This window comes from Kitasatospora sp. NPDC096128 (assembly GCF_040303105.1).
Classification (GTDB): domain Bacteria; phylum Actinomycetota; class Actinomycetes; order Streptomycetales; family Streptomycetaceae; genus Kitasatospora.
The window spans coordinates 112,211-168,995 of the sequence record NZ_JBEOSP010000011.1 but is presented as its reverse complement, the minus strand read 5'-3'; the positions used below and the strand labels follow the sequence as shown (position 1 = coordinate 168,995).

Annotated in this window: 48 protein-coding genes and 4 tRNA genes (2 of these 52 cut by a window edge); 40 read left to right on the top strand and 12 right to left on the bottom strand. The window is 72.6% G+C overall.

Annotated elements, in window-relative coordinates; translation table 11 throughout:
* Positions 1-2,327 carry the 5' portion of an aminopeptidase N gene (gene pepN, locus ABTY61_RS15405; protein WP_350505464.1) on the bottom strand. 238 nt of this gene lie to the left of the window's left edge, so the window shows 2,327 of its 2,565 coding nt (coding positions 1-2,327); it begins with the start codon at positions 2,325-2,327; its stop codon lies off the left edge, out of view.
* 185 nt (positions 2,328-2,512) lie between these two features.
* On the opposite strand from pepN, the gene ABTY61_RS15400 reads away from it, so the two are divergent.
* Positions 2,513-3,187, top strand: coding sequence for a mycothiol-dependent nitroreductase Rv2466c family protein (locus ABTY61_RS15400; RefSeq protein ID WP_502895320.1), 675 nt, complete (start codon positions 2,513-2,515; stop codon positions 3,185-3,187).
* An 85-nt stretch (positions 3,188-3,272) separates the two neighbouring features.
* Here the strand turns inward: ABTY61_RS15400 and ABTY61_RS15395 are convergent, their stop codons facing one another.
* A complete protein-coding gene (locus ABTY61_RS15395; RefSeq protein WP_502895319.1) occupies positions 3,273-4,685 on the bottom strand; it encodes an amino acid permease in 1,413 nt (470 codons plus the stop codon).
* A gap of 266 nt (positions 4,686-4,951) precedes the next feature.
* On the opposite strand from ABTY61_RS15395, the gene ABTY61_RS15390 reads away from it, so the two are divergent.
* The 4 genes from ABTY61_RS15390 to ABTY61_RS15375 all read left to right on the top strand — a co-directional run bounded on the left by ABTY61_RS15390 (position 4,952) and on the right by ABTY61_RS15375 (position 8,316).
* On the top strand, positions 4,952-5,551 hold the full coding sequence (locus ABTY61_RS15390) for a biotin transporter BioY (RefSeq protein WP_350505462.1): 600 nt from the start codon (positions 4,952-4,954) through the stop codon (positions 5,549-5,551).
* Positions 5,552-5,605: 54 nt separating this feature from the next.
* Positions 5,606-6,091, top strand: a complete 486-nt coding sequence (locus ABTY61_RS15385) for a ribose-5-phosphate isomerase (protein WP_350505461.1) — start codon at positions 5,606-5,608, stop codon at positions 6,089-6,091.
* 310 nt (positions 6,092-6,401) lie between these two features.
* Positions 6,402-7,628: a PP2C family protein-serine/threonine phosphatase gene (locus tag ABTY61_RS15380; RefSeq protein ID WP_350505460.1), complete on the top strand. Its 1,227-nt coding sequence runs from the start codon at positions 6,402-6,404 to the stop codon at positions 7,626-7,628.
* Positions 7,629-8,118: 490 nt separating this feature from the next.
* The gene (locus ABTY61_RS15375) at positions 8,119-8,316 is read left to right on the top strand and encodes a hypothetical protein (protein WP_188304780.1); all 198 of its coding nucleotides are present in this window, start codon (positions 8,119-8,121) and stop codon (positions 8,314-8,316) included.
* Between the two features lie 65 nt (positions 8,317-8,381).
* Here ABTY61_RS15375 and ABTY61_RS15370 read toward each other — a convergent pair whose 3' ends face one another.
* On the bottom strand, positions 8,382-9,176 hold the full coding sequence (locus tag ABTY61_RS15370; protein ID WP_350505459.1) for a DUF6348 family protein: 795 nt from the start codon (positions 9,174-9,176) through the stop codon (positions 8,382-8,384).
* Between the two features lie 190 nt (positions 9,177-9,366).
* Between ABTY61_RS15370 and ABTY61_RS15365 the strand changes: the two genes are divergently transcribed.
* Complete coding sequence (locus ABTY61_RS15365; RefSeq protein WP_350505458.1) at positions 9,367-9,927, top strand: DUF6197 family protein; 561 nt, start codon at positions 9,367-9,369, stop codon at positions 9,925-9,927.
* A gap of 65 nt (positions 9,928-9,992) precedes the next feature.
* Here the strand turns inward: ABTY61_RS15365 and ABTY61_RS15360 are convergent.
* Positions 9,993-10,063: transfer RNA gene (locus tag ABTY61_RS15360), tRNA-Gly, on the bottom strand.
* A 170-nt stretch (positions 10,064-10,233) separates the two neighbouring features.
* Between ABTY61_RS15360 and ABTY61_RS15355 the strand changes: the two genes are divergently transcribed.
* The 5 genes from ABTY61_RS15355 (at position 10,234) to clpX (ending at position 15,140) form a co-directional block, all read left to right on the top strand.
* Positions 10,234-10,307: transfer RNA gene (locus ABTY61_RS15355), tRNA-Pro, on the top strand.
* Positions 10,308-10,602: 295 nt separating this feature from the next.
* Positions 10,603-11,991 carry a trigger factor gene (tig, locus tag ABTY61_RS15350; protein WP_350505457.1) on the top strand — a complete coding sequence of 463 codons (1,389 nt, stop codon included), beginning with the start codon at positions 10,603-10,605 and terminating at the stop codon, positions 11,989-11,991.
* A 278-nt stretch (positions 11,992-12,269) separates the two neighbouring features.
* Complete coding sequence (locus tag ABTY61_RS15345; RefSeq protein WP_329931219.1) at positions 12,270-12,884, top strand: ATP-dependent Clp protease proteolytic subunit; 615 nt, start codon at positions 12,270-12,272, stop codon at positions 12,882-12,884.
* Positions 12,885-12,940: 56 nt separating this feature from the next.
* Complete coding sequence (locus ABTY61_RS15340; protein ID WP_350505456.1) at positions 12,941-13,603, top strand: ATP-dependent Clp protease proteolytic subunit; 663 nt, start codon at positions 12,941-12,943, stop codon at positions 13,601-13,603.
* Positions 13,604-13,850: 247 nt separating this feature from the next.
* Positions 13,851-15,140 (top strand): ATP-dependent Clp protease ATP-binding subunit ClpX, encoded by a 1,290-nt coding sequence (clpX, locus tag ABTY61_RS15335; protein ID WP_030283761.1) that lies wholly within the window; start codon positions 13,851-13,853, stop codon positions 15,138-15,140.
* Between the two features lie 83 nt (positions 15,141-15,223).
* On the opposite strand, the gene ABTY61_RS15330 is transcribed toward clpX, so the two are convergent.
* Together ABTY61_RS15330 and ABTY61_RS15325 are read right to left on the bottom strand one after the other, a co-directional pair.
* A complete protein-coding gene (locus ABTY61_RS15330; RefSeq protein WP_350505455.1) occupies positions 15,224-15,994 on the bottom strand; it encodes a hypothetical protein in 771 nt (256 codons plus the stop codon).
* A gap of 84 nt (positions 15,995-16,078) precedes the next feature.
* On the bottom strand, positions 16,079-16,906 hold the full coding sequence (locus ABTY61_RS15325) for a hypothetical protein (protein WP_350505454.1): 828 nt from the start codon (positions 16,904-16,906) through the stop codon (positions 16,079-16,081).
* A 190-nt stretch (positions 16,907-17,096) separates the two neighbouring features.
* Between ABTY61_RS15325 and ABTY61_RS15320 the strand changes: the two genes are divergently transcribed.
* Together ABTY61_RS15320 and ABTY61_RS15315 are read left to right on the top strand one after the other, a co-directional pair.
* Entirely contained in the window at positions 17,097-19,733 is a 2,637-nt protein-coding gene (locus tag ABTY61_RS15320) for a valine--tRNA ligase (protein ID WP_350505453.1), read from the top strand.
* Positions 19,734-20,055: 322 nt separating this feature from the next.
* Entirely contained in the window at positions 20,056-20,580 is a 525-nt protein-coding gene (locus ABTY61_RS15315; protein ID WP_350505452.1) for a hypothetical protein, read from the top strand.
* Between the two features lie 54 nt (positions 20,581-20,634).
* Here the strand turns inward: ABTY61_RS15315 and wecB are convergent, their stop codons facing one another.
* Both wecB and ABTY61_RS15305 read right to left on the bottom strand, forming a co-directional pair.
* Positions 20,635-21,780: a non-hydrolyzing UDP-N-acetylglucosamine 2-epimerase gene (wecB, locus tag ABTY61_RS15310; protein ID WP_350505451.1), complete on the bottom strand. Its 1,146-nt coding sequence runs from the start codon at positions 21,778-21,780 to the stop codon at positions 20,635-20,637.
* Between the two features lie 44 nt (positions 21,781-21,824).
* Entirely contained in the window at positions 21,825-23,168 is a 1,344-nt protein-coding gene (locus ABTY61_RS15305; protein ID WP_502895325.1) for an XrtP-associated glycosyltransferase, read from the bottom strand.
* 322 nt (positions 23,169-23,490) lie between these two features.
* Here ABTY61_RS15305 and folC point away from each other — a divergent pair, with 322 nt between their 5' ends.
* The 8 genes from folC (at position 23,491) to rodA (ending at position 32,455) form a co-directional block, all read left to right on the top strand.
* Complete coding sequence (gene folC, locus ABTY61_RS15300) at positions 23,491-24,891, top strand: bifunctional tetrahydrofolate synthase/dihydrofolate synthase (RefSeq protein WP_350505449.1); 1,401 nt, start codon at positions 23,491-23,493, stop codon at positions 24,889-24,891.
* 1 nt (position 24,892) lies between these two features.
* Complete coding sequence (locus ABTY61_RS15295) at positions 24,893-25,237, top strand: DUF4233 domain-containing protein (RefSeq protein WP_350505448.1); 345 nt, start codon at positions 24,893-24,895, stop codon at positions 25,235-25,237.
* 92 nt (positions 25,238-25,329) lie between these two features.
* Positions 25,330-25,743 (top strand): nucleoside-diphosphate kinase, encoded by a 414-nt coding sequence (gene ndk / locus ABTY61_RS15290; protein WP_350505447.1) that lies wholly within the window; start codon positions 25,330-25,332, stop codon positions 25,741-25,743.
* Between the two features lie 329 nt (positions 25,744-26,072).
* The gene (locus ABTY61_RS15285) at positions 26,073-27,098 is read left to right on the top strand and encodes a rod shape-determining protein MreB (RefSeq protein ID WP_317621116.1); all 1,026 of its coding nucleotides are present in this window, start codon (positions 26,073-26,075) and stop codon (positions 27,096-27,098) included.
* A 96-nt stretch (positions 27,099-27,194) separates the two neighbouring features.
* Positions 27,195-28,148: a rod shape-determining protein MreC gene (gene mreC, locus ABTY61_RS15280; RefSeq protein WP_350505446.1), complete on the top strand. Its 954-nt coding sequence runs from the start codon at positions 27,195-27,197 to the stop codon at positions 28,146-28,148.
* Between the two features lie 3 nt (positions 28,149-28,151).
* Positions 28,152-28,793: a rod shape-determining protein MreD gene (gene mreD / locus ABTY61_RS15275; RefSeq protein WP_350505445.1), complete on the top strand. Its 642-nt coding sequence runs from the start codon at positions 28,152-28,154 to the stop codon at positions 28,791-28,793.
* 93 nt (positions 28,794-28,886) lie between these two features.
* Positions 28,887-31,259 carry a penicillin-binding protein 2 gene (gene mrdA, locus ABTY61_RS15270; RefSeq protein ID WP_350505444.1) on the top strand — a complete coding sequence of 791 codons (2,373 nt, stop codon included), beginning with the start codon at positions 28,887-28,889 and terminating at the stop codon, positions 31,257-31,259.
* On the top strand, positions 31,256-32,455 hold the full coding sequence (gene rodA, locus ABTY61_RS15265) for a rod shape-determining protein RodA (RefSeq protein ID WP_350505443.1): 1,200 nt from the start codon (positions 31,256-31,258) through the stop codon (positions 32,453-32,455). The genes mrdA and rodA overlap by 4 nt, the downstream gene beginning before the upstream one ends.
* A gap of 77 nt (positions 32,456-32,532) precedes the next feature.
* On the opposite strand, the gene ABTY61_RS15260 is transcribed toward rodA, so the two are convergent.
* Positions 32,533-33,846, bottom strand: a complete 1,314-nt coding sequence (locus tag ABTY61_RS15260) for a M14 family zinc carboxypeptidase (RefSeq protein ID WP_350505442.1) — start codon at positions 33,844-33,846, stop codon at positions 32,533-32,535.
* Positions 33,847-34,299: 453 nt separating this feature from the next.
* On the opposite strand from ABTY61_RS15260, the gene ABTY61_RS15255 reads away from it, so the two are divergent.
* The 6 genes from ABTY61_RS15255 (at position 34,300) to obgE (ending at position 43,621) form a co-directional block, all read left to right on the top strand.
* Positions 34,300-36,228, top strand: a complete 1,929-nt coding sequence (locus ABTY61_RS15255; RefSeq protein ID WP_350505441.1) for a TIGR03960 family B12-binding radical SAM protein — start codon at positions 34,300-34,302, stop codon at positions 36,226-36,228.
* A 222-nt stretch (positions 36,229-36,450) separates the two neighbouring features.
* On the top strand, positions 36,451-37,212 hold the full coding sequence (locus ABTY61_RS15250) for a TIGR03936 family radical SAM-associated protein (RefSeq protein WP_350505440.1): 762 nt from the start codon (positions 36,451-36,453) through the stop codon (positions 37,210-37,212).
* 435 nt (positions 37,213-37,647) lie between these two features.
* Complete coding sequence (locus tag ABTY61_RS15245; RefSeq protein WP_350505439.1) at positions 37,648-41,205, top strand: Rne/Rng family ribonuclease; 3,558 nt, start codon at positions 37,648-37,650, stop codon at positions 41,203-41,205.
* A 231-nt stretch (positions 41,206-41,436) separates the two neighbouring features.
* Complete coding sequence (gene rplU, locus ABTY61_RS15240) at positions 41,437-41,754, top strand: 50S ribosomal protein L21 (RefSeq protein WP_030233759.1); 318 nt, start codon at positions 41,437-41,439, stop codon at positions 41,752-41,754.
* 14 nt (positions 41,755-41,768) lie between these two features.
* On the top strand, positions 41,769-42,026 hold the full coding sequence (gene rpmA, locus ABTY61_RS15235) for a 50S ribosomal protein L27 (protein WP_030058248.1): 258 nt from the start codon (positions 41,769-41,771) through the stop codon (positions 42,024-42,026).
* 116 nt (positions 42,027-42,142) lie between these two features.
* Positions 42,143-43,621, top strand: a complete 1,479-nt coding sequence (gene obgE, locus ABTY61_RS15230; protein WP_350505438.1) for a GTPase ObgE — start codon at positions 42,143-42,145, stop codon at positions 43,619-43,621.
* A 122-nt stretch (positions 43,622-43,743) separates the two neighbouring features.
* On the opposite strand, the gene ABTY61_RS15225 is transcribed toward obgE, so the two are convergent.
* Positions 43,744-44,517, bottom strand: a complete 774-nt coding sequence (locus ABTY61_RS15225) for a hypothetical protein (RefSeq protein ID WP_350505437.1) — start codon at positions 44,515-44,517, stop codon at positions 43,744-43,746.
* Positions 44,518-44,819: 302 nt separating this feature from the next.
* Here ABTY61_RS15225 and proB point away from each other — a divergent pair, with 302 nt between their 5' ends.
* The 5 genes from proB (at position 44,820) to ABTY61_RS15200 (ending at position 49,891) form a co-directional block, all read left to right on the top strand.
* Complete coding sequence (gene proB, locus ABTY61_RS15220; RefSeq protein WP_350505436.1) at positions 44,820-45,956, top strand: glutamate 5-kinase; 1,137 nt, start codon at positions 44,820-44,822, stop codon at positions 45,954-45,956.
* Positions 45,957-46,120: 164 nt separating this feature from the next.
* Positions 46,121-46,645, top strand: a complete 525-nt coding sequence (locus ABTY61_RS15215) for a DUF8830 family protein (protein WP_350505435.1) — start codon at positions 46,121-46,123, stop codon at positions 46,643-46,645.
* 92 nt (positions 46,646-46,737) lie between these two features.
* Positions 46,738-48,060, top strand: coding sequence for a glutamate-5-semialdehyde dehydrogenase (locus tag ABTY61_RS15210; RefSeq protein ID WP_350505434.1), 1,323 nt, complete (start codon positions 46,738-46,740; stop codon positions 48,058-48,060).
* 89 nt (positions 48,061-48,149) lie between these two features.
* Positions 48,150-48,725, top strand: a complete 576-nt coding sequence (locus ABTY61_RS15205; protein WP_350505433.1) for an SCO2584 family spore wall biosynthesis protein — start codon at positions 48,150-48,152, stop codon at positions 48,723-48,725.
* A gap of 104 nt (positions 48,726-48,829) precedes the next feature.
* Positions 48,830-49,891, top strand: a complete 1,062-nt coding sequence (locus ABTY61_RS15200; RefSeq protein WP_350505432.1) for an SCO2583 family membrane protein — start codon at positions 48,830-48,832, stop codon at positions 49,889-49,891.
* A gap of 72 nt (positions 49,892-49,963) precedes the next feature.
* Here ABTY61_RS15200 and ABTY61_RS15195 read toward each other — a convergent pair whose 3' ends face one another.
* Positions 49,964-51,016 (bottom strand): M48 family metallopeptidase, encoded by a 1,053-nt coding sequence (locus ABTY61_RS15195; protein WP_350505431.1) that lies wholly within the window; start codon positions 51,014-51,016, stop codon positions 49,964-49,966.
* Positions 51,017-51,346: 330 nt separating this feature from the next.
* Between ABTY61_RS15195 and ABTY61_RS15190 the strand changes: the two genes are divergently transcribed.
* From ABTY61_RS15190 to ABTY61_RS15155, 8 genes are all read left to right on the top strand, one after another.
* The gene (locus ABTY61_RS15190) at positions 51,347-51,493 is read left to right on the top strand and encodes a hypothetical protein (RefSeq protein WP_188306314.1); all 147 of its coding nucleotides are present in this window, start codon (positions 51,347-51,349) and stop codon (positions 51,491-51,493) included.
* 152 nt (positions 51,494-51,645) lie between these two features.
* Positions 51,646-51,795, top strand: a complete 150-nt coding sequence (locus ABTY61_RS15185) for a hypothetical protein (protein WP_350505430.1) — start codon at positions 51,646-51,648, stop codon at positions 51,793-51,795.
* Positions 51,796-51,919: 124 nt separating this feature from the next.
* Positions 51,920-52,552: a nicotinate-nucleotide adenylyltransferase gene (gene nadD, locus ABTY61_RS15180; protein WP_350505429.1), complete on the top strand. Its 633-nt coding sequence runs from the start codon at positions 51,920-51,922 to the stop codon at positions 52,550-52,552.
* Between the two features lie 13 nt (positions 52,553-52,565).
* Positions 52,566-54,410, top strand: coding sequence for a LytR C-terminal domain-containing protein (locus ABTY61_RS15175; protein ID WP_350505428.1), 1,845 nt, complete (start codon positions 52,566-52,568; stop codon positions 54,408-54,410).
* Between the two features lie 137 nt (positions 54,411-54,547).
* Positions 54,548-55,006, top strand: coding sequence for a ribosome silencing factor (gene rsfS, locus ABTY61_RS15170; protein WP_350505427.1), 459 nt, complete (start codon positions 54,548-54,550; stop codon positions 55,004-55,006).
* Positions 55,003-55,650, top strand: a complete 648-nt coding sequence (locus tag ABTY61_RS15165; RefSeq protein ID WP_350505509.1) for a histidine phosphatase family protein — start codon at positions 55,003-55,005, stop codon at positions 55,648-55,650. Before rsfS ends, ABTY61_RS15165 begins: the two co-directional genes overlap by 4 nt.
* Before the next feature lie 202 nt (positions 55,651-55,852).
* Positions 55,853-55,925, top strand: a tRNA-Ala gene (locus tag ABTY61_RS15160).
* 56 nt (positions 55,926-55,981) lie between these two features.
* Positions 55,982-56,054, top strand: a tRNA-Ala gene (locus ABTY61_RS15155).
* Positions 56,055-56,164: 110 nt separating this feature from the next.
* Here the strand turns inward: ABTY61_RS15155 and ABTY61_RS15150 are convergent.
* Positions 56,165-56,785 carry the 3' portion of a helix-turn-helix transcriptional regulator gene (locus ABTY61_RS15150; RefSeq protein WP_350505426.1) on the bottom strand. The gene runs 279 nt beyond the window's last position, so only the last 621 of its 900 coding nucleotides appear in the window; the start codon falls outside the window, past its right edge; its stop codon occupies positions 56,165-56,167.

Genomic DNA, 56,785 nt, shown 5'->3' with positions numbered 1-56,785 from the left:
TAGAGGGCGGTGAGGTCGCGCTGGGCGGGGATGGCGAAGCCCGCGCTGTTGGCCTCGACCAGGGCGCTCGGCAGCTCGTCCGAGTCGATCACGGCCGACCAGGCGGCGGCCTTGGCCTCCGGGGTGGGCCGGGCGGCCAGGCACTGGGTGTACTGGCGCTTGCCGCCGGCGGTGTTGTCGGCGGCCAGTTCGCCGGCGAGCTCCTCGTCGCCGGCCTGTCCGGCGGCGGCCAGGGCCAGCCACAGCGACCAGCGCAGCTCCTGGTCGACCTCCAGGCCGTCGATCCGGGCACTGCCGGCCAGCAGGCCGCGGACCAGGCCGAGGTGCTCGGCGCCGCCCGCGGTCTGGGCCAGGAAGCGGGCCCAGGCGAGCTGGTGGTCGCTGCCGGGGACGGCCTCGCGCAGCTCCCGCAAGGCGCCGTCGGCGAGCCGGCGGGCGCCCTCGGCGCGCCACTCGGGGGCGGCGTACAGGTCGACGGCGGTCTTGGACTGGGCGTGCAGCGACTGCAGCACGCCGATGTTGCCCTCCTGGCCGGCGAAGCGCAGCACCAGGGCGACGTAGTCGCGGGCCGGCATCAGACCGTCCCGGGTGAGGTTCCAGACCGCGGACCAGGCGAGCGCCCGGGCCAGCTCGTCGCGGATGTCGCCGAGGCCGGTGCGCAGGGTCTCCAGCGAGTCGGCGTCGAAGCGGATCTTGCAGTAGGTCAGGTCCTCGTCGTTGAGCAGGACCAGGTCCGGGCGCCGGCGGCCGACGGCCTCGGCGACGACGGTGCGGGCGCCGGTGACGTCCAGCTCGATCCGCCCGGTGCGCAGCAGGGCGCCGTCGGAGTCCCGGTCGTACAGGCCGATCGCGATCCGGTGCGGGCGCAGGGTGTCGCCGTCCTGGAGGACGGCGAGTTCGGTGATCCGGCCCTCGGCGTCGGTGGTGACCTGCGGGGTGAGCGCGTTGACGCCGGCGGTCTGCAGCCAGGCGGCGGCCCAGCTCTTGAGGTCGCGCCCGCTGGTCTCCTCCAGCACGCCCAGCAGGTCGCCCAGTTCGGTGTTGCCGAAGGCGTGCCGCTTGAAGTAGCGGCGGGCGCCCTCGAAGAAGGCCTCCGAACCGACGTAGGCGACCAGCTGCTTGAGGACGGAGGCGCCCTTGGCGTAGGTGATGCCGTCGAAGTTGAGCTTGGCGTCCTCGAGGTCGCGGATGTCGGCGGTGATCGGGTGGGTGGTGGGGAACTGGTCCTGCCGGTAGGCCCAGGCCTTGCGCTGGTTGGCGAAGGTGACCCAGGCGGAGGAGTACCGGGTGCGGGCGCCGATCAGGCCGTAGGAGCCCATGAAGTCGGCGAAGGACTCCTTGAGCCACAGGTCGTCCCACCAGCGCGGGGTGACCAGGTCGCCGAACCACATGTGGGCCATCTCGTGCAGCACGACGTTGGCACGGGACTCGTAGGCGGCGTCGGTGACCTTCGAGCGGAAGACGAACTCCTCCTTGAAGGTCACGCAGCCCGGGTTCTCCATCGCGCCGATGTTGTACTCGGGGACAAAGGCCTGGTCGTACTTGCCGAAGGGGTACGGGAAGTCGAACTCCTCGTGGAAGAAGTCGAGTCCGAGCTTGGTGACGCCGAGGATCTCCTCCGCGTCGAAGTGCGGGGCGAGCGAGCGGCGGCAGAGCGCGGCGAGCGGGATCTCCAGGGTGGTGCCGTCGGCGAGTTCGCGGCTGTAGTGGTCGGTGGCGACGTGGTACGGGCCGGCCACCACGGCGGTGAGGTAGGTGGAGATCGGCTTGGTGGGCGCGAACTCCCAGGTGCGGGCGTCGCCTTCGGCGGTCACGTTCTCGTGCACGGCGTTGGAGCGCACGTCCCAGGCGGCCGGGGCGGTCACCGTGAAGGTGAACGGGGCCTTGAGGTCGGGCTGTTCGAAGGTCGCGAACACCCGGCGGGCGTCGGCCGGCTCGTAGTGGGTGTAGAGGTAGGTCTCGCCGTCCGCCGGGTCGACGAAGCGGTGCAGGCCCTCGCCGGTGCGGCTGTAGGCGCAGTCCGCCTCGACGGTGAGGACGTTCTCGGCGGCCAGCCCGTCGACGTGCACCCGGGCGCCGTCGTAGGCGGTGGCCGGGTCCAGGGCGCGGCCGTTGAGGGTGACCGAGCGGACGGCGGGGGCCAGCAGGTCGAGGAAGGTGGCGGCGCCGGGCTGGGTGCAGCGGAAAGCGATGGTGGTGGTGGAGCGGAACGTCGCGGCCGCCGGGTCGGGGGCCGAGGTCACGTCCAGCCGGACGTCGTAGCCGTCGACGGCCAGGACGCCGGCTCGCTGCTGTGCTTCCTCGCGGCTCAGGTTCTTGCCCGGCACGGCGGTACTCCTTTGTCCGGCCCGCACGGTGGTGCGTGGGTGGGTGCTGTGGTCCCGCGCACGGTCTGTGGCCCGCGCACGCAGGGGCATCCTTTCACGCCCGCCCGGCCGGTACCATTGCACAGGCCGCCGCGCCGGAGCCGGAATCAGCGGCGGCGGGCGGGTGTTGGGGTTCGGGTGGGGCGATGCCCCGCAGCCTCGGAACACCTCACGAAGGACGAGACCCAGTGACGACTGCCGCTGAGCGCAAGACCGCCGACTTCTGGTTCGACCCGGCCTGCCCGTGGGCGTGGATGACGTCCCGCTGGCTGATCGAGGTCCAGCAGCTGCGCCCGGTCGACGTGAACTGGCACGTGATGAGCCTGTCGGTGCTGAACGAGCACCGCGACCTGCCGCAGAACTACCGCGAGCTGCTGGACAACGCCTGGGGCGCGGTGCGGGTGTGCGTCGCAGCCGCCCAGCAGCACGGGGAGGAGGTGCTGGGCCGGCTCTACACCGAGCTGGGCCTGCGCTTCCACAACCAGGGCCTGCCGCAGAACCGGGAGACGATCCAGGCCGCCCTGGTGGCCGCCGGCCTGCCGGCCGACCTGGCGGACGCGGCGGACACCGACGCGTACGACGAGGCCCTGCGCGCCTCCCACAAGGAGGGCATCACCCTGGTCGGCGAGGACGTCGGCACCCCGGTGATCGCGGTCGAGGGCGCGGACGGCGACCGGGTCGCCTTCTTCGGCCCGGTGGTCACCCCGGCCCCCAAGGGCGAGGCCGCGGCCCGGCTGTGGGACGGCACCCTGCTGGTGGCCTCCACCCCGGGCTTCTACGAGATCAAGCGCACCCGGACGGCGGGCCCGTCCTTCGAGTAGGCCCCGGCACGCCGAAGGCCCGGCACGCCACGGCCCCCGGTACGCGGAAGGGCCCGGCTCGGTACCGGGCCCTTCCGCGTCGTGCCTAGCGGGCGGCGGCCGCGTCCCGCCGCTGCTTGAGCAGTCCGGCCGCGCTGAGCAGCGCGACCAGCACCCCGGCCGCGTACAGCTGCCGGCGGTTGCCCTCGGTGGTGGTCATCAGCGCGAGGATGCCGGCCACGGCGGCCATCGCGACCCAGGTCAGGTACGGGTAGCCCCACATCTTGACGGTGAGCAGCTCGGGCGTCTCGCGCTCCAGCCGGCGGCGCATCCGCAGCTGGACGATGCAGATGAACAGCCAGACCACCAGGATCGCGACGCCGGTGGTGTTCATCAGCCAGGTGAACACGGTGTCCGGCCAGAACTTGGCGGCCAGCACGGCGCCGAAGCCGAACAGGCAGGAGGCCAGCACGGCCCGGCGGGGCACCCCGCCGGAGACCTTGGCCAGCGCCTTGGGGCCCTGGCCGCGGCCGACCAGCGAGTAGGCCATCCGGGAGGCGCCGTAGATGTTGGCGTTCATCGCGGACAGCAGCGCGATCAGCACCACCGCCTCCATGATCGTCCCGGCTCCGGGCACCCCGAGGTGGCGCAGCACGGTGACGTACGGGCCGTCGGCGACGACCGCCGGGTCCTTCCAGGAGACCAGGGTGACCACCAGGGCCATCGAGCCGATGTAGAAGATCGCGATCCGCCACACGGCGGTGCGCACCGCGTTGGCGACGTTCCGCTTGGGGTCGTCGGACTCGGCCGCGGCGATGGTGACCGTCTCCAGGCCGCCGTACGCGAAGACCGAGGCGAGCAGGCCGACGATCAGCCCGCTGACGCCGGTGGGCAGGAAGCCGCCCTGGCCGGTGAGGTTGGTGGCACCGGGGGCACCGGGGCCGATCACCCCGGCGACGCCGAGCCCGCCGATGACCAGGAAGGCGATGATCGCGGCGACCTTGACGGTGGCGAACCAGAACTCGAACTCGCCGAAGTTCTTCACCGCGGTGAGGTTGCTGGCGCAGAAGAAGACCATGAACAGGGCGACCCAGACCCAGGCGGAGACCCCGGGTATCCAGCCGTTGACGATCTTCCCGGCGGCGGTGGCCTCGGCGGCGACGCCGCAGCACAGCATCACCCAGTACATCCAGCCGGCCGTGATCCCGGCCCAGGGGCCGATCTCCTTCTCGGCGTGCACCGAGAAGGAGCCGGAGGCCGGGCGGGCGGCGGACATCTCGCCGAGCATCCGCATGATCAGCATGACCAGCAGGCCGGAGAGGGTGAAGGCGAGGATGATCGCCGGCCCGGCGGCCGCGATGCCGGCGCCGGAGCCCACGAACAGGCCGGCGCCGATGACGCCGCCGAGGGCGATCATCGACAGGTGGCGCTGCTTGAGTCCGTGGCTGAGCTGCTGGCCACCGGACGGCGGGGGAGCCTCGGTGGTCCCGGGCGCCGGGCGCGCGGAGGTGGGGGCCATAGGGGTGGATCCAGACTGTGCGGAATGCGGCATGAGCTGTCCAATATCCGGGGCGCCCGCTGCTCATGCCAACGAGGTCCGCCGTGGGCCCACGATGCGGACCGGGCGGTGACCGTACGTGGCGCAGGATTGACGGAACGTCGCCGGGGGCCGGTTCCGACAAGCTTCACGGGCGGGGCTTTGTCCGAAACCGTGGCATCGGCGCAGTGGATCACCACGTAGGTTCACAGGTGTTCACTCACCTGGACCCCACGGAGGATCCCCCGATGGCCACTGCCACCACCCCGATAGCGCGCCGCGCCGTCCTCGCCGACCTGCTGCCCACCGCCTCGACCCGCCTCGGCACCCAGGTCCGCGACCTGGCCCTGGTGGTCGGCGGCGCCGCGCTGACCGGCGTGGCCGCCCAGCTGTCGGTCAACGTCCCCGGCTCGCCCGTGCCGGTCACCGGTCAGACCTTCGCCGCCCTGCTGGTCGGCACCGCGCTCGGCGCCCGCCGCGGCGTCGCCTCGCTGGCGCTCTACCTGCTGGCCGGCATGGCCGGCCTGCCCTGGTTCGCCGAGGGCACCTCCGGCTGGGCGATGCCCTCCCTCGGCTACGTGCTGGGCTTCGTCCTCGCCGCCGCCCTGACCGGCGCGCTGGCCCGCCGCGGGGCCGACCGCTCCCCGGTGAACACCGCCGTCACCATGGTCCTGGGCAGCCTCGCCATCTACGCCGTCGGCGTTCCGTACCTGGCGTTCAGCCTGCACGTCCCCCTCGCCCGCGCCGCCGAGCTGGGCCTCTACCCGTACCTGGTCGGCGACGCGCTCAAGGCCGCCTTCGCCGCCGGTGCGCTGCCGCTCGCCTGGAAGCTGCTCGGCCGCCGCTGAGACCCCGGCCCCCCGTTGTCGGGCCCGGGCGCACCCGCATGCCACACTCATGGCATGCGCGTGTACCTGGGCTCCGACCATGCCGGATACGAACTGAAGAACCACCTCGTGGAGTGGCTCAAGGGGGCCGGCCACGAGCCGGTCGACTGCGGGCCGCACATCTACGACGCCGAGGACGACTACCCGCCGTTCTGCCTGCGCGCCGCCGAGCGCACCGCGGCCGACGCGGACGCCCTCGGCATCGTGATCGGCGGCTCGGGCAACGGCGAGGCGATCGCCGCCAACAAGGTCAAGGGCGTCCGTGCGGCGCTGGCCTGGAGCGTGCAGACCGCCGAGCTCGGCCGTCAGCACAACAACGCCAACGTGATCTCCATCGGCGGGCGGATGCACACCGAGGACGAGGCCACCAAGTTCGTCGAGGTCTTCCTCAACACCCCCTACAGCGGCGAGGCCCGGCACACCCGCCGGATCGAGATGCTGAGCGAGTACGAGACCACCGGCGAGCTCCCGCCGATCCCGGCCCACCACCCCCAGGGCTGATCCACCCACCCGTCCGTTCTTCCGTGGCGACGGCCGGCCGCACCCTCTGGTGCGGCCGGCCGTCGTCGCTCGCGTCGCCCCCGGCGGCACCTGTGGCATCGGCCACAGCACCCCGCGCACCCGGCATCCCCGCACGCGGGGCGCACGCGCCGCCCGCGGGCTCCGTATGTTCAACCGGCGCACGCTTCCTGACGGCGCGCCCGCCACCGGCCCGATCGGCCGAAACCCGCCGAGCGGTCCGCGCGCCGGGGCCGCCGCCCGCCCCCGGGCCGTCGACGCCGGGCCGCACCCGTGGATAGGGTCGGACCCCATGGCTGGCAGACCGCCGGGCGAATCGCCCCAGACGACTGCGACGAGGCCCGGCGCCGCTCCGGCGTCCGACCCCGTGACGGCCCGGCTGCGCAAGAGGCTCCGCCGGGCCCGCCGAAGGCTGCGCACGGCCGGTGTCGACTACTTCCGCGGCGGCGCCGCCGACTGGCCGGTGCTCTGCGCGCTGGCCCTGCTCGTCCCGCTGATGATCCTGCTCAACATCTGGATCCCGGACTGGGCCCCGCCCACCGCCCTGGTCCTGCCGATCCTGGCCGGCGCCCTGCTGCTGCGCCCCGGCAGCCTGGTGGTGCTCTACGCGCTGGCCGCCCTCGGGCTGTCCGCCGAGTCCGTGATCCACACCGGCCAGCGGGTCGCCAGCGACAACCCGGAGGCCTACGTCTACGGCGTGACCCCCGGCGCGGCCCTGGTGGTCGGCGCCGCCGGGGTGGGCGGCCTGCTGCTGGCCCAGTTCCGGGCCCGGGTCGGCGTCCCCTGGTGGGGCGGCTCCACCATGCTGTTCGACCTGCGCGAGCGGCTGCGGGTGCAGAGCCGGGTGCCCGAGCTGCCGACCGGCTGGCACGCGGACATGGCGCTGCGCCCGGCCGGCGGCCAGTCCTTCTCCGGCGACTTCGTGGTGGCCGCCCGCACCGGCCCCGGCCAGCGGCTGCTGGAGGTCGTCCTCGCGGACGTCTCCGGCAAGGGCATGGACGCGGGCTCGCGGGCGCTGCTGCTGTCCGGCGCCTTCGGCGGCCTGGTCGGCTCGCTGCCCGCGCACGACTTCCTGCCCGCCGCCAACGGCTACCTGCTCCGCCAGTCCTGGGAGGAGGGCTTCGCCACCGCCGTCCACCTGGTGCTGGACCTGGACACCGGCGAGTACGAACTGCTCTCGGCCGGGCACCTGCCCGGCATGCAGCGGCTGGCCGGCGAGGGGCGCTGGGAGGTCAAGGAGGCCGAGGGCCCGCTGCTCGGGATCTACGACGGCGCCAAGTTCGACGGCGTCCGCGGCCGGCTGAACCGGGGCGACGTGCTGATGCTGTGCACCGACGGCATGGTCGAGGCGCCCGGCCGGGATCTCGCCGAGGGCATGGACCGGCTGATGGGGGAGGCCGACCGGCTGGTCCCCGGCGGCGCCCCGGGCGGCGGCGCGGGCGCGGCGGCCGCGCTGATCGAGACGGTCGCCCGGGACATCAACGACGACCGCGCCGTCCTGCTGCTCTGGCGTGATTGAGCAGATCCTCGTCAGGTGCCATCGGCGCATATGCCACCGGCAGGGCTCTCGTGTCAAGCCTGGCAGCTGATCTTCAGCCATATCGGGCGCCCCGTCGGCTGAGCGGATCTGCGGCTTCCGCTCCCCGCCCCCGGGCGTTTCCCGGCCGCTCAGCACCGCCCCGCCGACGATTCGTCAGAACGGCTCCGCTATCGTCCCGGTCGGCGGAAACTCGTCTCGCATCGCAGGATGTCGGCGTTGGGCTGACTGTCAGACCTTTACGCAATCGGCACGGTCGACCACACTGAGTCCGGGCGGGACTGTTCAGGATTCGGGGGATGGGGGGCGACACGTGCGGCACACCAGACAGCGGGCCGACGCGTACTCCCTCGCCGGCGCTGCGCCGGACGGTCCGCGATTCCGCCTCGGGACCGTCGGACAAGCCGGGGTCCGGCTTCGCAGGTGCCGCCGGGCGGCGGCGCCACGCTATGAAACGAGGAAGTGAGTCCGGGTGGCACTCTCCGTCTCCGCGCTGGTCCTGTTCGCGATCCTGTGCATCATCTTCATCCGGAACAAGCAGCTGAAGATCCCGCACGCGATCGTCGCCGCCCTGTTCGGCTTCATGCTGCACGAGACCACGATGGCAACCTCGATCAACTCGCTGCTGGCCAACCTGGCGCACAGCATCTCGAGCATCACCGGGGGCTGACCCGGCCGGGCCGACGGACGGCTCCCGCCCGCCCCTTCGGTTCGGGGCGAGCGGGCGGGTCACAGCTACCGGCCGGCCCGCCGGGCCTCCCGCCAGCGGGCGAACAGACCCCGGGGGCGCGCCGCCGCCGGGGCCGGGGCACGCACCGGTGCGGACGCCGGGGCGCCCGTCGGCCAGGCCGTGACCGGCGCGGCCCGCTCCGCCGTCAGCAGCACGAACAGCCGCGCCCAGCACAGCCGTTCGCCGCGCGGCCAGTCCAGCGCGCGCAGCGCCGCGGAGGCCGCCTCCGACACCTCGCCGCCCACCCGGACCTCGGCGACGTCGTCCCCCGCCTTCCCGCCCAGGAAGAGCTTCACCCCGACCGGCCCCGGCCCGGTCAGCTCCCGGCCGAGTGCCGGCGCCAGCGCGGGCAGCACCCGGTGCTCGGCGAGCCAGGCCGCCAGGTGCTCGTTGCCGAAGCCGAACACCGCCGCCGGCCCCTGCACCGCCCGCCAGCCCGGGAGTTCGGGCAGGTCCGGGCGGTCGGCGTGCACCCCGCGCCCGTCCGCCAGTTCGACCAGCACCGAGGCGGTGGTGGTCGCCCACATCTTCACCGCGTTCGCGAGCTTCTCCTCCTCGGTCTTGCCGAGGCCGGGCGCGCAGTCCCACACCACCGGGGCGTCCGCCCGGCCGAGCTGCAGCACGAAGCCGAGGTCCACGTGCCCGGCGCCGCCGTCCTCCCCGGGGTGCTCGCGCACCGCCACCGCGGTGGTCCCGGGGCCGCGCACCACCTCGCCGTCCGGGTGGAAGTCCTGGCCCAGTCGCGCCATCTCCCGGACCACACAGCGCTGTATGACCGCCAGTCGCTCCTGCGGACCCACCGGGACTCCTCCACCTCGGGAGCGCGGCGCCAGGGGTGGCGCTCGAACTGCGCTCGAACGCCGCCGAGGCTATCGGCCAGACCGCCGTGCGGGAAACCGTGCGGACGGCTTCTCCCTGCGGTCGCGGAAATGTCCGGGATGCCCCACTTTGGTGAGCGGAACCCGACCGCCGCCCGCCTGGAGAGCCCGCATGGCCCGCACCGCCCCGACGCCCCCCGCGCCGCACCCGACCGCACTCGCGGACCTGCTGGCGGGCCCGGACGGCTCCGGCCTGGTCGCCGAGGTCGAGGCCTACCTCGCCTCGCTGCCCGCCCCCGCCCGCACCCCGGGGCCGTACGTCTGCCGCTACGGGAGCACCCTGCGCCCCTGGCAGGCCGGCCACCCGGAGCCCAGGGCCACCCTGCTCGACCGGGCGCTGCGCCGCCCCGCCCGGCCCGTCCCGGTGACCGCCGCCGACCACCTGCGGCTGGCCTCCCGCTACATCGGCGTGCACGGCTGGCTGCAGGGCGCGATGTGGGACGGTGCCGGGCGGGTCTGCCTGCTCGGCGCCCAGGCCGCCGTCCTGGCGTACGGCTACGGCACCCCGGCGACCGTGCGGGCGGGCCGGGTCCAGCTGATGGAGGTGCTGCACGCCACCGGCCGCCCGGCGCGCTCCCCGGACGAGTACAACGACCGCCCCACCACCCGGGAGGGCGACGTCCACCAGCTGCTCGACCGGGCCGCCGCCCGGGCCGCCCGGCTGGGGCTCTGAGCGGCGCGGCCCCGGGAACGCCGACGGCCCCGGTGCGCTGTTGCGCACCGGGGCCGGATCGGAAGAGCGGGCGACGAGAATCGAACTCGCGTGACTAGTTTGGAAGACTAGGGCTCTACCATTGAGCTACGCCCGCGCGACCCCCCCAGCCGTTCCCGGCCGGAAGTTCGGGAGACAGCGTACCTGGTCCGGTCGCTCCTGTGCACACCGCATTCCGCGCGGACCCTCTTCCGCGGCGCTCGCGCCGTGCCCCGAATAAGTCGACGAGCCGTACAGGCCCGGCGTGTACGCTTCCTCTCGGCACCACGGGGTGTGGCGCAGTTTGGTAGCGCGTCCGCTTTGGGAGCGGAAGGCCGTCGGTTCGAATCCGGTCACCCCGACAGTGCGGCAGGGTCTCGCCCACCGGGGCGGGGCCCTGTTCTGTTCGGGGGTACGGTGGCGTCTGGCGTCCGCCTTTCGTGGTACCGGTAGGATGGGGCGCTGGCGGTAGTCCCTGTGGCGTCAACCCAGGTCAACCGCACGAGGGCGAGGAGTCAAGCTCACCGTCCACCCACACGGGAGATGCAGCTCCAACCGCGCCCATCGCCCGTCTCGTCCGACCCACCCGTTCCGGCTCCGGCCGGGCGTGCGGGGCGGGCGGAGACAACCTGACCGCAAGCCATAGGAGACCAAACCGTGAAGAGCGCCGTCGAGACTCTGAACCCGACCCGGGTTCGACTCACCGTCGAGGTGCCCTTCGAGGAGCTCAAGCCCAGCCTCGACGCGGCGTACAAGAAGATCAACCAGCAGGTCACGGTTCCGGGCTTCCGCAAGGGCAAGATCCCGGCTCGCGTCATCGACCAGCGCTTCGGCCGCGGTGCCGTGCTGGAAGAGGCCGTCAACGACGCCCTGCCGCGCTTCTACACGCAGGCCGTCGACGAGGGCAAGATCGAGGTCCTCGGCCAGCCCGACATCACCAACATCGAGGGTGTCGAGAAGATCGCCGACGGCGGTGACCTGAAGTTCACCGCCGAGGTGGACATCCGTCCGGAGATCACCCTGCCGGAGTTCTCCTCCATCGAGGTGACCGTCGACCCGATCGCCGTCTCCGACGAGGACATCGACAAGTCGCTGGAGCAGCTGCGCGAGCGCTTCTCCTCGGTCAAGGACGTCGAGCGCGCCGCCGCCGAGGGCGACATCGTGGTCGTCGACCTGATCGCCAAGGTCGACGGCGAGGTGCCGGAGGACGGCACCGCCACCGGTGTCAGCTACGAGATCGGCTCGGGCCGCCTCATCGACGGCATCGACGAGGCCGTGCTCGGCCTGTCGGCCGGCGCGGAGAAGACCTTCGAGACCGAGCTCAAGGGTGGCACCCAGGCGGGCAAGACCTCCGAGGTCACCGTCACCGTCACCGCCGTCCAGGAGAAGGAGCTGCCGGAGCTGGACGACGAGTTCGCCCAGCTGGCCAGCGAGTTCGACACCCTGGAGGAGCTGCGCGCCGACTCCCGCAAGCGCCTGGAGCGCATGAAGGAGTACGACCAGGCCACCCAGGCCCAGGAGAAGGTCCTCGACGCCCTGCTCGCGCTGGTTGAGATCGAGTACCCCGAGAAGCTCCTGAAGGACGAGATCGAGACCCGCAAGCACAACCTCGAGCACCACCAGCTCGAGCCGATGGGCCTCAACATCGACACCTACCTGGAGACCCAGGGCAAGACCCGCGAGGAGTGGGAGGCGGAGATCGAGGAGCAGGCGAAGAAGGGCATCAAGACCCAGTTCGTCCTGGACCAGATCGTCGCGAACGAGGAGCTGGGTGTTAACCAGGAGGAGCTCACCGAGCACCTCATCCGCCGTGCGGCCGGCTCCGGCCTCACCCCGGACCAGTTCGCCCAGCAGGTCGTCCAGGGCGGCCAGGTTCCGCTGCTGGTCGGCGAGGTCGCCCGCGGCAAGGCGCTGGCCACCGTGGTCGAGGCCGCCAAGGTCGTCGACACCGAGGGCAACGAGATCAACTTCGACGACGAGGACGAGACGGCCGAGACCGTCGAGGCCCCCGCCGAGGCCGCTGCCGAGGAGACCACCGAGGCCTGAGTGCCCCGGTAGCCCCCTGAAGCGCTGCAACGGGCCCGGACGCCGTACGGTGTCCGGGCCCGTTGTCGTCCCCGCCGGGCGTTCCGCCGCCCCCGCGACCCTGCGCTCACAGCGAACAGTTCTGCGTGAGGGATTCTGCGGCCGGGCCTGCGCGTTAGGGTCCTTGGACAGCAACAATCACGACGTGATACCCGGAAGCTGTGCGACACCGTGACGGCCGCCCGGCGACCGTCCAAATCGACTGAGCAGGTGGCTAAGTGACGTTCCCGCAGATGCAGATGGGCCCGATGGCGCCGCACGCCGCCTCTGGTGACGTGCTCGGCGGCCTGGGTGACCAGGTCTACAACCGGCTCCTGAACGAGCGGATCATCTTCCTCGGCCAGCAGGTCGACGACGACATCGCCAACAAGATCACCGCGCAGCTGCTGCTGCTGGCCGCTGATCCCGAGAAGGACATCTTCCTCTACATCAACTCCCCGGGCGGCTCGATCTCGGCGGGCATGGCGATCTACGACACCATGCAGTACATCAAGAACGACGTCGTCACCATCGCGATGGGCATGGCGGCCTCGATGGGTCAGTTCCTGCTGACCGCCGGCGCCAAGGGCAAGCGCTTCTCGCTGCCGAACGCCAACATCCTGATGCACCAGCCCTCCGCGGGCCTCGGCGGTTCCGCCACGGACATCCGCATCCAGGCCGAGCAGCTGCTCCGCACCAAGAAGCGGATGTCCGAGCTGATCGCCTTCCACAGCGGCCAGTCCTTCGAGCAGATCACCCGGGACTCCGACCGCGACCGCTGGTTCACCCCGGAGGAGGCCCTGGAGTACGGCCTCATCGACGCGATCATGCACAGCGCCGCGGACGTCCCCGGCGGCGGCGGCACGGGCGCCTGAGCCTCGGCCCGGCCCACGAGACCACAGCCACAACGCCCCGGAGGACAAGAACCCCCATGAACATCCCCAGCCTGTCGGCCGCCCAGGCCCGCGTCGAGGACATGCGCGCCGAGGGTCGCTACATCGTCCCGCGCTTCGTCGAGCGCACCACGCAGGGCATCCGCGAGTACGACCCGTACGCCAAGCTGTTCGAGGAGCGCATCATCTTCCTCGGCTCGCAGGTCGACGACGTCTCGGCGAACGACATCATGGCGCAGCTGCTGTGCCTGGAGTCGATGGACCCGGACCGCGAGATCCAGATGTACATCAACTCGCCCGGCGGCTCGTTCACGGCCCTGACGGCCATCTACGACACCATGCAGTACGTCAAGCCGGACATCACCACGGTCTGCATGGGCCAGGCGGCCTCCGCCGCGGCCGTGCTGCTCGCCGCCGGCACCCCCGGCAAGCGGATGGCGCTGCCGAACGCCCGGATCCTGATCCACCAGCCGTACACCGAGACCGGCCGCGGCCAGGTGTCCGACCTGGAGATCCAGGCCAAGGAGATCTTCCGGATGCGCGAGCAGCTGGAGCAGATGCTCTCCAAGCACTCCAACAAGCCGGTGGAACAGGTGCGCGACGACATCGAGCGCGACAAGATCCTCACCGCCGAGGAGGCCCTGGAGTACGGTCTGGTCGACCAGATCATCTCCACCCGCAAGACCTCGCTGACCTCCTGAGGCCGGCACCGTCGGGGCGGGGCGCGCACCCGGTTGCGCGCTCCGCCCCGACCCGTCGGCGGGCGCTGCCACGGCATCTGTTCGGTATCAATTCGCCCAGGGCGTAGGGCAGACCCGGCGAAGAGGACGGAATCACGGGCCCGGCAGAGTACCGTCGGATAGCGAGACCGAGCGCCGTCGGCGCGGACGGTCCACAGCACCAGGCCCCGGAACCCCTGCGGGGCCCCTGGCGAAGGGGAAGCACCTCGTGGCACGCATCGGAGACGGTGGCGACCTGCTCAAGTGCTCGTTCTGCGGCAAGTCGCAGAAGCAGGTGAAGAAGCTGATCGCCGGCCCAGGCGTGTACATCTGCGACGAGTGCATCGACCTGTGCAACGAGATCATCGAGGAGGAACTCGCCGAGACCTCCGAGGTCCGTTTCGAGGAGCTCCCGAAGCCACGCGAGATCTACGAGTTCCTGGACCAGTACGTGGTCGGCCAGGACCTCGCCAAGAAGGCGCTGTCGGTCGCGGTCTACAACCACTACAAGCGGGTCCAGGCGGGCGAGGCCGGCCGTAGCGGCGGCAACGGCCGCGAGGACGCGATCGAGCTGGCCAAGTCGAACATCCTGCTGCTGGGCCCCACCGGCTCCGGCAAGACCCTGCTGGCGCAGACCCTGGCCCGGATGCTGAACGTCCCCTTCGCGATCGCGGACGCCACCGCGCTGACCGAGGCCGGGTACGTCGGCGAGGACGTCGAGAACATCCTGCTCAAGCTGATCCAGGCGGCCGACTACGACGTCAAGAAGGCCGAGACCGGGATCATCTACATCGACGAGATCGACAAGGTCGCGCGCAAGAGCGAGAACCCGTCGATCACCCGCGACGTCTCCGGTGAGGGCGTGCAGCAGGCGCTGCTGAAGATCCTGGAGGGCACCACCGCCTCGGTGCCGCCGCAGGGCGGGCGCAAGCACCCGCACCAGGAGTTCATCCAGATCGACACCACCAACGTGCTGTTCATCGTCGGCGGCGCGTTCGCCGGCCTGGAGCGGATCATCGAGGGCCGGGCGGGTGCCAAGGGCATCGGCTTCGGTGCCAACATCCGTTCCAAGCGCGAGTCGGACGCCAGCGACCACTTCCGCCAGGTGATGCCCGAGGACCTGGTGAAGTTCGGCATGATCCCCGAGTTCATCGGCCGTCTGCCGGTGATCACCAGCGTGCACAACCTCGACCGCGAGGCGCTGCTGCAGATCCTCACCGAGCCGAAGAACGCGCTGGTCAAGCAGTACCGCAAGCTCTTCGAACTGGACGGCGTGGAGCTGGAGTTCTCCCGGGACGCGCTGGAGGCGATCGCCGACCAGGCGATCCTGCGCGGCACCGGCGCGCGCGGTCTGCGGGCCATCATGGAGGAGGTGCTGATGTCCGTGATGTACGAGGTCCCCTCGCGCCAGGACGTCGCCCGCGTGGTGGTCACCGGGGACGTGGTCTCCAAGCACGCCATCCCCACCCTCGTCCCGCGCGACATGATCAAGCGCGAGCGCCGCGACAAGAGCGCCTGAGCCGTCGGCCCACAGCCTGAAGGGGCCCCGCACCGGAATCCGGTGCGGGGCCCCTTCGCTTCGCCACTGCCGTGCCGGCGTGCCTACTTGGGCACCTCGGCGACCGCGCGCAGCTCGCGGGTGTCGGTGGCGAGCTTGTCCAGGTCGGGCCGGGTGCCGGGGGCCGGCACCCGGCCCACCAGGATCACGCTGCTGCTGTCCGCCCAGACGCACAGGCCCGCCTGGTGGTTGGACCTGGTCATCACGGCGCACTCCATGGTGCCGCCCTTGGGCCCGGCGTCCACCGTGTGCCGCTGGGTGATCGCGTCGGCCTTGCCGCCGCCGGCCCCGGCGAAGGCCTGGTCGAGCTGCTCCTTCGGCAGCAGGACCTTGCCGTAGCCGCCGGCCACGATGAGCTGCTGCCTCGACTGCGCGTCCTGGTACACCCCGGCCACGCCGATGGGGTTCCAGGCGCCGTCGCCCTGGCCGAAGCTCTTGGCCATGCTCCGTTCCATCTCGGCGGTGACGGCGCTGTCGTTGTCGCGGGTGAGGTCCTGGAAGGTCTCGGGCAGGACGACCTTCTGGGTGCCGGCGCTGTTGGTCGCGTCCCAGACGGCGTAGGCCAGCGCGCCGCCGCCCAGCAGCACGACGGCGCCGATGGTGCCGAGCACGATCCACAGGGTCCGGTGGGACCGGCGCGGCGGCGGGACCGGTGCGTATCCGCCGTAGTAGGGCGGGTAGGCCCCGGCAGCGCCCGGCGCGCCCGGGTAGCCGGGCGGCGGGGCCTGCGGCGGGACGCCGTAGCCGTGGTCGGTCGCCGGCGGTGGTGCCGGGAAATCCGCCTGTGGCGGGCCGAACGGGTTCTGATCGGACATGCGGGGCCCCTTCCCGGGACGGCGCGTGTGTGGATGGTCGCCGGTGGGCCCGGCGGGGCCGGAGCCGGTCCGGGCGTGCCAGGGCTACTTGGCGACCTTCATGGCGTCGCGGACGGTGCGGGCCTTCTCCGCGGCCTGGGCCGGGGTGATGCCCGGGTCGGTGCCCTCGCTGCTCAGGCTGATGTGGCTGAAGGTGACCCGGCCGTAGGTGGACTTGTCCGCCCACACGCAGACCGTCGGGCCGGGCTTGCCGATGATGCTGGTGACGCCGCAGCTGAGCTTGCCGTCGGAGGCGTGGCTGTCCTTGGCGGGGAAGTCGGCCATCGGGGTGGACCAGGTCAGGCCGCCGCTGTCCTTCTTGGAGTCGGCGATGATCTGGCTCGGGTCGTTGATGCTCCCGTAGATGCCGATGACCGACAGCGAGTCCATGTTCTTGACGTCGCTGCCCTTGCTGTAGCTGGCCACCACCCCGTGCAGGTCCGTGCCGACCTTCGCGACCTCGGGATTGCTCATGTCGGCGGCCTTCTCGGTCGCCGACTTCTGGACGTAGCCGTCCAGCAGCGTCTGCGGGGCGCTGAGCTTGTACTGGCCGCCCGAGTCGCTGCCGCCGAGGAACTTCCAGGCGGCGAAGCCGCCGCCGCCGAGCACCAGCGCGCCGATGACCAGGCCGATCACCAGGCCGCCCTTGCCCTTGCGCGGCGGCACCGGGTAGCCCGGCTGGCCGTACGGGCCCTGCGGCGGCATGCCGTACTGGGGCTGCGGCGCGCCGTACGGCTGCTGCTGGGGCGGGTACCCGTACTGGGGCTGCGGGGCGCCGTACGGCTGCTGCGGTGGCGGCGCGCCGTAGGGCTGGCCGCCGTAGGGCTGGCCCTGAGGCTGCGGATACTGCTGTCCCTGTCCCTGGCCGTACATGTGTCCTCGTGCTCCCCCGCCGCACCAGCGGCCGATCTTCGTATGGGTAGGTCCGTGTGCGTCCGGTCACCCGGACGAGTGCCCGGGCACGCTACCGCACGGCGCGCGCGGCGGGAGCGCCCGGTCGGGCCGAGTCCGCGGACCGAAAGCGGTTCGTAACCAGCGCCCTCGGTTACGTAAACTGTGCGTCGTGACCGACACGACGAACCAGCGCCCCGTGAGCACCACCGGGGACGATGCGGCAACCCTCCCGACGACCTACACCCCCGCGGACGTAGAGGGCGAGCTGTACGAGCGCTGGGTGGAGCGTGGCTACTTCACCGCGGACGCGAAGAGCGACAAGCCCGCGTACACGATCGTCATCCCCCCGCCGAACGTCACCGGCGCGCTGCACCTCGGCCACGCCTTCCAGCACACGCTGATGGACGCGCTGACCCGCCGCAAGCGCATGCAGGGCTTCGAGACGCTCTGGCTGCCCGGCATGGACCACGCCGGCATCGCGACCCAGAACAAGGTCGAGCAGCAGCTCGCCGAGGTCGGCCTGTCCCGCCACGACCTGGGCCGCGAGGCCTTCGTGGAGAAGGTCTGGGACTGGAAGAAGAGCTACGGCGGCCGCATCCTCGGCCAGATGCGCCGCCTCGGTGACGGCGTGGACTGGTCGCGCGAGCGCTTCACCATGGACGAGGGCCTGTCCCAGGCCGTCCAGACCATCTTCAAGCGGCTGTTCGACGACGGCCTGATCTACCGCGCCGAGCGCATCATCAACTGGTGCCCGCGCTGCCTCACCGCGCTGTCCGACATCGAGGTGGAGCACGAGGAGGTCCCCGGCGAGCTGGTCTCGATCCGCTACGGCGACGGTGACGACTCGATCGTCGTCGCCACCACCCGGGCCGAGACGATGCTGGGCGACACCGCCGTGGCCGTCCACCCGGACGACGAGCGGTACCGGCACCTGATCGGCCGGACCATCAAGCTGCCGCTGACCGACCGGGAGATCCCGGTCGTCGCCGACGAGCACGTCGACCCGGAGTTCGGCACCGGTGCCGTCAAGGTGACGCCCGCGCACGACCCGAACGACTTCGCCATCGGCCAGCGCCACAACCTGCCGAACCTGACGGTGATGGACGAGCGCGGTGCGATCACCGTGCACGGCCCCTTCCTCGGCCTGGACCGGATGGAGGCCCGCTCGGCCGTCGTCGGCGCGCTGCGCGAGCAGGGCCGGATCGTCGCCGAGAAGCGCCCGTACATGCACGCCGTCGGCCACTGCTCGCGCTGCCACACGGTGGTCGAGCCGCGGCTGTCGCTGCAGTGGTGGGTCAAGGTCGAGCCGCTGGCCAAGGCCGCCGGTGACGCCGTCCGCGACGGCAAGGTGGAGATCCACCCGAAGGAGCTGGAGCGCCGCTACTTCGACTGGGTCGACAACATGTACGACTGGTGCATCTCGCGCCAGCTCTGGTGGGGCCACCGGATCCCGGTCTGGTACGGCCCGGACGGCGAGGTCGTCTGCGTCGGACCGGACGAGCAGCCGCCGACGGGCGAGGGCTGGGTGCAGGACCCGGACGTCCTGGACACCTGGTTCTCCTCCGGCCTGTGGCCGTTCTCCACGCTCGGCTGGCCGGAGAAGACCGCCGACCTGGAGAAGTTCTACCCGACCGACGTCCTGCTGACGGGCCACGACATCATCTTCTTCTGGGTCGCCCGGATGATGATGTTCGGCCTGTACGCGATGGACGGCGAGGCGCCGTTCAAGACCGTCGCCCTGACCGGTCTGGTGCGCGACGAGTTCGGCAAGAAGATGTCGAAGTCCTCCGGCACCGCCGTGGACCCGCTGGACTGGATGGACGCCTACGGCGCCGACGCCGTCCGCTTCACCCTCGCCCGCGGTGCCAACCCGGGCGCCGACGTGCCGATCGGCGAGGACTGGGTCAAGGGCTCGCGCAACTTCTGCAACAAGATCTGGAACGCGACCCGCTTCGCGCTGATGAACGGCGCCACCGTCGAGGGCCCGCTGCCCGCGCCGGAGGAGCTGACCGCGGTCGACCGCTGGATCCTGTCGCGGCTGAACGCCACCGTCGCCGAGGTGGACGCGCTGTACGACGACTACGAGTTCGCCAAGGCCTCGGACGCGCTGTACCACTTCGCCTGGGACGAGGTCTTCGACTGGTACGTCGAGCTCTCCAAGACCACCCTGGCCAAGGGCGGCCCGCAGGCCGACGCCTCCCGCCGGGTGCTGGGCGAGGTCCTGGACGTCACCCTGCGGCTGCTGCACCCGGTCGTCCCGTTCGTGACCGAGGCGCTGTGGACCACGCTCACCGGCGCCGAGTCGCTGGTCGTCTCCGAGTGGCCGAAGGACAGCGGCTACCGCGACGCGGCCGCCGAGTCGGAGATCGCCACGCTGCAGCAGGTGGTCACCGAGGTCCGCCGGTTCCGCTCGGACCAGGGCCTGCAGCCCGCGCAGCGCGTCCCGGCCCAGCTGGACCTGGCCGGCACCGTGCTGGCCGTCCACGAGGACGCGATCCGCTCGCTGCTGCGGCTGACCGCGCCCGAGGAGGGCTTCGCGGCCACCGCCTCGCTGCCGGTGGCCGGTGCCACCGTGTCGCTGGACCTCTCCGGCACCATCGACGTCGCGGCGGAGCGCAAGCGCCTCGCCAAGGACCTCGCGGCCGCCGAGAAGGAGAAGACCCAGACCACCGCCAAGCTCGGCAACGAGGCCTTCCTGGCCAAGGCGCCGGACGACGTGGTCGCCAAGATCCGGGGCCGCCAGGAGGCCGCCGAGGCCGACATCGCCCGGATCACCGCCCAGCTCGCGGCGCTGCCGCAGGGCTGAGCCCGCACCGCCCCTGGAGGGGCCGCACCCCGCGCGTCGCGGGGTGCGGCCCCTCGGCGTTGTCCCGGCGCGCCCGTTTTCCGCGCGCCGTTTTCGTCGCGTCCGAAAGGACGGCCGCTACGCCTAATAGAGCAGCAACATTGCTCCCTTCCGGCGAATATTCATCCTGGACCGGGTGAGGTCCTATTCCGAGCGAATTGATTCCGGTCTTGCCCGCGCGCGTTCGCGGAAGTTTCCAGGTCGGATGTGTACGGTGTGCTCGGAGTTTCCGAAGGTGTTTCGGCTGAGCGTTCCTGCTGAGCGACGGACGGGAGGGCATGGCGTGCTGGTGACCCAGGAGTTGGCCGAGGAACTGCCTGCCGAGGCGGTCGAGGAGGCCAAGGCCAGGGCGGCGACCCTGCTGCTCGCCTTCCGGCACGGCAACCAGCTCGCGTTCGACCACGAGCTGGACCTCCTGCTGGCGGAGAACGCCGAGCGGGAGGTGACCACTCTGCTCACCTGGATCGCCGCCGAGGCCGTCCGCAAGGCGTACGCCCCCGAGGTCGGTGACCGGGTGCTGCGGGCGATGGCCCGGCGGGCCCCGGAGGACAGCGCCGCGGTCCAGGTGGACGAGGAGACCGCGAACGCCGCCCAGTTGATCGAGGCGGTGGCGGACGGCCGGGTGGCCGAGGTCCGCGGCCTGGTCGCGGCGACGGCGGACACCACCTACCTGCTCGGCGGCCTGCTGCAGGGCGTCGCGATGATGCTGCCGCTGCTGCCCGAGGGCGAACTGGCCGAGATCACCGCCGAGTTGCGGCGCCGGCACGGCGGCGCCGCGCACGTCCCGGAGGCCCGGGCCGGAGTCTGACCCAAGTCCCTTGCAGGAAAGGGGACTTACCGCACCAGGCGGAGCGGGCGGGCCCTATGCGGCCAGCGGGGCCGCCGCGGCGGCGTCGTGCTCGGCCAGTGCGGCGGTCAGCGCCGCGATCCGGGCCGAGGCGAGGCCGTCGCCGTACGGGCTCGGGGTGGCGGCCAGCCGGGCCAGCCGCTCGGGGGTGTCGGACAGCCAGGCGCGGGCCAGCGTGCCCAGCTCCTCGCCGGGCCGCACCAGCGCGGCGAAGCCGGCGTCGACGGCCTCCGGGCGCTCGGTGGAGCGGCGCACCACCAGCAGCGGACGGCCGAGCACGGTGCACTCCTCCTGCACGCCGCCGGAGTCGGAGACCAGCAGCGCGGCGTGGCCCGCCAGGCCCAGGAAGTCGCCGTAGCCGACCGGCTCGGTGACGGCCAGGCGCTCCAGCAGGGCGTCCAGCCCGAAGCGCCCGACGGCGGCCCGGGTGCGCGGGTGCATCGGGAACAGCACCGGGGTGCCGGCCCGGGCGATCCGGTCCAGCTCGGCGAGCACGGCGCCGAGCGCCTCGGCGGTGTCGGTGTTCTCGGGCCGGTGCACGGTGGCGAGCACGTACCCGTCCGGGCGCAGCCCGTGCGCGGCGAGCAGTGCGGCCCGGGCCGTCGGGTCCGGCAGCTGACGGCGGACCACCTCGACGACGGTGTTGCCGGTGAGCTCGATCCGCCCCCGGTCGAGGGACTCGGCGCGCAGGTTGGCGACGTTCTCCTCGGTGGCGGCGCAGAGCAGGTCGGAGACGTGGTCGACCATCACCCGGTTGTGCTCCTCGGGCATCGCCCGGTCGAAGCTGCGCAGCCCGGCCTCGACGTGCACCAGCGGGATCTCCCGGGCGTTGGCGGCCAGCGCTCCGGCGAGGGTGGCGTTGGTGTCGCCCTGGACGACGACGGCGGCGGGGCGGTCCTCGGCGAAGGCGGCGTCCAGCTGGCCGAGGGACTGGGCGATCTGGCCGGCCCGGGGGCGGCCGCCGACGCCGGTGAGCAGTTCGGGCTTCGGCAGGTCGAGGTCGCGCAGGAAGCGGCCGGACATCGCCTCGTCCCAGTGCTGGCCGGTGTGCACCAGCCGGGTGGCGTCGCCGAGTTCGTGGATCAGCGGGGCGAGCTTGACCAGCTCGGGGCGGGTGCCGAGGACGACGGCGACGCTGTTCGGGGGCAGGCACGTGCTCATGCGGGGGCTCCGGTGGGACGACGCGTGGGTGGGGGAGTGGGGGCTCAGGATTCGAGCGCGGTGGGGGAGCCGACGGCGACCTTCTCGGCGTTGCGCCGGGTCTTGGCCCAGCCGTTGCGGCCGAGCAGCAGTCGGACGGCGGCCCGGGTGGCGACCACGAAGAGGTGGTAGGCGTAGAGCCAGACCAGGATGCCCCAGAGCAGTCCGGTGAGCCGGCCGCGGTCCGGGTGGGCGACCTTGCGGTAGGCGAGGCCCCAGAACACCATCGGCAGCGTGGCGAGCACGAAGGCGAGCAGCATCCACGGGCCGAAGCGGAGCTGGAATGCGGCGGTCTCGGCGGGGAAGAGCACCAGTCCGGCGGTGGTGATGGCGAGCGAGAGCGGGAACAGCAGCACCAGCAGCACGCAGACCACCGGCTGCAGGAACGTGTAGAGCACCTCGGCCTTGCCGGAGGCGGTGTAGTGCGGGGAGCGCAGCACCCGGCCGGTGTAGCGCAGGCACTGCATGTTGCCCTGGGCCCAGCGGGTGCGCTGGGTGAGGAAGCGGCGCAGCGAGATCAGGCCCTCCTGGGAGACCTGGGCCTCGGTGACGTGGGTGAGCCGCCAGCCGGCCAGCCGCAGGTCGAGGCCGGACTCGTAGTCCTCCAGCAGGGCGCGCTCGGGCCAGGGGCGGCCGGCCCGGCCCTCCTCGGCGGTGAGCGAGTCGAGCGCGGTGAGCCGGACGAACTGGCCGTTGCCGCCGAGGCCGACGCTGCCGGTGCGGCGGCGCAGCAGCTGCATGCCGGCGTTGTTGGCCTGGAACTCGATGTCCTGCATCCGGACCAGGGCGCGGGCGAGGGCGTTGGCGGTGCGGCCGCGGCCGGGCAGCGGGCGTTCGTCGTCGGCGTTGCGCATCCGCACGCCGATCTGGACGGCTCCGGTGTCGGGGCGGCCGAGGGCCTTGGGGTTGCTGACCTGGCCGAGGGTGCCGGGGTCGAGCTGCCCGTCGGCGTCGACCACGCCGACGACCACCCGGGAGCGGTCGGTGGCCGGGGGGAGCCAGGCGGAGATCTCGCGGTAGGCGGCGTTGAGCGCGGCGCCCTTGCCGATCCGGGCGTGCGGGCGGCGGCGCTGGACGAGGTGGATCCGCCGGTCGCGGGCGGCGGCGGCGAGGACGAGGTCGCGGGTGGCGTCCTCGCTGTCGTCGTCGATCACCCACAGGTGGGCCTCGGGGGCGACGGCCCGCAGGCCGTCCAGGGTCTGGGTGACCACGGCCTCCTCGTCGCGGCAGGGGATCACGAGGTGCCACTGGAAGGCGGCGGGGTCGCCGGGCGGGGCCGGGCGGCTGTGCCTGAAGGCGTGGCGGGAGCCGGCCCAGTAGACGAGGAAGCGCCCGAAGACGAAGGCCATGTAGCCGACGAGGGCCAGGGAGATCAGTCCGGCGAACCAGACGACGGCGTTCTGGCGGAGCACGAACCAGTCGTGCAGGGCGTCGGGCATGGCGCAGTGCTCCTCGTGATCAAAGGCTGTCAGCTCCTGTGGGTTGCGAATCGATGCCTCATTGCTATCAAAGCTCGCTAAATCGATAGTAAAGGGAGCAAACTCGGGAAGCAGGGCAAAGCCGGGGCAAAGTGGTCGTTCTCACCCCGCCGGCCGCCGCGCGGGGCTCCCCGCGGGCGCCGTCGCCCTCGCCCTGTGAGGACGGGCCGCCACCGCTCCGTAGACTGTGGACGTGAGCGACAAGGCCGACCCGAATCCGTACACCCTCCGCCCCGCCGACGGCGACAGCGCCAGCACCGGCGACGCCCTGCGCGACGTCGAGCTGGAGCTCTCCAAGCGCTGGCCGGAGAACAAGCTGGAGCCCTCGCTCGACCGGATCGAGGCGCTGATGGACATCCTGGGCCAGCCCCAGCGGTCCTTCCCCTCCATCCACATCACCGGCACCAACGGCAAGACCTCCACCGCCCGGATGATCGAGCAGCTGCTCAACACCTTCGAGCTGCGCACCGGCCGCTACACCAGCCCGCACGTGGAGAGCGTCACCGAGCGGATCAGCCTGGACGGCCTCCCGATCAGCCCGGAGCGCTTCGTCGAGGTCTACCGCGACATCGAGCCGTACGTGCAGATGGTCGACGCCGCCCAGCCCGTCCCGATGTCCTTCTTCGAGGTGCTCACCGCGATGGCCTACGCCGCCTTCGCCGACGCCCCGGTGGACGTCGGGGTGGTCGAGGTCGGCATGGGCGGCTCCTGGGACGCCACCAACGTCATCGACTCCGCGGTGGCCGTGATCACCCCGATCGGCCTGGACCACACCGACAAGCTCGGCGACACCACCGGCGAGATCGCGGTCGAGAAGTCCGGGATCATCAAGTCCGGCGCCGTCGCCGTGGTCGCCCAGCAGCAGCTGGACGCCGCCCAGGTCATCCTGCGCCGGGCCGTCGAGGTGGACGCCACCGTCGCCCGCGAGGGCATGGAGTTCGGCGTGATCCGTCGTGAGCTCGCGGTCGGCGGCCAGCTGGTGACGCTGCGCGGGCTCGGCGGCGAGGAGTACGAGGACGTCTTCATCCCGCTGCACGGCGAGTACCAGGCGCACAACGCCGCGCTGGCGCTGGCCGCGGTCGAGGCCTTCTTCGGCGTCGGCGGCGCCCGCGGCGGGCAGCTGGACGTCGACAAGGTCCGCCAGGGCTTCTCCGGCGTCTCCTCGCCGGGCCGCCTGGAGGTCGTCCGCCGCAGCCCCACGATCATCCTGGACGCCGCGCACAACCCGCACGGCGCCCGGGCCACCGTTTCCGCGATCAACGAGTCCTTCGGCTTCACCCGCCTGGTCGGCGTGATCGGGACCTCGGGGGACAAGGACGTGGCCGGCGTGCTGGAGGCCTTCGAGCCGATCCTGGCCGAGGTCGTCATCACCCAGAACTCCACCCACCGCGCGATGGACGTGGACGCCCTCGCGGCCCTGGCCGTCGAGATCTTCGGCGACGACCGGGTCCAGGTCGAGCCCCGCCTCGACGACGCCATCGCCGCGGCCGTCACCCTGGCCGAGGAGGAGGGCGACCTCGGCGGCGCCGGGGTGCTGGTCACCGGTTCGGTCATCACGGTGGGCGAGGCCCGCCTGCTGCTCGGGAGGAAGTGACATGAGGACGCTCTGCTCCTCGACGCTGATCGGCGAGGCGTTGCTGATCATGTTCGCGGCGCTGGTCGCGATGCAGCTCTCCAGTGTCTCGACGGCCGCCGTGTGGATCGTCAGCGGCATCGCGATGGCGCTCTGCATCGCGCTCTGCGGCATGATCAACCGCCCCGGCGCGGTGCAGATCGGCTGGGCGCTGCAGATCGGCCTGATCGCCAGCGGCTTCGTCCTGCCGACCATGTTCGGCCTCGGCGTGGTCTTCGCCGGCCTGTGGTGGTGCTCGGTGCACTACGGCCGCAAGGTCGACGCGTTCAAGGCCGCCCGCGCCGCCGCCGAGGCCCAGGCCGCCTGACGCCGGTCGGACGGGGGGAACCGACCGGTCGTTCACGCAAGGTAACCTCTGCCCCATACCGCATGCCGTACCGCATCCCCAGGAGACGCACCGTGTCCCAGCGCACTCTCGTCCTGCTCAAGCCCGACGCCGTCCGCCGCGGCCTGGCGGGCGAGATCATCAGCCGCATCGAGCGCAAGGCCGGCTGGCAGCTGACCGCCGTCGAGCTGCGCACCTTCGACCGGGAGACCCTGGAGACGCACTACGCCGAGCACGTCGGCCGCCCGTTCTACGAGCCGCTGCTGGAGTTCATGACCTCCGGCCCGTCGATCGCGATGATCGTCGAGGGCGAGGAGGTCGTGAAGGGCATCCGGATGCTGGCCGGCGCCACCAACCCGCTGGAGGCCGGCTCCGGCACCATCCGCGGCGACTACGCGACCATCACCCGCGAGAACCTGATCCACGCCTCCGACTCCCCGGAGTCCGCCGAGCGCGAGATCAAGATCTTCTTCCCCGCGAACGCCTGACACCGGCGCCCGCCTGCGGGCGACACGCCCCGGCAGGACGTTGGTACTGCCCCGGTCGGGACCATTGGCCCGGCCGGGGCATTCTTATCGTGAAATAGGGAACTGGGAACGCCGACACGGCGTCCCAATGCTCGGAGAAGCGATCACGCTCCGGACAATGGACGGTATGCCCCGCGTCGATGTCCGTGCCGTGCGGCGTGACTACGATGGACGCGACTCAAGGGCCCGGTAAGGCAGCTCAGCTGGCTCCGCCCAAGCGTGGGCGTGCATCCGTCCACCCCTCAAGAACTCCGAGCCCGGGAAGGCACCCACACCCCATGGCGAGCAACCTGTCGTTCATCGGCCGCGACTTGGCGATCGACCTCGGAACAGCCAACACGCTGGTGTACGTCAGGGGCAAGGGGATCGTCCTCAACGAGCCGTCCGTCGTCGCGGTCAACACCAACACCGGCGGCATCCTGGCGGTCGGCGCCGAGGCCAAGAAGATGATCGGCCGCACGCCGGGCAACATCGTCGCCATCCGCCCGCTCAAGGACGGCGTGATCGCCGACTTCGAGATCACCGAGCGGATGCTGCGCTACTTCATCCTCAAGATCCACCGCCGCCGCTACCTCGCCCGCCCGCGCGTCGTGGTCTGCGTGCCCTCCGGCATCACCGGCGTCGAGCGCCGCGCCGTCATCGAGGCCTCCTCGCAGGCCGGCGCGCGCCAGGTGCACATCATCGAGGAGCCGATGGCCGCCGCCATCGGCGCCGGCCTGCCCGTCCACGAGGCCACCGGCAACATGGTCGTCGACATCGGCGGCGGCACCACCGAGGTCGCCGTCATCTCCCTCGGCGGCATCGTCACCGCCCAGTCCATCCGGGTCGCCGGCGACGAGCTGGACAACGCGATCGTCCAGCACATCAAGAAGGAGTACTCGCTCCTCCTCGGCGAGCGCAGCGCCGAGCAGATCAAGATGAGCATCGGCAGCGCCTTCGGCATGGAGGGCGAGAAGGACGAGCACGCCGAGATCCGCGGCCGCGACCTGGTCAGCGGCCTGCCCAAGACCGTGGTCATCTCCGCCGCCGAGGTCCGCGCCGCCATCGACGAGCCGGTCAACTCGATCATCGACGCGGTCAAGACCACCCTCGACCAGTGCCCGCCCGAGCTGGCCGGCGACGTCATGGACCGCGGCATCGTGCTCACCGGCGGCGGCGCCCTGCTGCGCGGCCTGGACGAGCGGCTGCGCCGCGAGACCGGCATGCCGATCCACATCGCCGAGAACCCGCTCGACTCCGTCGCGCTCGGCTCCGGCAAGTGCGTCGAGGAGTTCGAGGCGCTCCAGCAGGTACTGGACGCCTCGCCGCGCCGTTAGCACCACGACGACAACCCGACACTCGACTGAACGGGCCGCCGCCCGGGCCCCACAGCCCCGGGCGGCAGCCAGGTACGAAGGGGCAGTACCAGCACCGTGAGGGACACACGAGAGAGCCGGCTGCTGCTCATCCTGCTGGTGGCCGTCGCCTTCGCGCTCATCACCGTGGACATCAAGGGCGGTGAGGACTCCCCGCTCGGCCCGGCCCGGCACGCCGCCGCCAGAGTCCTCGGCCCGGTCGAGCGCGGCGCCGCCGACGTCGTGGACCCGGTCGCGAACACCGTCCGCGCCTTCCGCGACGCCGCCACCGACAGCGGCCGCACCGACCAGCTCGCCCGCGAGAACACCGAACTGCGGCAGAAGCTCGCCTCCTCCGACATGGCCGCCGGGCGCACCAAGCAGCTGGACGACCTGCTGCGCACCGCCGGCGCCGGCGGCTACACCGTCAAGGCCGCCCAGGTCATCGCGATCGGCCCGGCCCAGGGCTTCTCCTGGACCATCACCGTCGACGCCGGCAGCGACGACGGCCTCACCCGCGACATGACCGTCATCAACGGCCAGGGCCTGGTCGGCCGGATCACCACGGTCGGCCCGACCACCGCCACCGTGCTGCTCGCCTCCGACCCCGGCTTCACGGCCGGCACCCGGCTGGAGGGCAGCGGTGAGATCGGCTTCGCCTCCGGCGGCGGCGACAGTCCGATGAAGGTCTCCCTGCTCAACGGCAAGGCCCAGGTCAAGGCCGGCGACCGGCTGGTCACCTTCGGCTCGCAGAGCGGCCGCCCCTTCGTACCCGGCGTGCCGGTCGGCAAGGTCACCGAGGTCCAGGCCAACGCGGGCCAGCTGACCAAGACCGTCCTGGTCGAGCCCTTCGTCCAGTTCACCCGGCTGGACCTGGTCGGCGTGGTGGTCGTGCCGCCGCGGGCCGACCCGCGCGACGCCGTGCTGCCGCCCGCCCCCACCCCGGGGCAGAGCCAGGCCCCCGGCGCGCCCGCCCAGCCGCAGACCTCCGCGCCCGCCGCGCCGCCCGCCAAGCCCACTGGGGGGAACTGAGCCATGCGCCTCGCCCGCATCCCCGTCTCCGCCGTCCTGATCCTGCTCGGCCTGATCCTCCAGGTCAGCGTCTTCGGCCGGCTCCAGCTCCCGGGGGCCACCCCGGACATACTGCTGCTCGTCGTGGTCGGCCTGGCCATGGTCTACGGGCCGACCGGCGGCTGCCTGGTCGGCTTCTCGGCCGGCCTGCTCGCCGACCTCGCGCCGCCCTCCGACCACGCGATCGGCCGCTACGCGCTGGTGCTCTGCCTGATGGGCTACGCCGCCGGGCTGCTGCGCCCCGAGCACGGGCGCCAGCGCTCCGTCTCCAGCGCGCTGCTGGTCGTCGGCGCGGCGGCGATCGCCTCCACCCTGCTGTACGCGATGGTCGGCGCCCTGGTCGGGGACACCGCGGCCCGGCACGTCGGCCTCGGCGGCCTGGTGATCAGCGCCCTGCTGTACGACCTGCTGCTGGCCCCGTTCGTGGTGCCGCTGGTGATGCTGCTCGGCCGCCGCTTCGGGCGCGACCCGGTGACCGCCGCCAGCGACGACGACGAGGGCGGTCCCGGGCTGGGTTCGCTGGCCCGCTACCGCACCACGCGCGATGTCTCCAGCGGCCCGTCGTACAAGAAGCGGCGCGTGCCCGGCTTCGCCCGGCGCCCGTAACCCGCCCGGCCCGGCCCCGCGGGCCCTCAGGCCCGTCCGGTCCGTTCGGCCCCAGACCTCTTGACCCCCCCGCACCCCTGGAGCGCACGAGACGTGAGCAACATCCCCGAGACCGGCCGTACCCGGCGGGTGACGATCCGTCTGGTGGTGCTGCAGATCCTGGTGCTGTCGCTGCTCGCCACCCTGGGCGGACGGCTCTGGTACCTGCAGATCCGCAACGCCAAGGAGTACACCGCCAAGGCGACCGGCAACCACATCCGCGAGGTGGTCGAACCGGCCGTCCGCGGCGAGATCCTGGACGCCTCCGGGCGGATCCTGGCCGGCAACGAGACCCGGCTGGTGGTGTCCGTCAGCCGCACCTCGCTGCTCCAGCAGAAGGACGGCGGCAAGGGGGTGCTCGGCCGGCTCGCCGAGGTGCTCGGGATGCCCGCCAAGGACGTGCAGGAGAAGGTCCGGCTCTGCGACGCCAAGACCCAGCAGCCCTGCTGGAACGGTTCCCCCTACCAGCCGATCCCGGTCACCAAGGAGGCGACCACCCAGCAGGCGATGCAGATAATGGAGCGCCGCGAGGACTTCCCCGGGGTCACCGCGCAGCCCACCGCCGTGCGCCGCTACACCGGCGTCGAGGGCGCCAACATGGCCCAGGTGCTCGGCTACCTCTCGCCGGTCACCGACGAGGAGGTCAGCAAGACCGCCGCCAAGAGCGGCCTGGACCGCTACCTGCCGGCCGACCAGATCGGCCGGGCCGGCCTGGAGTCGGTGTACGACCGCGACCTGCGCGGCACCGCGGGCATCACCAAGCTGGCGGTCGACAACCTCGGCCGGGTGATCGGCACCGCCGGCAGCGTCGCCCCGCAGACCGGCGACAACCTGGTCACCAGCATCGACGCCCGGGTGCAGAAGGTCGTCGAGGACAACCTGGCGCAGGCCATGAACGACGCCAGGAACACCTTCGACAAGGTCACCAACCGCAACTACGAGGCCGACTCCGGCGCCGCCGTCGTGATGGACGTGCACACCGGACGGATCGTCGCGATGGCCAGCGCCCCGACCTACGACCCCAACCTGTGGGTGGGCGGCATCAGCGGCAAGGACTACCAGTCGCTGACCAGCAAGGACTCCAACTTCCCGCTGCTGAACCGGGCCATACAGGGTCAGTCCGCCCCCGGCTCGACCTTCAAGGTCGTCTCCACCACCGCCGCCGTGCAGGCCGGCTACTCGCTGGACGGCACCTACGCCTGCCCCAAGAGCCTCACCATCGGCGGCCGCGAGTTCAAGAACTTCGAGAGCGAGAACTTCGGCTCCATCTCCCTGGAGAAGGCGCTGGAGGTCTCCTGCGACACCGTCTTCTACGGCCTGGCGTACGACCAGTGGATGAAGGACGGCGGCATCAAGCCGAAGAACCCGGGCGACTGGTTCTTCAAGACCGCCCACGAGTTCGGCCTCGGCGCCAAGACCGGCATCGACCTGCCGGCCGAGGTCCCCGGCCGGGTGCCGGACCGGCAGTGGAAGCAGTCCTTCTACGACAACAACAAGGACGCCTGGTGCGCGCAGGCGCAGAAGGGCGGCAACAGCTTCTCGGACCAGATCGCCCGGGAGAACTGCGTCGACGGCTACCAGATGCGCGCCGGTGACGCCGTCAACTTCGCGATCGGCCAGGGCGACACCCTCGTCACCCCGGTCCAGATGGCTCGGATCTACTCGGCGCTGGCCAACGGCGGCACCTTCTACCGGCCGACCATCGCCAAGGCGGTGATAAGCCCGAGCGGGGACCTCGTCCGCGAGATCGCCCCGCACGAGGACGCCAAGTTCCCCGGCGACCAGAAGCTGCTCAGCTACATCGACCAGGCCACCGCGGGCGTCATCACCAGCGGCACCGCCGCCTGGAAGTTCGCCGGGGCCGGCTGGCCGCAGAACAAGATCGAGCTGCACGCCAAGACCGGCACCGCCGAGGTCGAGGGCAAGCAGACCACCTCCTGGCTGACCACGTACAGCAAGGACTACGCGGTCGTCATGACGATCAGCCAGGGTGGCACCGGCTCCGGCGGCTCCGGCGACGCCGTCCGCCGGATCTACCAGGCGCTGTACGGCGTGGACGACAAGGGCAACATCGACAACAGCAAGGCGCTGCTGCCCGCGCCGCAGAGCCAGCTGCCGAAGTTCAACCCGGACGGCACCGCGATCATCAAGCCGGCCTCCTACGACGCCGGGGCGGTGCAGGGGACGGGCGCGCCGGTCGCCCAGCCCGCGCAGCTCGCCCAGCCCTCCCAGCCCGCGCAGCCCGCTCAGGCCGCCCAGCTCGCCCCGCTCGCTCCGGCGCAGGCCGGCGCGGTCGCGGCCGCGCAGGTGGACCACGACCCCGCGGTGGCCTTCCTCGATCCGACGCCACCGGCCGGCAGCCCGGCGCCGTACACCGCGGTCGACGCCGCGCTCGAACCGAACCGCCCGGGAAGGGGACGGGCATGACCTCCTACGGCTCGTACCGCCAGCTGCGGCTGAGCCCCCAGCGCAGCGGGGTCTCCAAGGCCCTGGCCAAGGACTCCCCGCTCTGGCGGCTGGACTGGATACTGCTGCTGGCCGGCCTGGCCCTCTCGCTCGTCGGCTCGCTGCTGGTCTGGTCGGCCACCCGCGGACGCGACAACCTCACCCACGGGGACCCGCAGTACTTCCTCTACCGGCACCTGACGAACTTCGTGATCGGCCTGGTGCTGTGCGCCGTGGTGATAGCGATAGGAGCCCGGCGGGTCCGCACCCTGGTGCCCTTCGTCTACGTCGGCGTGATCCTGCTGCTGCTGGCGACGCTCAGCCCGATCGGCTCGACCGTCAACGGCGCCCACTCGTGGATCCAGCTCGGCGGCGGCTTCTCCGTCCAGCCGGCCGAGTTCGCGAAGATCGCCATCATGCTGGCGATGGCCGTCGTGCTGTCGGACCAGGTGGACGCGGGGGAGCGGGAGTTCCCCTCGCACCGGGCGGTGTTCCGGGGCCTGCTCTGGGCCTGCCTGCCGATGGGGCTGGTCCTGCTGATGCCGGACGCCGGGTCGGTCATGGTGATGTCCGCGATCGTGCTCGGCATCCTGCTCGGCTCCGGCGCCGCCAACCGCTGGGTGCTCGGCATCCTCGCGCTCGGCGTCGGCGGCAGCATCGCGATCTGGAAGCTCGGGCTGCTCAGCCAGTACCAGATCGACCGCTTCGCCGCCTTCGCCAACCCGCAGCTCGACCCCAACGGCGTCGGCTACAACACCGCCCAGGCCCGGATCGCGATCGGCTCGGGCGGGCTGACCGGCAAGGGGCTGTTCCACGGGACGCAGACCATCGGGCAGTTCGTGCCGGAGCAGCAGACCGACTTCGTGTTCACCGTCGCCGGTGAGGAACTGGGCTTCGTCGGGGCACTGGCGATCATCGCGCTGGTCGGCGTGATCCTCTGGCGGGCCTGCCGGATCGCCCGCCAGGCGACCGACCTGTACGGGACGATCGTGGCGGCCGGGGTGATCGCCTGGTTCTCCTTCCAGGCCTTCGAGAACATCGGGATGTGCCTGGGCATCATGCCGGTCGCGGGCATCCCGCTGCCCTTCGTCTCCTACGGCGGCTCCTCGATGTTCGCGGTCTGGATCGGCATCGGGCTGCTCCAGGCGGTGCGCAGCCAACGGCCGATAGCGGCCTGAGCGTTCGGCTCCCAGGGCCGGTCCGGATTCCTTCGGACCGGCCCTTCTCCTTTCCCTGGAGGGAAGTTGACGGACCGTCAGGCGCTCTGGCTGTGCAGCAGGCAGTCCGCGGCGGTCAGCACCGCCCGGGTCTGGTGGGCCAACTGCTCCTGGACCGGCACCCAGCGGGCGCCGAAGCGGTGGCGCAGCCGGTCCAGGCTGTCCGCGACCACGGCGCGGGCGCGCTCCCGGGTGGCCTCGGCGGCCGGGCCGCGGGCGTCGGCGAGCAGCCGCAGCAGGACCGAGGCCACCCGCAGCGGCAGCCGGGCGGCGACCAGCCCGGCCGTGGTCGCCCGGGCGGCGCTCAGCGGTGCGGGGCACCACAGCTCCAGCCACTCGGCGGCGACCCGCGGGGCCACCGCCAGGTTGAACTCGGCGGTGCGCAGCAGCGGGCCGTACTCCTCCCGGGCCTGTGCCGGGACGCGGGCGAGCAGCGCGGAGAGCTGCTCGGTGCGGAGGGTGAGCTCGCGGGCGGCCTCGCCGACGACCCGCGGCCCGGCCGGGTGGACGCGGGAGTCGCCGACCGCGTCCACGGCCCACATCGGGACCTCCAGGACGGCGGTCACCGCGCCGTGCCGGGCCGCGTACGACCAGGTGGACAGCTCGGGCTCGTCCGGCAGCGCCCGGGGCGTGTCGGTGCTGCCGGGCGCCGGCATCAGATAGGTGCCGGGGGCGGGGCTGGACCAGCCGACGGCGTCGTAGGAGTCCACGTCGAGCGGGATACCGGCCCGGTCGGCGGAACGGGCGAAGCGCTCGGCCAGGCCGTGCACCGGGCCGGTCAGCTGGACGAAGGCGCCGCCGAAGTCCACCCCGTGCAGCGAGCACTGCAGGAAGGGGCGCAGCTCGTCGATCAGCCCGGTCAGCGCCAGGCTCTCCGGCATCGGCGGGCGGCCGGAGCCGGGGGCGGGCAGCAGTTCGGGCTGCTCCTCGAAGGCGGGGCGGAAGAAGTGCTCGTAGTGGCGGCCCATGGTGAGCGGGCCGTCCAGCCAGCCGGCGTTGAGGGCGGCGCCGTCCGGGTCCAGGCACAGCAGCAGGTGCCAGGACAGGCCGGGCCGGGCGGGGCGCTCCAGCAGTACCTCGGCCAGCCGGACGGCGGCGGCGGTGCCGATCGGCTCGTTCGGGTGCGGGCCGCCGACCACCAGGGCGGTGCGCGGCCCGCGGTCCACCGAGAGCAGCAGCAGCGGGCGCCCGGCCCGGGAGCGGCCCACCTCGCGCAGCCGGCAGCGGTCGGGGTGGCGCAGGGCGAGGCGGCGGGCCGCGCACTCGGCCTGGGACGGTGTGGGGTAGCGGGCGGGCCGGGCGTCGGGGGTCCGCAGGGTCAGGGGCCGGACCCGCCGACCGGTGTCGGTCATGGTTCTCCTTGCGACCGGTCGCACGGCCGCCGGGGCGCGCGGGCGTGCCGCGCCGCCGGACGCGGCCTTGCGGGCCGGGGACGGGCTCTGCGGGGCCGGGGGAGGGGGCCGCGCGGGGACGGGGGAGGGCGTGCTGGGGCGAGCGGGCCGCCGGGGAATCGGCGTTGGCCGAGCGTACGACCCAACTCCCCTCTCCGGAAGGGGCGCAGGGCCTCGGGCAGGGCCCTGTCAGTACCGCACGGGCCCTCCGGGCGTGTCAACGGCGGACGACGCCGGGCGGCGGGCGCGCACCGCGCGTGCCGGGGCGGTCACCGGTGGGCGCGGAACGCACCGGAGCGCGCGGTCGGGCGCCGGTGGCCCGGATCGGTCGTTCCCCGGATTGGGCTACTCTTGAGGGTCACCCCTCCCGTGCCGACTCGCGGCACCGAATCACGTCGTAAGGGTTCCTAGTACATGACTGTCGAATCGGTCTTCCCACGCCTGGAGGCCCTCCTCCCGCACGTCCAGAAGCCGATCCAGTACGTCGGCGGCGAGCTCAACTCGACCGTCAAGGACTGGGACGCCTGCGACGTCCGCTGGGCACTGATGTACCCCGACGCCTACGAGGTCGGGCTGCCCAACCAGGGCGTCATGATCCTCTACGAGGTGCTCAACGAGCGCGAGGGCGTGCTGGCCGAGCGCACCTACAGCGTCTGGCCGGACCTCGAGGCGCTGATGCGCGAGCACCGCGTCCCGCAGTTCACGGTGGACGCCCACCGCCCGGTCAAGGCCTTCGACGTGTTCGGGCTGTCGTTCTCCACCGAGCTCGGCTACACCAACATGCTGACCGCGCTCGACCTGGCCGGCATCCCGCTGGAGGCCAAGGACCGCACCGACGAGGACCCGATCGTCCTGGCCGGCGGCCACGCGGCGTTCAACCCCGAGCCGATCGCGGACTTCCTGGACTGCGCGGTGATCGGCGACGGCGAACAGGCCGTCCTCGACATCACGGAGATCATCCGCGCCTGGAAGGCCGAGGGCCGTCCGGGCGGGCGCGACGAGCTGCTGCTGCGCCTGGCGCGCACCGGCGGGGTGTACGTGCCGAAGTTCTACGACGTGGAGTACCTGGCCGACGGCCGGATCGGCCGCGTCGTGCCGAACGCCCCGGGCGTGCCGTGGCGGGTGTCCAAGCACACCGTGATGGACCTCGACGAGTGGCCGTACCCCAAGCAGCCGCTGGTCCCGCTCGCGGAGACGGTGCACGAGCGGATGTCCGTGGAGATCTTCCGCGGCTGCACCCGGGGCTGCCGCTTCTGCCAGGCCGGCATGATCACGCGCCCCGTGCGGGAGCGAAGCATCACCGGCATCGGCGAGATGGTCGAGCGCGGGCTCAAGGCGACCGGCTTCGAGGAGGTCGGCCTGCTGTCGCTGTCCAGCGCCGACCACACCGAGATCGGCGACATCGCCAAGGGCCTGGCCGACCGCTACACCGAGGACAAGATCGGCCTGTCGCTGCCGTCCACCCGCGTCGACGCCTTCAACATCGACCTCGCCAACGAGCTGTCCCGCAACGGGCGCCGCTCGGGCCTCACCTTCGCCCCCGAGGGCGGCAGCGAGCGCATGCGCAAGGTGATCAACAAGATGGTGTCGGAGGAGGATCTGATCCGCACCGTCGCCACCGCCTACGGCAACGGCTGGCGCCAGGTGAAGCTGTACTTCATGTGCGGCCTGCCCACCGAGACCGACGAGGACGTGCTCCAGATCGGCGAGATGGCGAAGAACGTCATCCAGAAGGGCCGCGAGGTCACCGGCCAGAACGACATCCGCTGCACCGTCTCCATCGGCGGGTTCGTGCCCAAGCCGCACACCCCGTTCCAGTGGGCCCCGCAGCTGTCCGCCGAGGCCACCGACGCCCGCCTGGCCAAGCTGCGCGACTCGATCCGCGGCGACCGCAAGTACGGCAAGAACATCGGCTACCGCTACCACGACGGCAAGCCCGGCATCGTCGAGGGCCTGCTCTCCCGCGGTGACCGCCGGGTCGGCGCGATCATCCGCGCGGTCTACGAGGACGGCGGCCGCTTCGACGGCTGGCGCGAGTACTTCTCGTACGACCGCTGGATGGCCTCCGCCGAGAAGGGCCTGGCCGGCACCGGCGTCGACGTCGACTGGTACACCACCCGCGAGCGCTCCTACGAGGAGGTGCTGCCCTGGGACCACCTGGACAGCGGCCTCGACAAGGACTGGCTGTGGGAGGACTGGCAGGACGCCCTGGAGGAGGTCGAGGTCGACGACTGCCGCTGGACGCCGTGCTTCGATTGTGGCGTGTGCCCCCAGATGGACACCAAGATCCAGATCGGCCCGACGGGCAAGAAGATGTTGCCGCTGACGGTCGTCAACAAGTAGGCGGCGCAGGCCTTTCGACCCCCGTTCGGAGTGTTCCGGGCGGGGGTCGGTCGTGGGCGGCTGACCAGGGGCGGAGCGAAGGGGGTGGCGGGGCGCGTACCCTTTGGGGTGACAGAGTCCGGACAGTGGCGGGTTTGCGCCGCGCCGGACGGGGACAATTGACCAAAGGACTGAGCGACCCTGGCACGCCGCACGCCCGACGGTCCGCCTCCCGCGCCGACGGTGCAGCGGATTCGTCTCCGCTACACCAAGCGCGGCCGGCTCCGCTTCACCAGCCACCGTGACTTCCAGCGCGCCTTCGAGCGCGCCCTGCGCCGGTCCGCCGTTCCGATGGCCTACTCGGCAGGCTTCACCCCGCACCCCAAGGTGTCCTACGCGAACGCGGCCCCGACCGGGGTGGCGAGCGAGGCGGAGTACCTGGAGATCGGCCTGGCCGCCGTGCGCGACCCGGAGCAGCTGCGGGCGCAGCTGGACGGGTCGCTGCCGGACGGACTGGACGTGATCGACGCCGTGGAGGTGCGGACGCCCAACTTCGTGGAGCGCCTGGAGGCCTCCGAGTGGTTGGTGCGTCTGGACGGCGTCGAGCCGGCCGAGGCCGCCGAGGCGGTCCGCAGGTTCCTCGCCGAGGAGAAGGTCGAGGTCGAGCGCCGGACCAAGAACGGCGTGCGGGTCTTCGACGCGCGCGGTGCGGTGGCGGCGCTCGAGGTCGTCGAGCCGCAGGTCGACGGCGGTGCGGACACGGCGGTCGGAACCGACCGCGATGTTCGGACCGGCCGTGCCTGTGCGATACTGCGCCTGGTAGTACGACACGCCACACCCGCCGTACGACCCGACGACGTATTGTCCGGTCTCCGTGCGACGGCCGACCTGGCGCCGCCGGTCCCCGCAGAGGTGACCAGGCTGGCGCAGGGGCCGCTCGACGAGGAGTCCGGCACGGTGACCGACCCGCTGGCGCTCGACCGCGCCGCGGCCCCCGCCGGCTGAGAAACGGCCGGCGGGCCGCGCGCTACCGCGTCCGCCTAGTGGGCGGAGGCCGGGTCCAGTGCCTCACTGGACCCGACGGTCCTCCAGGGTTCCCGCGGCTCCCCAGGGGAGCGAGCGTCGTCGCAGCACAGGCCTGCCACCCGGGGCCCGCCGACCAGGACGGTCGGTGGGCCCGGGACCCCGTCCGGGAGCCACCCGGGGTTGGGGGAGGGCTCAGCTTGGGAAAAACTCAGAAGACTGGTCAGACCAGAAGACTTTCGACACCCCGCGCAACGTGGGGCGCCGAGCGAGACTACGAGCCCCTGTGCGGCCTCGCGTCCGCGCGGCGGCACCGTCAAAGGGTCCGGCCCGAGCATCGTCGAGATGCCGGCCGCCCGCTGGTGCCGTGCCGTGGCCGGATGCGGAGCCCGGGGGCCTGACGGGAGATCCACCCGCATGCTCGATAACACCGATCCGCAGCAGTCTGCGGCCACGGAACAGAACGAATCCACCGCGACCGGTGGCGAGGGCGCGTCCGCCGCGCCGCCGCGCCGTCGTCGCCGGGCGGTGTCCCGCCCGGCGGGCACCCCGCAGGGTGCGGCCGCCGAGACGGCCGAGACGGTCGTCCCGGTCGAGACGGCGGTCGTACCGGCCGAGGTGCCCGCCGAGGCGGCCCCGGCGGCCGAGAAGCCGGTCCGGGCCCGCCGGACCCGCAAGCGTGCCGAGGCTCCGGCCGGTGCTCCGGAGGAGACCGCCATCGTGGTCACCGCGCCGGAGGCCGAGAAGGCGGAGGCCGAGAAGAAGGCCACCGAGCCGAAGGCCGAGGAGAAGGCGGAGAAGCCCGTTCGGGCCCGTCGGACCCGCAAGAAGGCCGAGGCCCCGGTCGAGGAGCCGGTGGCCGAGGCCGCCGCCCCCGCCGAGACCCCCGCGCCGGTCGCCGAGCCGGTGGCCGAGGAGGCCCCGGCCGCTCCGGCCCGCCGCCCGCGCCGCCGTCGCGTGGTCGAGGCCGCGCCGGTGGTCGAGGCCCCGGCCGAGGAGCCGGTGGCCGAGGAGCCCGCCGTCGAGGAGGAGCCTGCCGAGGAGGAGGCCGTCGAGGCCGCCGCCGAGGCTCCGGCCGTCGCCGCCCCCGCCCCGGTCGCCGAGGCCGAGCCGCACCACCGGGTGCGCCGCCGCGCCGTCCGCCCGGCCACCGCGGTCTTCCAGGCCCCGGTGTTCCAGGAGCCCGCCCCCTACGTCGCGCCGACCGCGCCGCAGCAGCCCGCCGCCGCCCCGGCGCAGGTCGAGGCCCCGGCCCCGGCCCCGGCCGCGGCCGAGCGCGCGGAGGAGGACGAGTTCGAGTACAGCGGTGTCGGCCGCCGTCGCCGGGTCCGTGCCCGGGTCGAGCCGGGCCGCCGCAAGCCGGCCGCCGAGGCATCGGCCAAGGCGTCCGCCAAGGCCCCGGTGAAGGCCCCGGTGAAGGCCGAGCCCGTCGCCCCCGTCGAGGTCCCGGTCGTCGAGGAGCCCGTCGTGGCGGCCCCCGTCGCCGGTCCGGAGGCCGAGGACGAGTGGGAGGACGGCCGTCCGTCCCGCCGCCGCCGTCGGGGCGGCCGTCGTCGCCGCCGTGGTGAGGCCGAGGACTTCGAGGCCGCCGAGGCCGTCGAGACCGAGCAGCCCGCCGCCGAGGAGCCGGTCCGGGTCGCCGTCGTCGACGAGGAGGACGAGGACGACGACGACCTGGCCGCCGGCCTGTCCTCGTCGCGCCGCCGTCGCCGTCGTCGCCGCCGCAGTGGTGAGGCCGGCGCCGTCGAGGCCGCCGAGACCACCGAGGACGGCGTCCGCACGGTGGTGAAGGTGCGCGAGCCGCGCCGCCGCTCCACCGAGCCGTCCTTCGACCCGGACGAGGTGCAGTCCATCAAGGGCTCGACCCGTCTGGAGGCGAAGAAGCAGCGCCGCCGCGAGGGCCGCGAGCTGGGCCGCCGCCGGGTGCCGATCATCACCGAGGCCGAGTTCCTGGCCCGCCGGGAGTCGGTCGAGCGCGTCATGGTGGTGCGCCAGAACGGCCAGCGCACCCAGATCGGCGTGCTGGAGGACGGCGTGCTCGTCGAGCACTACGTCAACAAGGAGCAGGCCACCTCGTACGTCGGCAACGTCTACCTGGGCAAGGTCCAGAACGTGCTGCCGTCCATGGAGGCCGCCTTCGTCGACATCGGCAAGGGCCGCAACGCGGTGCTGTACGCCGGCGAGGTCAACTTCGGCGCGCTGGGCCACGGCGGCCCGCGCCGGATCGAGTCGGTGCTCAAGTCCGGCCAGTCCGTGCTGGTGCAGGTCTCCAAGGACCCGATCGGCCACAAGGGCGCCCGCCTGACCAGCCAGATCTCGCTGCCCGGCCGCTACCTGGTCTACGTGCCCGAGGGCTCGATGACCGGCATCTCGCGCAAGCTGCCCGAGAACGAGCGCGCCCGCCTCAAGCAGATCCTGAAGAAGATCGTCCCGGACGACGCGGGCGTGATCGTGCGCACCGCCGCCGAGGGCGCCTCCGAGGAGGAGCTGACCCGCGACGTCCAGCGCCTCCAGCAGCAGTGGGAGGACATCCAGAAGAAGGCCGCGACCGGCAACGCCCCGGCGCTGCTGTACGGCGAGCCGGACATGACCGTCCGGGTCGTCCGCGACATCTTCAACGAGGACTTCACCAAGGTCATCGTCTCCGGTGACGAGGCGTGGAGCACCATCCACGACTACGTCTCCAACGTGGCCCCGGACCTCGCCGAGCGGCTCCAGCGGTGGACCTCCGAGGTGGACGTGTTCGCCACCTACCGGATCGACGAGCAGCTGATGAAGGCGCTGGACCGCAAGGTCTGGCTGCCCAGCGGCGGTTCGCTGGTGATCGACCGCACCGAGGCGATGGTCGTCATCGACGTCAACACCGGGAAGTTCGTCGGCCAGGGCGGCAACCTGGAGGAGACGGTCACCCGGAACAACATCGAGGCGGCCGAGGAGATCGTGCGCCAGCTGCGGCTGCGCGACCTCGGCGGCATCATCGTGATCGACTTCATCGACATGGTCCTGGAGTCCAACCGCGACCTGGTGCTGCGCCGCCTGCTGGAGTGCCTGGGCCGGGACCGGACCAAGCACCAGGTGGCCGAGGTCACCTCGCTGGGCCTGGTCCAGATGACCCGCAAGCGGGTCGGCCAGGGCCTGCTGGAGTCCTTCTCCGAGGCCTGCGTGCACTGCAACGGCCGCGGTGTGATCGTCCACATGGAGCAGCCGAGCGCCCACGTCCACGCCCCGGCGGCCGCCGCCGTCGAGGCCGGCTCGGGCAGCGGCAAGCGCCGTCGCCGGGGCAAGGGCGGCGCGGGCCACGAGGAGCCGCAGGCCGTCGAGGCCGGGTCGTCGGTGGCCGAGGCCGTCGCCGAGGCGCTCCTGGAGCCCGCCGAGCCGGTGCGCGAGGAGATCGAGGGCCAGCTGGCCCTGGAGGTCCCGGGCGTCGAGCCGCTGACCGTAGAGGCCGTCGTCGAGGCCGCGGTGGTCGAGGCGCCGAAGGCCGTGGAGGCGCCGGTGGCCGAGGCCCCCGCCGCCGCTCCGGCCGGCCGTCCGCGCCGCCGCGCGGTGCGCAAGGCGACGGCTCCGGCCGGCGCCCCGCAGGCCGCCGAGATCGTGGTGCTTCAGGCGAAGGCCGACGCGGCCCTGGAGGCGGCCCTGGCGGCCGCCGCCCCGGCTGCCGAGACCGCCGCCGAGGCCGTGGCCGAGACCGTCGCCGAGGTGGCCCCCGAGGCCGTCGCGGAGGCCGTGGTCGTCGAGACCCCGGCCGCGGAGGCTCCCGCCGACGAGGCCCCCGCCGCGGAGGAGGCGCCCGCCGAGGAGGCCCCGGCGCCGAAGAAGCGGGCCGCCCGCAAGACCACCACCGCGAAGAAGACCGCCGCCAAGAAGACGACGACGGCGGCCAAGAAGACCACCGCCCGCAAGACCGCGACCAAGCGGACGAGCGCGGCGGCCAAGAAGGCCGCGGCCGCCGAGGGTGATACGGCGGCCGAGTAGTGCCCACGCCGGGGGCGGGAGTCCTTCCCGCCCCCGGCCGTACGGGCCGGTTTGCCCCCTGGGCCGCCGGTCCGTATTCTTGACCTTCGGCGTGTCTACGCCGCGCTCCCGAGCACATCACCTTCCCGAGAGTCCCGCGCCCAGCGCGGAGTGAACGGGGAGAGGCTCCTGTGTCCGTACCCAGGTGGCTGGCGTCGGGAGTTCCGACCGAGTTGGGAAAGTAGGTACCGCATGTACGCGATCGTTCGCGCAGGCGGCCGCCAGCACAAGGTCGCCGTCGGCGACGTGCTGGAGATCGACCGTATCGAGGCCAAGCCGGGTGACTCGGTGGAGCTCTCGACCATCCTGGTCGTCGACGGTGACGCCGTCACCTCCGACCCGTGGGTCCTGGCCGGCGTGAAGGCTCACGCCGAGGTGGTCGACCAGACCAAGGGCGACAAGATCGTCATCCTGCGCTACAAGAACAAGACCGGCTACCGCCGTCGTCAGGGTCACCGTCAGAAGCACACCGCGGTGCGCATCACCAGCATCGACTCGGTCAGCAAGTAAGGGGATAGCGAAAAATGGCACACAAGAAGGGCGCAAGCTCTACTCGTAACGGCCGTGACTCGAACGCCCAGCGCCTCGGCGTGAAGCGCTTCGGTGGCCAGGTCGTCTCGGCCGGCGAGATCCTCGTCCGCCAGCGTGGCACCCACTTCCACCCGGGTGCCGGTGTCGGCCGCGGTGGCGACGACACCCTGTTCGCGCTGACCGCCGGTGCGGTCCAGTTCGGCAACCGTCGCGGCCGCAAGGTCGTCAACATCGTGGCCGTCGAGGCCTGAGTCCCAGCGGACTCCCGAGTCTGACAGGACTCACACTGAAGGGTGGGCCGGAATTCTCCGGTCCACCCTTCGCGCTTCACGCAGACAGAACCCTTTCCCGTACTGGAGGCACACCCATGACCACCTTCGTGGACCGCGTCGAACTTCACGTCGCCGCGGGTAACGGAGGCCACGGCTGCGCCTCCGTTCACCGTGAGAAGTTCAAGCCGCTCGGCGGCCCGGACGGCGGTAACGGCGGGGAGGGCGGCAGTGTGATCCTCACCGTGGACGCGCAGGTCACCACCCTGCTCGAGTACCACCACTCGCCCAAGCGCAAGGCCACCAACGGCAAGCCCGGCGCGGGCGGCCACCGCACCGGCGCCGACGGCGGGGACCTCGTCCTGTTCGTGCCGGACGGCACCGTGGTGCTGGACCGCAAGGGCAACGTGCTCGCCGACCTGGTCGGCCACGGCACCAGCTTCATCGCCGCCCAGGGCGGCCGCGGCGGCCTCGGCAACGCCGCGCTCGCCTCGTCCCGCCGCAAGGCGCCGGGCTTCGCGCTGCTCGGCGAGCCCGGTGACGCCCGCGACATCGTGATGGAGCTCAAGTCCGTCGCCGACGTGGCCCTGGTCGGCTACCCGAGCGCCGGCAAGTCCTCGCTGATCTCGGTGCTCTCCGCCGCCAAGCCGAAGATCGCGGACTACCCGTTCACCACCCTGATCCCCAACCTCGGCGTGGTCACCGCGGGCGACACCGTCTACACGATCGCCGACGTGCCCGGCCTGATCCCGGGCGCCAGCCAGGGCCGGGGCCTGGGCCTGGAGTTCCTGCGGCACGTCGAGCGCTGCTCGGTGCTGGTGCACGTGCTGGACTGCGCCACCCTGGAGCCCGGCCGCGACCCGCTGACCGACCTGGAGACCATCGAGGCCGAGCTCGCCGAGTACGGCGGTCTGGAGGACCGTCCGCGCCTGGTCGCGCTCAACAAGGTGGACGTCCCGGACGGCCAGGACATCGCCGACCTGACCCGTGCCTCGCTGGAGGAGCGCGGCTTCCAGGTGTTCGAGGTCTCCGCCGCCTCCCGCAAGGGCCTGCGCGAGCTGAACTTCGCGCTGGCGAAGATCGTCGCCGAGGCGCGCGCCGCCAAGCCGGTCGAGGAGTCCACCCGGATCGTGCTGCGGCCCACGGCCGTCGACGACGAGGGCTTCACCATCGAGGAGGAGGACGGCGCCTACCGCATCCGCGGCGTCAAGCCGGAGCGCTGGGTCCGCCAGACCGACTTCAGCAACGACGAGGCCGTCGGCTACCTGGCCGACCGGCTGGCCCGCCTCGGCATCGAGGAGCGGCTGTGGAAGATCGGGGCGCACGAGGGCGACACCGTCATCATCGGCCCCGAGGAGAACGCCGTCGTCTTCGACTGGGAGCCGACCATGGCCGCCGGCGCCGAGATGCTCGGCCGCCGCGGTGAGGACCACCGCATGGAGACCCAGCGTCCGGCGGTCGACCGCCGTCGCGAGAAGCAGAAGGGCCGGGACGCGGCCGAGGCCGAGTTCCTCGCCTTCGAGGCGCTCGCCAGCGGCCGGCAGGCCGCCATCGAGGACGACGACGAGGACCACTGAGTCGACGTCCGGGCCGACACCCATGTCGGCCCCGCGTGGGTGATGCCCGTGTGATGCGGACGGCCCCGCCACCCCGACAGGGTGGCGGGGCCGTCCGCATTCCGGTCGACCGCGACCGGCCGTCACTTCGTCCAGGAGGCCTGGAGCTTGAGCAGGTCGGCCAGGTCGGTGTAGCCGACCGCGGCCGGGGTGGTGCCGGTGGTGGCGATGATGGTGCAGCCCTTGGCCTCGGCGCCCTTGGTGACGCCCTGGAACTTCGCACCCGTGCACTTGGGCAGCGGGGTGGTGGCGTTCATGACGTTGAGGCCCTTGTCGCCGTTGGTGTCGAACACGACGAACTTGGAGTCCGGGGCGGTGAAGGACAGGCTGGCGTCGCCGAGGTTCTTGATGGTGTAGCTGACGTAGACCGGGGTCTTCCCCTCCAGCCCGGTGGTCGAGACCTTGGCGGCGGTGAGGTCCTGCAGCGAGCCGACCTCGATGCCGGTGACGGTGATCTGCAGCTTGGTGGCGACCTTGGAGGTCTTGTCGGCGAAGTCGACGGTGGCCGGCTGGCCGACCTTCACGGCGGTGGCGGCCTGCGGAACCTTCCCGCCGCCGGCCCCGCCGGCCCCGCCCGCCGACGCTCCGGCCGTACCGGCGCCGCCGGTCGCCGCGCCCCCGGTTGCCGCGCCGCCGGTGGCGGCACCTCCCGCGGTGGCACCTCCCGTGGCGGCACCGGACGGGGCGGCGGCCGAACCGCCGGTCGCCGCGCCGGTCTGCGCCGGGGCCGCTCCGGTGGCGCCGCCCGTGCCGGCCGGGTCGGAGTTGTCGGGGCCGCAGGCCGCGAGCGAGAGGGCGGTGGCCGCCGCCAGCGCGGCGACGGTGAGCTTCGTGGTGTACGAACGCATGGTGCGCATTTCTCCTGGGCGCGCGGTCGCGAACCGTTGCCGGCCTGCCCAGTGCGGCGCCGCCCCGTTCTGCAGGAAGGTCGAAGACGAGTGGGTACAGCGGGCAAGAAGCCGTCCCCCGATCTGGCTTTCGGTCAGGGACCATACCAGCCGTCCGGATTGGCGGCCGGGCTGTGACGGGCCCGTGCGCAGGGCGGGTCCAGCCGGTGAAACACCCTGGGGGCGACCTGCGCGGATCGCGTAGATTTCGGGCATGACGGCCGGGCCCGGCCCCGCCGCACCCGCACCACACCGGAAGGGCGTACAGCGAGATGAGCGAGGACTCACTGCGGGAGGAGGTGCTGACCGCACGGCGGATCGTGGTCAAGGTCGGCTCCTCCTCACTCACCACGGCGGCCGGCGGCCTGGACGCCGACCGGGTGGACGCCCTGGTGGACGCGCTCGCCAAGGTGCGCAGCCGCCCGGACGCGCCCGAGGTCGTGCTCGTCTCCTCCGGCGCCATCGCCGCCGGGCTCGCCCCGCTCGGCCTGGACAAGCGGCCCAAGGACCTGGCCCGGCAGCAGGCCGCGGCCAGCGTCGGCCAGGGACTGCTGGTCGCGCGGTACACCGCCTCCTTCGCCCGGTACGGCATCCGGGTCGGCCAGGTGCTGCTCACCGCCGAGGACGCCAGCCGCCGCGCCCACTACCGCAACGCCTTCCGGACGCTGGACCAGTTGCTGGCGATGGGCGCGATGCCGGTCGTCAACGAGAACGACACCGTCGCCACCGCCGAAATCAAGTTCGGGGACAACGACCGGCTGGCCGCGCTGGTCGCCCACCTGGTCCGGGCCGACCTGCTGGTGCTGCTCTCCGACGTGGACGGCCTCTACGACGGCGACCCGTCCCGGCCCGGCACCAGCCGGATCGCCGAGGTCGGCGGCCCGCACGACCTCGACGGCATCCAGATCGGCAGCGCGGGGAAGGCGGGCGTGGGCACCGGCGGCATGGTCACCAAGGTCGAGGCGGCCCGGATCGCCACCGGGGCGGGCATCCCGGTGGTGCTCACCGCGGCCAGCCACGCCGCCGACGCACTGGCCGGGCGGCCCACCGGAACGCTCTTCCGGCGCACCGGCAGCCGCAGCTCCGACCGGATGCTCTGGCTGGCCCACGCCAGCAGCCCGCGCGGCGCCCTGCACCTGGACGCGGGCGCGGTCGAGGCGGTCGTCTCGGGCGGCGCCTCGCTGCTGCCGGCCGGGGTGACCAAGGTCGACGGGGAGTTCACGGCGGGTGATCCGGTGGACCTTCTTGCCGAAAACGGCCACATCGTGGCCCGCGGACTGGTCAACTTTGATGCGAGGGAGTTGCCCCGTCTGCTCGGCCGGTCCACCCGTGACCTGGCCCAGGAGTTCGGCGCCGGGTACGAGCGCGAGGTCGTCCACCGGGACGACCTGGTCGTTCTGCGCGGCTGACCGGCCGTTCGGCCGGCATCGGCCGGACGGCGCAGCGCGGTCGGCGGGCCGCTCCGTACCGGGAGCGGTCCGGCCGCGGGCGAGGAGGGGCGCAGCCGTACCGGTCGGCCGAGGGCCGGCCGGGTCGGGGGGACGACACGAGATCGCCGAACAGGAGGCCGCCGGTGGAACGCAGGCGCGAGGCAGCGCTGACCGGAGGGACGGCGGGCCGGCGGCTGACCAGTATCGACGGCGGACGCGGGGACGGCCCCGCGGAGCCGACCGGTCCGACGCCGCAGGGGCCCGGCGGGGTGCGCAGGCTGCGGCCGCAGCGCGCGCAGGCGGCTGATCCGCCCAGCGTGCCGGAGCAGGCGCGGCTGTGGCACGTGGTGCTGAGCGTGGCCGGGCAGACCACGCCGCTGTCCTCGCTACGGGCTTCGCTGGAGCGGCTGGCGCACGACCACTCGTTCTTCCTGACCGCCCGCTACGCGGCCGACCACGCCGAGATCCGCTACTGGGAGCAGGCCCGGGACCTGCACGACGCGGCGGCGATAGCGCTGCGGCTGTGGGGCGAGCACAAGGTGACCGCGAGCCTGCCGCCGTGGGAGATCGTCGGGCTGGAGGTGGTCGACCGGGCGACGTACCACAAGCGGGTCGCCGAGGGCTTCGGCGATCCGCCGCCGCACCTGGGCGGGGTGCACCCGTACTGAGGTGCCGGGCGCGTGCCGAGCCCGTCCGCCCGGTGTCTCACCGGGCGAAATGGCGGTTCGGCGGCGCGGCGGCAGTCGCTAACCTTGGCGGCATGACCAGCGACCTCGCCACCGCCGACAGCCCCGTCATCGCCGTAGCGCGCCGAGCCCGGGAGGCCGCCGCGGCGCTCGCCCCGCTGCCGCGTCGGGCCAAGGACACCGCCCTGCTGGCGATCGCGGACGCGCTGGAGGCCCGCGGCGCCGAGATCCTCGCGGCCAACGCCGAGGACGTCGCCCGGGCCCGCGAGGCGGGGACGGCCGAGTCGGTGATCGACCGGCTGAGCCTGACCGTCGAGCGGATCGCCGCGATCGCCTCCGACGTGCGCGACGTGGCCGGCCTGGCCGACCCGGTCGGCGAGGTGGTGCGCGGCTACACCCTGCCGAACGGCCTGGACGTGCGTCAGGTACGGGTGCCGCTGGGCGTGGTCGGCATCATCTACGAGGCCCGGCCGAACGTCACCGCGGACGCCGCCGCGCTCTGCCTGAAGTCCGGCAACGCGGTGCTGCTGCGCGGCTCCGCCTCCGCCTACCGTTCCAACACCGCGCTGGTCGCCGTCCTGCGGGACGCCGTCGTCGCGGCCGGGCTGCCGGCCGACGTGATCCAGCTCGTCCCGGGGGAGAGCCGGGAGTCGGTGCAGGAGCTGATGCGCGCCCGCGGCCTGGTCGACGTGCTGATCCCGCGCGGCGGGGCCTCGCTGATCCGCACCGTGGTCGAGGGTTCGACCGTCCCGGTGATCGAGACCGGCACCGGCAACTGCCACGTGTACGTGGACGCGCAGACCGACCTGGCGATGGCCGTCGGCATCCTGCTGAACTCCAAGGCCCAGCGGGTCAGCGTCTGCAACTCGGCCGAGACGCTGCTGGTGCACCAGGACGTCGCGGACGCCTTCCTGCCGCTCGCGCTGGCCGCCCTGGCCGGGGCCGGGGTGACCGTGCACGGTGACGAGGCGGTGCTCAAGGCCGCCGAGGGCACCGGTGTCACCGCGGTGCCCGCCACCGACGAGGACTGGGGCGCCGAGTACCTCTCGTACGACCTGGCCGCGGCCGTGGTGCCCTCCTTGGACGCCGCCGTCGCGCACATCCGCCGCTGGTCCTCCGGCCACACCGAGGCGATCGTCACCACCTCGCAGGCCGCCGCCCGCCGCTTCACCCAGCTGGTGGACTCGACCACGGTGGCCGTCAACGCCTCCACCCGGTTCACCGACGGCGGTGAGTTCGGCTTCGGCGCGGAGATCGGCATCTCCACCCAGAAGCTGCACGCCCGCGGCCCGATGGGCCTGCCGGAGCTGACCAGCACCAAGTACATCGTCACTGGTGACGGGCATGTCCGCGGCGAGGCCGCGCAGACCGTGGGCGGGGGCGCCGAGGGCCGCTGACCGCGGCGCACGGGGCGGCCGTCACACGTGTGACGGACCAACTGCCGGGAGCCACAGACAAATCGCCCGGCCGGTAATACGCTGAATCCGTGGCTGAGGATGTGGGGGGCTTGCCGTACCCCGACGGCGCCGACCACGGTGGTGCGGACGACGAGTTCGCCACCGTGGTCTTCGATGAGGCCTTCGTCCGGTCCGCCGCCGTGCACGAGCCGACAGCCAAGGAGCGGCAGCTCGCCGCCGCCGAGGCGCGGTTCGAGACGGACTCCGCGGGGCCGGGTTGGAGCTATGACGTTCCGGCCGGGGACGGGCTGCCGCTGGAGCTGCGCCCGTACCCGAGCGGACTCGACGAGGACCACCTCTACCCCGACCCCTGGTCGGGCCCGGGCCGGGTGACCGGCCGCCGGGGCCGGCGATGGGGCAGGCGCTACGACCCGGTGCGGGCCCGCGGGCGGTACGTCGCCCAGCAGCGCTGGCACCGGCCGGTGGCCTGGGTGCTCGCCGTGCTCATGGGCGTGAGCCTGGTGGCCGTGGCGGTCGCGGCGGTCTACCAGGGCGTGGGCGGCTCCTCGGGGGCGCCCCGCCGCCCGGAGTCGGGCAGCAGCAGCCCGGGCGCCGACCCGCGGTCCGCGCCGGCCGAGCCGTCGCTGGTGGCGTCGACGCCGTAGGGCCGGCTGAGGGGGCGTGCGCCCGGAGCGGTGGTCACGGAGCGTTCCCGGGAATCTGTGCGGGGGCCCTCGTGGCGGGCCCGGTGTGCGCCTACCCTGGTGCTATGGGTGACCCACGCGAGCCTCCTGAGGGTACGCCCGAGGGCGGTTCCGGCAACGAGGACGAGTTCCGGTCCGTCGTCTTCGACGAGTCGTTCGTCCGGGCTGCCCGGATCCAGGAGCTGTCCGCCCGGGAGCGGCTCGCGGGCTCCTTCGGCAAGGCCACCCGGGCCCGGGTGCGGCTCGGGCCGCTGGGCAGCGTGCCGCGTCAGGCGCTCGCCCTGCTGCTGCTCATCCTGCTGGCCTTCGGGGCCGCGGTGTACTTCGGGGTGAACTCGCCCAAGGGGATCGCGGCGCGGCCGGAGGGCACTCAACTGACCGTCAGCCTGGTCGCGTTGAGCCCGGCCTCGGCCGTCCGCCCGGTCGCCGACCCGGCACGTCCGTTCGCCGCGCTGCCGACCGGCTACGGCGACGGGACGGCCGGGCTGAACACCCCGGCCGGGGCGGCCACCGAGCACTTCAGCAAGGTCGAGGTGACCAAGGCGCTCGACACCGTGCAGCGCTACCTGATCGCCTCCTCGCTGACGCCGGCGGCGCTGGTCCAGGGCGTCACCACGGACGTGCGGGCCTACGTCACGCCCGGTGAGCAGGCCCAGTTCGACGCCGGTGTCACCCAGCCGGTGGACGACCGGCACCACGCGGTGACCGGCTGGATCGTCCGCTTCGACCCGGCGCAGGTCGCGCTCGCCTCCGACACCGTGAAGGCGGTCGGCGCGATGCGGGTCGACGAGGCGGACGGCAGCACCCTGCAGATCACCACCGACCACACCTTCGTCTACGCGCTGAAGCCCGCCGGTGCCCCGGCCGGCGCGCCCGTCACCCTGGAGACCGTGCGGCGCGAGCTGACCTTCCAGTTCGACCGGGTCGACCTGGGCCAGGCGCAGCTGCGGCTGGTGGACGCGGTGCTGCAGGCCGGTCCGGCGCCGTGCACCTCCTCGATGGCGGCCTTCCTCCAGCCGGTGCTGGCCACCGCCCAGGGCACCGCGGTGGCGCAGCCGACGCCGGTCGACCCGGGCAACCACGCGCGGCCGGCCTGGCAGGTGTGCGGGGTGCTGGCGGGGAGCTGAGCGGCCCCGGCGGCGGGTCGGCCGGTGACCCGGGCGGGTCACCGGCCGTGTACGGCGGCCCGGCGGCGGGGGTCAGCCGTCGGTGCGGTCCCCGGAGTCGGTGCGGTTGCCGCCGGTGAAGGTGTCCCGGAGCTTGCCGCCGACGGTCGCGGCGCCGCCGGCCACGTCCCGCAGCAGACCCATCAGGGGGTCCTTGCTCTCCTTCACCGAGGTCGTGTAGTGCTCGGCGGCGGCCTTCCACTGCTCGCCGACCGAGGTGTCCCGGTCGTCGGTGCGGCGCGGGTAGGCGCCGGCCAGGATCGAGCGGTACTCGTCGCTCTCCGCCCACTTCTTCAGCTGGGCGACCCGGACCACCGCGAACGGGTGGGTCTGCGGCAGGAGCTGGAGCAGCTTGAGCACGCCGTCGCGCAGGTCCCCGGCCTTGTCGTACTCCTCGGCCTGCTCCAGGAAGGCGTCGACGTTCATCTCGGCCAGGTTGTGCCCGCCGGCCAGCTTCATCAGGGCCCGCATGGACGCCTGGACGTCCTGCCCGGCGAGCAGGCCGGCCCGGTCGCTGGACAGCTCGGCCTTGCGGAACCACTCCTTGAGCGCGGTGATGACGGCCGTGATCGCCAGGTTGCCGAGCGGCACCCAGGCGATCCGGGCGGCGATGTTGGTGAGGATCATCAGCATCGTCCGGTAGACGGCGTGGCCGGACATCGCGTGGCCGACCTCGTGGCCGATGACGGAGCGCAGCTCCTCCTCGTCCAGCAGTTCGACCAGGCCGCTGGTGATCACGATGATCGGGGTGTCGATGCCGATGGTGAACGCGTTGACCGTCGGGTCCTGGGTGACGTACAGGTCTGGGACCTGCTCCAGGTCGAGCGCGTAGGCGGCGTCGCGGACCATGTCGTACAGCTCGGGGAACTGGCGCTCGGAGGTCTTCACGGCGGTGGCCAGGAACATCAGCCGGATCGAGCGCTCGGAGACCAGCCCGGCGAGCTTGCGCAGGATGTCGTCGAAGCCGGACAGCTTGCGCAGGGCGACCAGCGCCGAGCGGTCGGCGGGGTGCTCCCAGGCCCGGGTGGAGATCTCGGGGAAGCGTTGGCGACGGCGGCTCGGGGCGTTCGCGGTCGTGTCGGTCATGGTCTGCGTACCTCCTGGTCGACGGCGGCCCCGGGCGCGGCGCCCGGCCCCCGCTGGTCTTCGCCGGCAGTGACTCGTCTGCAACGACTGCCTGTGCAACGTCCGCGGTTGCGTACTCGTCCCCGGAGCGGGTGCGGACGGGCGGACGGGCGGGCTGTCGGGCGGCTGTCGGGTGGGCGCACGGGTGGGGGAGCGGGCGGTCCGCGGGCGGGTCGGGCGCCGCGCGGGGGCCGGTGGGGGGTGCCGGTGTGAGGCGGGTTTACCCTGAATGCCCTGGAGAACCGAGACCGGACCCGGCCGCGGTACCGAGCAGTTCGAGGAGTCCCTCAGATGTCCACCGAAGCGCTGGTCAGCCTGGCCGCACCCATCTCCGACGAGGCCGGCCCGGGCCTGTTCCTGCGGATCATCGTGATCGCCTCCTTCGTCGGGATCGGCCTGCTGGTCTGGATCATGGCCCGCGCCTTCCGGGGCCAGTAGACGCCGCGTCCCACTCGGTTCGCTCACGCCCGGTCAGCGGCGGTGGGCCGCCGAGCGGTTGCCGTGTAACCCCCCGTACGATGACGGGTGGGCCCTCACCGGCCCGGAACCACCCCCAGGTCCGTCACCGAGCCGAGAAGGTCCCGCCGACCATGAGCACTGCTGCCGCACTCCCCGCCCTGAACCTCCTCGCCGAGGGGGGCAACCACGACAGCCTCAACCCGCTGCTGACGGGTGGCGCCGCGCTGTTCATCCTGGTCCTCCTGCTCTTCATCACCACCCGCTTCAACCGGGACCGCTGAGCCCGGTCCCGGGACCGCTCGGGGAGCGTCCGGCCAGTGCGCCGGCCGCTCCCTCACGCATCTGCGGACAACCCCCACACGGGCGTTCCCGCACCGCAACGGGCGTCGCGTAAGGTGTGGCGGCATGGGAGAGCAGGCCGGGAATCCCGGCGGACCGGAACCGGTGAAGAAGCGCCTGGGCGTGATGGGCGGCACCTTCGACCCGATCCACCACGGCCACCTGGTCGCCGCGAGCGAGGTGGCGAGCGCGTTCCACCTGGACGAGGTGATCTTCGTCCCGACCGGTGAGCCCTGGCAGAAGAGCGACCGCCACGTCACCCCGGCCGAGGACCGCTACCTGATGACGGTCATCGCCACCGCCGAGAACCCGCAGTTCTCGGTGAGCCGGATCGACATCGACCGCCAGGGCCCGACGTACACCGTCGACACCCTGCGCGACCTGCACGCCATGCACCCGGACGCGGACCTCTTCTTCATCACCGGCGCCGACGCGCTCGCCCAGATCCTGTCCTGGCACGACTCGGACGAGCTCTTCTCGCTGGCCCACTTCATCGGCTGCACCCGTCCTGGGCACGTCCTGTCGGACGCCGGGCTGCCGGTGGGCGGGGTCTCCCTGGTGGAGGTCCCGGCGCTGGCCATCTCCTCCACGGACTGCCGCAACCGGGTCGCCAAGGGCGAGCCGGTCTGGTACCTCGTCCCGGACGGGGTGGTCCGCTACATCGACAAGCGGGCGCTGTACGCGCCGCACGGGACCTGAGCCAGGAGCGGGCGTGACCGATCGCAGCGGTAACGGCAGCGGCAACGGCGGGCAGCGGCCGGAGGAGTGGTCCACCGGCCAGTACCAGCAGCCGTACCAGGGCCAGGAGTACCAGTCGGTGCAGCAGCCGTCGGCGTACGGGCAGCAGTACGAGCAGCAGTACGAGCCGCAGACCTACGACCAGTACGGGCAGCCGGTGTACGGGCAGGGCCCGTACGGCGGGCAGCAGGCCCAGGGGTACCAGCAGACCGGGCAGTTCCCGCAGCAGCAGGGGTACGGTCAGCAGCAGGGGTACGAGCCGCAGCAGTACGAGCAGCAGAGCTACGACCAGTACGGGCAGCCGGTCTACGGGCAGGGCCCGTACGGGGGCTACCAGCAGCAGGCCCAGGGCTACCAGCAGGCCTACCAGGCCGCGCCGGTGGTCGCCGAGCCGCAGCCGCAGCCTCAGGTCGAGCCGCGGCCGGAGCCGCCCGCGGCGCCCGCCGTCGTGCCGCCGCCGCGCCGCCGCACCCCCGGGCCCGCCACGGCCGCGGCCCCCGCCGAGCCGGCGGCGCCCTCCGAGCAGGTCGCCGGGGCCAGGGCCGGCAAGGCCGGCGGCCGGGCGCCCAAGGACTCCTACGCCACGGGCGAGTTCACCTTCGTCGACGAGGAGGCGGAGGAGTCCGAGGACGTCATCGACTGGCTGAAGTTCGCCGAATCCCGCAGCGAGGTGCGCGCCGAGCGGCGCCGCAAGCTGAAGAACCGGCTGGTCGGCCTCGGCGTGGTGCTGGCCCTCGCGGCCGGCGGCGTCGGCGGCTACCTGTGGTTCACCGGGGACAAGCCGACCGCGGCCGCCGCGGCGGGCGGGCGGCAGGTCAACGTCGTCCACCTGCGAGACCTCCAGGGCAAGGTCTCCAGCGCGCTGCTGGTCGACGACGCCTCCGGGCACAAGGGCACGGTGCTGCTGCTGCCCGACGTGCTGCGGCTGCCCGGACCGGGCGACCCGCCGGTGACCACGGTCGGCCAGGCCATGGACGCGATCGGCGCCTCGGCGACCCGGGACGGCCTGTCCACCGTGCTCGGCGCCCCGGTGGCCGGCACCTGGCGGCTGGACACCCCCTACCTGGAACTGCTGGTCTCCCAGCTCGGCGGCGTCCGGGTGGACACCAACGCCGAGACCCACGAGGGCGGCAAGCCGGACGGCAAGCTGCTCTCCGCGGCCGGCAAGAACACCATGCTCAGCGGAAAGGCCGCGGTCGCGTACGCCACCCTGCAGGCGCCCGGCGAGAACCGGGACGCCCAGCTGGCCCGGTTCGGGCAGGTCATGGACGCCGTGGTGCGCACCATGCCGACCGACTTCAAGGACGCCAAGGACGACGTGCACCGGATGAACGCGGTGCTCGACCCCTCGCTGCCCGAGGACGCCCTGGCCGGCGTGCTCGCCCAGCTCGCCCAGCAGGCGAAGGACGGCCACTTCGGCACCACCGCGCTGACCGTCAAGCCGGACGGCAGCCTGGACGAGGCGACGGCGGGCAAGCAGGTCAAGGACGTGCTCGGCGGCACGGTGAAGTCCGCGGCGGCCGGCGACGCCCCCGCCCGGGTCTCGCTGCAGGACGCCTCCGGAAACGACGCGGCGGGCGCCGCGGCGCAGGTCCAGATCGTCAACTCGGGCCTGACGTTCATCCCGGGCGGCGCCAGGACCTCGCCGCAGGCCAACAGTGAGATCCGCTACACCGACGACGCCCGGCAGGCCGCGGCGAAGTCCCTGGCGACCAGCCTGGGGCTGCCGGACACGGCGGTGAAGAAGGTCGGGGACGCCCAGAACGCGGACCTGGTGGTCGTGCTCGGCAAGGACTACCAGCCGCCGAAGTCCCAGTAGGCGCCCGGCTCCGGCCCAGGCCCGCCCCGCGGCCCCGGAAAATGCAGTCCGAGGCCGCGGGGACGGCGTGAGATCCTGGAAGGCGACCCCGGCCACCGTGCCGGGGCCGCCCCAAGCCGCCGAGCCGGAAGAACACCGTGACCGTCACCGACCACAGCCAGCAGCTCATCAACGTCGCCGCGCAGGCGGCAGCCGACAAGCTCGCGCACAACATCATCGCCTTCGACGTCAGCGAGGTGCTGTCGATCACCGACGCCTTCCTGATCGCTTCCGCGAACAACGACCGCCAGGTCCGCTCGATCGCCGAGGAGATCGAGGACCAGCTGCGCGAGCAGCTGGACATCAAGCCGGTGCGCCGCGAGGGCGAGCGCGAGGGCCGCTGGATCCTGCTCGACTACCTGGACATCGTCGTGCACGTCCAGCACTCCGAGGAGCGCTCCTTCTACTCGCTGGACCGCCTCTGGAAGGACTGCCCCGAGCTGCCGCTGCCCGCGGACGCCCTGGAGTCGCGCAACCGTCCCGACGCGATCACCGACGACGCCGGCAACGCCGTCGCCCCCGCCGACGACTTCGGCAAGCCCGAGGACCTGCACTGAGCAGGGATGCGCGCGGCCCGCGCATCGTCTTCTGGCGGCACGGCCAGACGTCCTGGAACCTCGAATCGCGCTTCCAGGGCACCACGGACATCGACCTGACCGGCCAGGGCGTGCTGCAGGCCCAGCGGGCGGCCCGGCTGCTCTCCGGCCTGCGCCCCGACCTGCTGATCTCCTCGGACCTCACACGCGCCCGGCGCACGGCCGAGGAGCTGGCCACGGTCACCGGGCTGGACGTGCAGCACCACGAGGGCCTGCGGGAGACGTACGCGGGCTCCTGGCAGGGGCTGACCAACGCCGAGATCCGTGAGCGCCACCCGGAGGAGTACGCGGCCTGGGCGGCCGGGGAGCCGGTGCGCCGCGGTGGCGGGGAGCTGTCCACCGAGGTCGCCGACCGCTCGGTGCCGGTGGTGCTGGAGGCCGTCGGCAAGCTGCCGGAGAACGGCACCCTGGTGGTGGTCAGCCACGGCGGCACCATCCGGACCATGCTCGGGCGGCTGCTGGGCCTGGAGCCTCCCCTGTGGGAGTGCTTCGGCGGGCTGTCCAACTGCTGCTGGTCGGTGCTCGGCAAGGGCGCGCGCGGCTGGCGGCTGCTGGAGCACAACGCGGGCACGCTCCCGCAGCCGGTGATCGGCGACGACACCTGACGGCAGCTGACGGCACCCGGCGACGGGGGTTTCGTCGGGCTTCGCGGCGGCTTCGCGGGGGGCTTCGTGGGGGCTTCATCGGGGACTTCGTCGGGGCCCGGAAGAAGCGGATTTCGCAGTTCCGGGCCTGACCAGCTAGAGTCTTCCTCGTTCGCAGGGAAGGAACGCAGCCCGGAAGGGAAGCGGGAGATCCGGTGAGTGCGGGGCTATAGCTCAGTTGGTAGAGCGCTTGCATGGCATGCAAGAGGTCTGGGGTTCAATTCCCCATAGCTCCACTCCGCATCGGCGGTCGTGGAAATCGGAGTTCCGGAGCCAGGGTCGCCCGCGTCGCGGGGCTATAGCTCAGTTGGTAGAGCGCTTGCATGGCATGCAAGAGGTCTGGGGTTCAATTCCCCATAGCTCCACAGCAGTTCAGGAGGCCGTCACCCAAGGGGTGGCGGCCTCCCGGCGTTTCGGGGCACGGGGGGCGCCGGGTGCGGGCCGGAGGGGCGGCCCCTCGCGGCCCCAGCGGCTCCTACGGTTTGCAGGTGTGCCGCCAGCCGCCCGGGGGCAGGGAGTTGAGCCGCTCCACCAGCTCGCGGTCGTACGGGCTCTCCGGGACGTACACGACGATGTAGCACTCCGGCACGCCCGGCATCGTCAGGTAGGTGGCGTTCAGCCGCATCACGCCGAGCTCCGGGTGACGGAAGATCCGGTGCAGGGTCTTCGGCGGCGCCACCTCCTGCCGGGCCCACAGCTCCCGGAACACCTCGCTGCGGGCCGACAGCTGCTGCACGTGGGCCTCCCAGGCCGGCTCGCCGACGTGCTTGCCGTACGCGGAGCGCAGCACCGCCACCATCCGCGGCAGCGTCTCCTCCGGGTTCTCGCACGGGTTGCAGCACTTCGGCGCGGTCAGCATGCACCAGAGGCTGTTGAAGAACACCCCGTGGGCCGGGCGCATCCGCTCGATGCCGAACAGCGAGCGGTACGGCCGGTTGAAGCTCAGCACGTCGAACCGGGTGTTGGAGACCGCCGCCGGCAGCGGCGCCAGCGAGTCCAGGATCACCTGGATCGCCGGGCTCAGCTCCGGCGGGGCCGGCTGGGCCAGTGGCGAGGGCGCCGTCCCGGCCAGCCGGAACAGGTGCTCGCGCTCGGT

What these genes read in the sequence shown, in the direction of transcription:
- ABTY61_RS15400 (WP_502895320.1), top strand. Translation starts at nt 2,513, where the DNA reads ATGCCCCGCAGCCTCGGAACACCTCACGAAGGACGAGACCCAGTGACG.
- ABTY61_RS15395 (WP_502895319.1), bottom strand. Translation starts at nt 4,685, where the DNA reads ATGGCCCCCACCTCCGCGCGCCCGGCGCCCGGGACCACCGAGGCTCCC.
- ABTY61_RS15390 (WP_350505462.1), top strand. Translation starts at nt 4,952, where the DNA reads ATGGCCACTGCCACCACCCCGATAGCGCGCCGCGCCGTCCTCGCCGAC.
- ABTY61_RS15385 (WP_350505461.1), top strand. Translation starts at nt 5,606, where the DNA reads ATGCGCGTGTACCTGGGCTCCGACCATGCCGGATACGAACTGAAGAAC.
- ABTY61_RS15380 (WP_350505460.1), top strand. Translation starts at nt 6,402, where the DNA reads ATGGCTGGCAGACCGCCGGGCGAATCGCCCCAGACGACTGCGACGAGG.
- ABTY61_RS15365 (WP_350505458.1), top strand. Translation starts at nt 9,367, where the DNA reads ATGGCCCGCACCGCCCCGACGCCCCCCGCGCCGCACCCGACCGCACTC.
- ABTY61_RS15345 (WP_329931219.1), top strand. Translation starts at nt 12,270, where the DNA reads ATGGGCCCGATGGCGCCGCACGCCGCCTCTGGTGACGTGCTCGGCGGC.
- ABTY61_RS15340 (WP_350505456.1), top strand. Translation starts at nt 12,941, where the DNA reads ATGAACATCCCCAGCCTGTCGGCCGCCCAGGCCCGCGTCGAGGACATG.
- ABTY61_RS15330 (WP_350505455.1), bottom strand. Translation starts at nt 15,994, where the DNA reads ATGTCCGATCAGAACCCGTTCGGCCCGCCACAGGCGGATTTCCCGGCA.
- ABTY61_RS15325 (WP_350505454.1), bottom strand. Translation starts at nt 16,906, where the DNA reads ATGTACGGCCAGGGACAGGGACAGCAGTATCCGCAGCCTCAGGGCCAG.
- wecB (WP_350505451.1), bottom strand. Translation starts at nt 21,780, where the DNA reads ATGAGCACGTGCCTGCCCCCGAACAGCGTCGCCGTCGTCCTCGGCACC.
- ABTY61_RS15305 (WP_502895325.1), bottom strand. Translation starts at nt 23,168, where the DNA reads ATGGCCTTCGTCTTCGGGCGCTTCCTCGTCTACTGGGCCGGCTCCCGC.
- ABTY61_RS15295 (WP_350505448.1), top strand. Translation starts at nt 24,893, where the DNA reads ATGAGGACGCTCTGCTCCTCGACGCTGATCGGCGAGGCGTTGCTGATC.
- mreD (WP_350505445.1), top strand. Translation starts at nt 28,152, where the DNA reads ATGCGCCTCGCCCGCATCCCCGTCTCCGCCGTCCTGATCCTGCTCGGC.
- rodA (WP_350505443.1), top strand. Translation starts at nt 31,256, where the DNA reads ATGACCTCCTACGGCTCGTACCGCCAGCTGCGGCTGAGCCCCCAGCGC.
- ABTY61_RS15260 (WP_350505442.1), bottom strand. Translation starts at nt 33,846, where the DNA reads ATGACCGACACCGGTCGGCGGGTCCGGCCCCTGACCCTGCGGACCCCC.
- ABTY61_RS15255 (WP_350505441.1), top strand. Translation starts at nt 34,300, where the DNA reads ATGACTGTCGAATCGGTCTTCCCACGCCTGGAGGCCCTCCTCCCGCAC.
- ABTY61_RS15245 (WP_350505439.1), top strand. Translation starts at nt 37,648, where the DNA reads ATGCTCGATAACACCGATCCGCAGCAGTCTGCGGCCACGGAACAGAAC.
- rplU (WP_030233759.1), top strand. Translation starts at nt 41,437, where the DNA reads ATGTACGCGATCGTTCGCGCAGGCGGCCGCCAGCACAAGGTCGCCGTC.
- rpmA (WP_030058248.1), top strand. Translation starts at nt 41,769, where the DNA reads ATGGCACACAAGAAGGGCGCAAGCTCTACTCGTAACGGCCGTGACTCG.
- obgE (WP_350505438.1), top strand. Translation starts at nt 42,143, where the DNA reads ATGACCACCTTCGTGGACCGCGTCGAACTTCACGTCGCCGCGGGTAAC.
- ABTY61_RS15225 (WP_350505437.1), bottom strand. Translation starts at nt 44,517, where the DNA reads ATGCGCACCATGCGTTCGTACACCACGAAGCTCACCGTCGCCGCGCTG.
- proB (WP_350505436.1), top strand. Translation starts at nt 44,820, where the DNA reads ATGAGCGAGGACTCACTGCGGGAGGAGGTGCTGACCGCACGGCGGATC.
- ABTY61_RS15210 (WP_350505434.1), top strand. Translation starts at nt 46,738, where the DNA reads ATGACCAGCGACCTCGCCACCGCCGACAGCCCCGTCATCGCCGTAGCG.
- ABTY61_RS15200 (WP_350505432.1), top strand. Translation starts at nt 48,830, where the DNA reads ATGGGTGACCCACGCGAGCCTCCTGAGGGTACGCCCGAGGGCGGTTCC.
- ABTY61_RS15195 (WP_350505431.1), bottom strand. Translation starts at nt 51,016, where the DNA reads ATGACCGACACGACCGCGAACGCCCCGAGCCGCCGTCGCCAACGCTTC.
- ABTY61_RS15190 (WP_188306314.1), top strand. Translation starts at nt 51,347, where the DNA reads ATGTCCACCGAAGCGCTGGTCAGCCTGGCCGCACCCATCTCCGACGAG.
- ABTY61_RS15185 (WP_350505430.1), top strand. Translation starts at nt 51,646, where the DNA reads ATGAGCACTGCTGCCGCACTCCCCGCCCTGAACCTCCTCGCCGAGGGG.
- nadD (WP_350505429.1), top strand. Translation starts at nt 51,920, where the DNA reads ATGGGAGAGCAGGCCGGGAATCCCGGCGGACCGGAACCGGTGAAGAAG.